Here is a 43407-nt window from a genome sequence, read left to right on the forward strand (position 1 = left end):
TGGGCAGCTGCGGCGCCATCAGCCAGGCACCGCCAAAGGCTCCCACCACTCCCGCCGTGGTCATGGAGCCCAGCGCGGCCACCCGGATCCGGCGGCGGCGCCGCGGGCTGGGCAGGCAGCCGGAGCGCTCCGGGGAGAGCCACAGCTGTCGATCCGCCTCGGCCCCGGCGATGGCCACCAGCCGGTCGGCCAGGTGACAGGGCGCGGCCGGTGCGGAGTCGGCGGCACAGCTGGTCAGCAGCGTGCGAAGCTGGTTGATTTCGACCAGTTCCCGGCGGCAGTCGCGGCAGTCCACCAAGTGGGCGGCCACCTCGTCGCGCCGCTCGACGGGAAGTGCCTGGTCGGCATAGGCGGTCAGCTCGTCGTGGCAGTGCTCGCAGGTGATCGCCATCTCACACCCCCGCCGTCTTCAGCCGCCGGGCCGCCAGTTCGTCGCGGCTGGGGCTGATCCCCAGATAGCGTTCCCGGTCCGCGGTGGGGCGGCGGTGCGCCAGCGCCTCGCGCAGCTGGGAGCGCCCGCGGTGGATCCGGCTGCGCACAGTGCCCACCTTGACGTCCAGCACCTGGGCGATCTCGTCATAGCTGAGGCCCTCGATGTCGCACAGAACCACGCAGACCCGGTATTCGGGGCTCAGCGCCGCCAGCGCGGCGGCGACATCGGCGTCCATGCTGGCGTCGTCGTAGAGCTCACCGGGCGAGGCCTGTTCGTCGACGACGCGTTCGCTGGCCTCGGCCATCGGGTCCATCCGGATCCGATGCTTGCGTCGGGCTCCGTCCAGGAAGAGGTTGGTGGTGATCCGGTGCAGCCAGCCCTCCAGCGTGCCCGGGGTGAAGTTGTTGATGGATTTGAAGACCCGGACGAAGACGTCCTGGGTGAGGTCCTCGGCGTCGGGGCGGTTGCCGGTGAGTCGGTAGGCCAGCCGGTAGACCTGGTCGGAATGGTCCCGCACCAGCTCTTCCCAGGTGGGCGGCGTCCATTCGGGCGCGGCGTCTGGGGCCGCAGGCGCCTGCCGCGTGCTCCTGAACATCCGCGCTCCTCCTTGCTCGTCAGCTGTCTGTCTCCATGAAAGCCACCGCGCCTGTGAAGAGCCTGTGACCGGGCCATCTCGTCACCTGACCAACGTCGCCCAAGGTCCGGAAGTTCCCACGGACCAGCAAATCGTCAGAGGTCAGCGGCTTCCAGCAGCGCACCGAAGGCCGCGGCCTCGGCGTCGGTGGCATTGGGCAGCGGGGAGCGCACCCCGCCGACGGCGAAGCCCTGGTGGGCCAGCCCGGCCTTGACCAGCATCACGCCCTGGGTGGCGAAGACCCCGGTGAAGACCGGCAGCAGTGCCTGGTGCAGCGCCAGCGCCTGGTCGATCCGGCCGGCAACGAAGGCGTCGATCAGCTCCCGGAAGCGCCGCCCGGTGAAGTGGGTGGAGGTACCCACCACACCCACGCCACCGACGCTGAGCAGTGGCAGCGTCATCGCGTCATCGCCGGAATAGTAGGTCAGGGTGGATTCCGCGATCACTCGCGCGGAGGCCGCCAGATCGCCCTTGGCGTCCTTCACTCCGACGATGTTGGGGTGCTTGGCCATCTCGATCAGGGTGTTGGACTCGATCTGCACGCCGGCGCGGTGCGGAATGTCGTAGGCCATCACCGGCAACTCCGTGGCGTCGGCGACGTCCAGGAAGTGCTTCAGGATGCCGCGCTGCGGAGGCTTGGAGTAATACGGTGTGACCACCAGCAGGCCGTCAGCGCCGGCATCGGCGGCCTGACGGGCCAGCTCGGCGGTGTGGTGCGTGTCGAAGGTGCCGACGCCGGCGACGATCTGCGCCCGATCCCCCACCTCCTCCACGACGGCGGCCACCAGCGCAGCCTTCTCCTCGTCGGTGGTGGTGGGCGATTCCCCGGTGGTGCCATTGATCACCAGGGCGTCATTGCACTGTTCGTCCACCAACCGGACGGCGAGCTGGCGGGCGCGCGGCAGATCCAGGGCGCCGTCGGCCGTGAACGGGGTGACCATGGCGGTCATCACCCGCCCAAAGACGGGCTCAACCCGCTCCGCGGCAGGGTCGGTGGGGGTCGCAAGACTCATGCGCGTCATCCTAGACCGTTCACCATGGTCGGTGCCCGTGGCCCACTTTGGGTAGGCTTGGCACGTGACCGATCCCAGCAGCAACACCACCAGCTCCTCCCTGCCCCTTGATGCGCGCTCCTGGGGCTACGCCGAGGATTTCGTCCGCCCCGACGAGCGGATCCGTGACGCGCGCAACCAGGCCGTCGAACTGGGCATCGAGACCATCAGCAATGGCACCGTGGCCGCGCTGCGTTTCCTGGCGCGGATGGTGCAGGCCAAGGCCGTGGTGGAGATCGGTACCGGCAGCGGCGTCTCCGGGCTGGCTCTCTACGAGGGGATGGGCTCCGAGGGCATCATCACCAGCATCGATCCGCAGTCCGACCGGCAGGCCACGGCCCGCAAGGAGTTCACCGACGCCGGGATCCGCTCCAACCGGATCCGGCTGATCGCCGGCACCCCACTGGATGTGCTGCCCAAGCTGCGCGACGGGGCCTACGACCTGGTCTTCATCAACGGCGACAAGCTGGAGTACGTGGAATACGTGGCGCAGGCGCTGCGGCTGCTGCGTCACGGCGGCGTGGTGGTGCTGCACGACGCCCTGTGGCAGAACAAGGTGGCGGATCCGGACAATGAGGATGACGAGACGGTGATCATCCGCGAGGCGCTGGCCGCGGTGGAGCAGACCGAGGAGTTCACCTCCCTGCTGCTGCCCGTCGGCGACGGCCTACTGGCGGCCATCAAGGCCTGACCCCTTCGACCAGCCCCGGGGAACCATCCCCAACGGATTGCGGCCTCGCTCCCCTCTCGGTGAGCGAGGCCGCAATTGGTGGTGCTGCGGTAGCGCTGGCTCAGACGGCCGGCGGGATCACGAGCCCCTTGCCCACCACGGTGATGCCGCCATCGCTGACGGTGAAGCCGCGGGCGCGGTCCAGTTCGTGGTCGACGCCGATCTCCACGCCGTCGGGAACGATCACGTTCTTGTCCAGGATGGCGTTGTGCACCACGGCATTGCGGCCGATCCGCACCCCGCTCATCAGGATCGACGAGTCCACCCGCGCCCACTTCTCGATGTACACGTCGGGGCTCATCACGGTGCGGTCCACGTCGCCACCGGAGATGATGCAGCCGGGCGAGACGATCGAGTCCTCGGCATTGCCGCGCATGGTGAACTTGGCGCCGGGCGCCTGCACCTGGGTGGTCCAGATGGGCCACTTGTCGTTGTACAGGTTGAACTGCGGCACGACGCTGACCAGATCCATGTGGGCCTCGTGGTAGGCGTCGATGGTGCCCACGTCACGCCAGTAGTTGCGATCCTCGTCGGTGGCGCCGGGGACGACATTGGCAGTGAAGTCGTAGACCAGGGCCTCGCCCTTGGCGACGAAGGACGGGATGATGTCGCCGCCCATGTCATGACCCGCATTCGGGTCATTGGCGTCGGCCTCCAGCGCGTCGATCAGCGCCTCGGTGGTGAAGATGTAGTTGCCCATGGAGGCGAAGGACTCGTCGGGCGAATCCGGCAGGCCGGGCGGATCGGCGGGCTTCTCCAGGAACTGCTTGATCTTGCCACCGTCTTCGGCGTCGATGATGCCGAAGGCGTGGGCCTCGGAGCGCGGAACCCGGATGCCGGCCACGGTGCACTGCAGGCCGGATTGGATGTGCGCGTCCAGCATCTGGCTGACGTCCATCCGGTAGATGTTGTCCGCGCCGAAGACCACGATGTAGTCGGGCCTCTCGTCGCGGATCAGGTTCATCGACTGGTAGATGGCATCCGCGCTGCCCTGGTACCACTGGGGGCCGAGGCGCTGCTGGGCCGGCACCGGGGTGACGTAGTTGCCCAGCATGGTGGACATCCGCCAGGTCAGTGAGATGTGACGGTCAAGGGAGTGCGACTTGTACTGCGTGAGCACGCAGATCTGGCGCAGTTCGGAGTTGGCCAGATTGGACAGCACGAAGTCGATCAGGCGGTAGGTACCGCCGAAGGGAACGGCAGGCTTGGCCCGGTCAGCGGTGAGGGGCATGAGGCGTTTTCCCTCGCCGCCTGCGAGGACGATGGAGAGCACCTTTGGTCTTGTGGACATGAGCTGAACCTATTGCGCCGAGGCCAACTTCCACAAGGCACATTGGGTGAAATGGTCTGACTTTCACCCAGAGACCCCCCGATTGTCACCGGCCGTGGGGGCCGGGGGCGAGAAGCGCGGGCCGACGCGTGAAACGCTGCCAGCGAAACCATTGTGGGCACCCCGGCGCTGTGCAAGCATCACATCATGCGCGTATCAATTCTCACCCGTGAGTACCCCCCGACCATCTACGGCGGAGCAGGCGTCCACGTCGCCCAGCTCGTCCCCCAGCTGCGCAAGTTCATCGACGTCGACGTCCAGTGCATGGGTGAGCCGCGCGACGGCGCCACCGCGCACCAGGAGAACTACCCGTCGGGCGCCAATGCCGCGCTGCGGGTCTTCGGTGCGGACCTGTCCATGGTCTCCGCCCTGCCGGAGGGCATCGAGCTGGTGCACTCCCACACCTGGTATGCCAACCTCGCCGGTCATCTGGCTGGTCTCTTCCGGGACATCCCGCACGTGGTCAGCGCCCACTCGCTGGAGCCCGATCGCCCGTGGAAGGCCGAGCAGCTCGGCGGCGGCTATGCCCTGAGCTCGTGGGCGGAGCGCACCGCCTACAACGGGGCCGACGCGGTGATCGCCGTCAGTGAGGGGATGAAGAAGGGCATCCTGGCCGCCTACCCCGAGCTGGAGCCGGACAAGATCCACGTCGTGCTCAATGGCATCGACCCGGAGGAATTCCAGCCCGACCACGGCACCGACATCTGTGAGCAGATCGGGATGGATCCGAGCAAGCCGGCGGTGGTCTTCGTCGGCCGGATCACCCGGCAGAAGGGTCTGGTGCACCTGGTGCGCGCCGCCCAGTACCTGGATCCCGACACCCAGCTGATCCTGCTGGCCGGCGCCCCCGACACGCCGGAGATCGCCGACGAGTTCAACAAGGCCTTCGGTGCGCTCAAGGAGGCCCGCGGCGGTGTGGTCTGGGTACAGGAGATGCTGCCCCGCGCGTCCGTGCGCCAGGTGATGAGCAATGCGACGGTCTTCGCCTGCCCCAGCATCTACGAGCCGCTGGGCATCGTGAACCTGGAGGCGATGGCAACCGAGACCGCCGTCGTGGCCAGCGCAGTCGGTGGCATTCCGGAGGTGGTGATGGATGGCGAGACCGGCTACCTCGTCGACTACGACCCGGCCCGCGCGATGGACGGTGACTACATCGCCAACTTCGAGAAGACCTTCGCGGAGAAGATCAACGAGCTGACCCGCAACCCGGAGCTGACCGAGAAGTTCGGCAAGGCCGGCCGGCAGCGCTGCATCGACAAGTTCAGCTGGGAGACCATCGCCAAGCAGACCGTCGAGGTCTACCAGGCCGCGATCGACCGGCACGCCGCGCGGGGGGCCAAGGCCTGAGCAGGCGCATCCCGAACGCGACGAACGGCGTGCACTCCGCGAGTGCACGCCGTTCGTCGTTCTCAGGTGTTGGGCCTTGTCAGCCAACAACCTCCTGCAGGCACTTGAGCAGATCGGTGGCCTCGGTTGCGTTCAGCTCAACCACCAGACGGCCGCCGCCGTCCACGGGAACGCGCATCACGATGCCACGGCCTTCCTTGGTGACCTCCATGGGGCCATCACCCGTACGGGGCTTCATAGCAGCCATCGTGCATCCTCATCTCTTCGACGGTTTTCACCCCATTATTCCGCACTTTGCGGCAGGTTCCCCATCGGTCCGACCAACGGCGTGCCGTCGGGGTCCTGCCGAAGCTCGTCGCCGACCACCCGTTCAGCCTCGAACTGACCGATCAGCCGGTCGAGCAGTTGGTCCACCTGCTGCATGGAATAGCCCCGGGTGACGACGCTGAACTGCACCCCGCGCAGGGCCTCGGCATCGATCTCACCGGGCGGCAGCGGCCGGGATGGCCGATCGTCCACCAGCTCGGGCATGGCACCCCAACGCCCGGAGGCGACGACGGCCGCCACCGCCAGGATCACGACAACGAGCGCGGCGAGAAACCAGGTCATGGCGCCATCGTAGTGACGTGGGCGATGGCGGCGGCTTCGTCGTCGGTGACGAGGAACATGTCCAGGTCACCGGCCCCGATGTAGCCCTCCGCCAGTGCGGCCTGCCGCAGCCAGTCCACCAGCCCCTGCCAGTAGTCGACGCCGAAGAGCACCACCGGAAAGTGTTGCACCTTGCCGGTCTGCGCCAGGGTGAGCGCCTCGAAGAGTTCATCGAAGGTGCCCAGGCCACCGGGCATGACGATGAAACCCTGCGCGTACTTGAGGAACATCACCTTGCGGACGAAGAAGTAGCGAAAGTTGATCCCCAGGTTCACGTGGGAGTTCATCGACGCCTCGAAGGGCAGCTCGATCCCCAGCCCCACCGAGGTGCCACCCGCCTCGTCGGCGCCCTTGTTGGCCGCCTCCATCACGCCGGGCCCACCCCCGGTGATCACCGCATAACCCTCGTTCACCAGTTCCCGCGCCATCCGTTCGGCCGCCGCGTACATCGGGCTGTCCGGACGGGTGCGGGCCGAGCCGAAGACGCTGATCGCCGGGCCGAGCTCGGCCAGGGTGCCAAAGCCCTCGACGAATTCGGACTGGATTCGCAGGGTGCGCCACGGGTCGGTGTGCCGCCAGCTGGTGTCCCCCACGCCGGCCAGCAGGCGCTGATCGGTGGTGGTGGTCTGCTTCTGGCCGCGACGCCGGATCACCGGCCCCTGCACCACGTGATTGCCATTGCCGGGAACATTGTCCAGCGGGCGCGGTGGGTGCTTCTTGGTCATCTCAGGCCTCCAGGTCGGATGTGGGCGCCAGCCAGCGACGCAGGGCGTCGGAGCAACTGGTCAGGTCTGCGACGGGGCAGTACTCGTCGCTCATGTGTGCCTTGCCGGGATTGGCCGGGCCGAAGTTCACCGCAGGCACCCCCAACTCGCTGAACCGGGCCACGTCGGTCCAGCCGTACTTGGGGCCGGGCGTGCCGCCCACGGCCGCGACGAAGTCCTGCGCGGCGGCGCGATCCAGCCCGGGCCTGGCCGCGGGTGACAGGTCCACCACCCGCAGCTCGAAGCCGTCGAAGAGGTCGCGCATCAACGCCTCGGCCTCGGCCGTGGTCTTGTCGGGGGCGAAGCGGTAGTTGATGTGCACGCTGCACTCGTCGGGGATCACATTGCCAGCCACTCCGCCGGTGATCTGGACGGCATTCAGCCCCTCCCGGAAGACCAGCCCCTCCACCTCGATCTCCCGGGTCTCGAAGCTGGCGATCCGCTCGAAGACCGGGGCAATGTCGTGGATGGCATTGTGGCCCAGCCAGCTGCGGGCGCTGTGCGCCGCGGTGCCGCGGGTGGTGATCCAGAAGCGCATGCTGCCCTGGCAGCCGCCCTCGATCTGCGCCGAGGTGGGTTCCATCAGGATCGCGAAGTCGCCCTGCAGCAGGTCGGGGTGCTCCCGACCGATCCGCCCCAGGCCGTTCAGCTCGCTGGCCACTTCTTCGTTGTCGTAGAAGAACCAGGTGACGTCGTGCCGGGGTTCGCTCAGCTCGGCGGCCAGCTGCAGGGCCACCGCCACACCACCCTTCATGTCACAGGTGCCCCGGCCGTGGATCCGGTCCTCTCCGTCGACGATGCTGCGGCTGCTGGGCAGGTTGCCGGCCACCGGAACCGTGTCCAGGTGCCCGGCCACCAGCACCCGGGATTCGCGCCCCAGATCGGTGCTGGCCGCCAGGCAATTGCCGTGCCGGGTCACCGTGAGGTGCGGGCAGGCACGCAGCGCCTCATCCACCAGATCCGCCAGCCGCTCTTCGTTGCCGCTGACCGACTCGACGTCGGTGATCACCTGCAGCAGGTCGGGCAGGGGCTGGCGAAGGTCAAGGCTCATGGTGCCGAGACTAGCCGAGCACCCGCCTCGCCTCGACTATCCGTGGGGCAAGGAGCCGCTGCCACTGGGGAAGGTTGACCTTGAGCGTCTCCCACACGGCATCTCGGTCAATCACGTCATACCCGTGGATCAGTGCATTGCGCATGGCTACCGCGATCCGCAATTCGACACCCTCCGGAACATCCACTCCTGACCGGCGGAGTCGTCCAGCAGCCTCGCCAAGCTTCATCAGGATGCCATCACTCGCCTCGCACATGATCCGGTCGGCGAGATAGGCCTCTTGCCCCCCCCCGGCAACAATGCCCTCCGCCAGCTCGAACCACGCCGCCATGTGCAGCAGGTCCTTGGCCACACGCTCCTTCATCACACCAACACCTCGTCCCGAAGAATGTCCTTGTCCCGCCCAGATTGCAGGCCGTTGCGCGAAACGAGGTCCACCTTGCATCCCACCACCTGGGCAAACTCTTCCTGCAGACGGACGAGATCGAACAACGAGGCCCCCTGCGGCGGAGTCACCAGCAGATCCACATCCGACGTGTCCGTGGCCTCGCCGCGTGCCACCGAACCGAAGACCGCCAGATCCGTGAAGCCGCGTTCCTCGGCAATTGCCCGGAGCACGGGGCGAGCCGCTTCAAAGGCGTCCCCCGGGCTGGCCTGCTGCAGGGCCTTGCGCCCCGAGCTGAGTTGCTGGGAGACCGCGGGCTGGGAGATGCCCAGCTCGGCGGCGATCTCGGCCTGCGAACGCCCGGCGACCACCATCGCCTGCAGGGCCGCCGCCCGCCGGAGCCTCCCGATGTACTCGATCCTGATGCCGTCCTTGCACAGCCAGACCAGATCCGTGCGCACCCCTTGCGCTCGGTCTCCTTGTACGCGGTTGTCTTGCGCTCGGTCATCCTGCACTCGCCCATCCATAAGGTGAGCTTATGTCAGCGGCTGCCGTCGCGCACGGGGTCAGCGGAAGAGAACCAGGCAGATCGCGGCGTAGTGACTGACCGCGGCCAGAATGGTGCACAGGTGGAAGATCTCATGGAAGCCGAAGGTGGCAGGCCAAGGATTGGGCCGCTTGAAGCCGTAGGCCAGCGCGCCGATCGAGTAGATGACGCCACCCAGGGCAATCAGGCCCACCACCAGCGGACCACCCGAGCGCCAGAACTGCCCCATCCAGCCAATCGCCGCCCAGCCCATGGCCAGATAGAGCGCGACATAGAGCCCGCGGGGCGCCGACAGCCAGAAGACCCGGAAGAGCACGCCCACCAGGGCGCAGGCCCAGATCAGGGCCAGCAGGAGGCGGAGGCTGCGGCCGTGCAGCATCCCGACCGACAGCGGGGTGTAGCTGCCGGCAATGAAGATGAAGATGTTGGCGTGGTCCACCCGACGAAAGACCGCGTGCACCTTGGGCGACCAGCTGCCGCGGTGATAGAAGGCCGAATTGCCGAACAGCAGCACGGCACTGAGGGTGTAGACGGCGCAGGCGATCCGCTGGTCACGTTGCGGCGCCAGGGCCACCAGCAGGATGCCGGCCACCAGCGCGACCGGGGCGAAGCCCTGGTGCAGCCAGCCGCGCAGCCGCGGCTTGGCCGCCGCCACCGCGCCACCGATCGCGTCGGCCACCCTCTCGCCCCCGCCAGGGTGGCTCTTCGTCGTCATGTCCATGGAACCTACGGTACCGTAGGTTACGCCCCCCTCCGAACCCCTCAGTTCAAAATCACATGGGCCGAGACACCCATTAGGCTGATGGGCATGAATCGGCTGGACCGCCTCACCGAGACCCTTGACCGGATGCACCCATCCGGCCTGCTCTACAGCACCTACGAGACGCGCCTGACAGCCGAACTGGACAAGGATCGCCTGCCCCAGCACGTCGCCGTGCTGGCCGACGGGAACCGTCGCTGGGCCCGGATGAACGCCCCGGACAAGCCCCTGGTGGCCGGCTACCAGGCCGGCGCGGACAAATTGAGGGACTTCGTCGCCTGGTGTGACGAGGCCGGAATCCAGGTTGTCACCCTGTGGGTGCTCAGCCCGGACAACCTCCAGCGCGCTGAGGCGGAAGAGGTCAAGCCCCTGCTCGGCGTCATCCAGCAGTTGGTGGTCGATCTGGCCAGCGACGGCCGCTGGCCCGTGCAAGCGGTCGGTGACATGTCACTGCTCCCGCCCGAGATGGCCACCGCACTGGCCGGCGCCCGCACCGCGAGCCAGGACAACAAGGGCATGCTGGTCAATGTCGCCATCGCCTACGGCGGCCGCCATGAGCTGCGCGACGCCGTGCGCTCGCTGCTCAAGGAGGAGGCCGCCAAGGGCCGGAGCCTGGACGAGGTGGCCGAGACCCTGGAGATCGACCAGATCGGCGAGCACCTCTACACCAAGGGCCAGCCCGATCCGGACCTGATCATTCGCACCTCCGGCGAGCAGCGACTCTCCGGCTTCCTGATGTGGCAGAGCGCCCACAGCGAGTTCTACTTCTGCGAGGCGCTCTGGCCGGATTTCCGCAAGGTGGACTTCCTGCGCGCACTGCGCTCCTTCAGTCAGCGCGAACGTCGCTACGGCCGCTGAGCAAATTTCACGCGGCGGGGAATCAACGGGGGGCCACGTTCCCCCTCCGGCGGCAATCAGGGTGTCCACGGATGCCAATATCTACACCGTAGAATTACGGTCGGGTCATGATCCTCACCACCGACCATCCCGCCCGCCAACCCCGCACCACGCCGATCGATGCCGACGCCATCCGGCACTATCGCCAGCCCGGGCTCTTCTTCGCCCTGTCCACCGCGATCCCATGGGCCATGTGGTTGGCCGCCGGCCGACTCTCCCATCTGGACGCTCCCTCGCACGCCGCGCGGCTGCTCACCTCCCTGCTGGGCTTCGGTGGTCTGTTCGCGCCCCTGGTGGTTGCCGCGGTGCTGACCGTCCGCAACCCGCAGCTGCTGCGCGACACCAGGCACCGCCTGACCAACTGGCGCCAGGTCAACCCCGGCCTGGCGGTACTGTCCGTGGTGCTGCTGCCCGCGGCCCTGCTGGCCGGAACCGCCATCTCACTGCTCTTCGGCTACTCCCCCGAGCAGTTCCAGCTGCGCAACGGCTTCTCCTTCACCTCCGGAGTGGCCCCCGCCTGGCTGGTGCTCGGGCTGGCACCGATCGTCGAGGAGCTGGCCTGGCACAGCTACGGCACCGATGCCCTGGCCTCCCGCTGGACCATCTGGCACAGCTCGATGGTCTTCGCCGCCATCTGGGCACTGTGGCATCTGCCGCTGGCCGGGATCAGGGGCTACTACCAGGCCGAGGTGGTCGAGGTCGGGCTGCTCGCGTCGGTCAACTTCCTGGTCTCGATGTTCCCCTTCATGGTGTTGATGAACTGGCTCTACTATCGCTGCGGCCGCAACATCTGGATCCCCGTCCTGGTCCACCTGAGCGCCAACTACGGCAATGAGATCTTCCTGACCCATCCGGACACCAAGGCCCTGCAGACGTTGCTGCTGATCGCGCTGTGCGGCTGGGTGCTCTGGCATGATCGGGAACTCTTCTTCACCCGTCCAAAGGATCGACGATGACACCCCGCCCCGCCAGCACCAGCCAGCAGCAGATTGTCGACGCCGCCCTGGCCCTGCTCGACGAACAAGGCCACGAGACCTTCAGCATGCGCAAGCTGGGCTCCCGGCTGGCTGTGGATCCGATGACCATCTACCACCACGTGCCGGACAAGGGGGCGCTGTTCGATCTGGTGGTGGATCGGATCTGGACCGGCCTGCAGCCCCCGACCACGGGCGACTGGACGACGCAGGTGGCCGGGCTGGCCCGCGAGCTGCGCCGCAGCCTGATGCAGCACCCCCGGCTGGTGGTGCTGGTGGCCACCCGACCGGCAGTCACCCCGAGCCTGCTGTCCTTGGTGGACCAGACGGTGACCCGGCTGGTCGCCGCGGGTCTGGGTGCCGCCGAGGCCATGCGGCTGCTGGACTGCGTGGTCGCCTTCACCGTCGGCAAGGTACAGGGCGAGCTGCGCCAGCCCACAGGAGGCAGCCAGACCACCCCGGAGGAATCGCTGCAGTCACTGCTGGCCAGCCTGCCCGGGCTGGCCAGCGCCATCGACGAGGGTTACCAGTGGCAGCCCGACGAGGAGTTCGAGCTGGGGCTGACCGCGCTGCTGGCCGGCTGGCCGGTCAGCAGCGGCTCCACAGCGGGGTCTTGAGCTCGGCGTAGTCGCTGGTCGGGTCGAAGCAGACCTCGCCCCGGCAGACATAGCCGGTGGCCTGCCCGTCGCGGGCGATGCGCTCGTCGAACAGGTGCCCGAAGCCGGTGGTGTCCGCCCGGCCGACCACGATCGCGGAGCCGGCCGGCGCCATCCGCCAGGCGGCCACCGCCAGCTTGTCGATCCCCGCACTGTCACTGTCGTCGGGCAGCACGATCACGGCCTGGGCGGGCTTCAGGCCGCGCCGGGCCTCGTCCAGCACCAGTGCGTCGGCGAGGCTCCAGCCAGCGAAGCGCGGCTGGCTTGCCACCAGCGACCACGTGGTCCGGGCGGCTCGATCGGCCCGCTCCACCAGCTCGGGACGGCAGGCCAACAGGCCGACCAGTCGCAGGGCCGCCACCAGGGAGCTGGTGCCCGACGGGGTGGCATTGTCGCTGAGCTCGCGGGGCCGGTCGAAGAGTTCATCACTGGCCTGGGCGTCGAAGAAGCCGCCGTCCTCGGCGCTGAACAGTCGATCGGCTCGCTCCAGCAGCCAGGCCGCCCGCTCCAGCCAAACCGCGTCGCCGGTGGCGCCGGCCAGCCGGGCCAGACCCAGCGCCAGACAACCATGATCCTCGGCCACGGCCGGTGTGCTTCCGGCCACGCCGTCGCGGGAGGTCCGCACGAAGCGATCCGCGTCCTGGTCGACATGGATCTGCCAGACGGCCTGCGCGGCCTCGCGGGCCAGCTCCAGCCAGTGCGGCTCGGCGAAGGTCATGGCGGCATTGACCAGCGAGTCGATAACCAGGCCATTCCAGGCGGCCACCACCTTGTCGTCGCGGCTGGGCGCAAAACGGTTGTCCCGCTCGGCCTTCAGCGTGGCCAGCACCTCCGTCAGTCGGCCCTGGTCGGGCGAGCCATGCAGCTGCAGGGTGGACAGGCCGTGCTCGAAGGTGCCGGCCTCGTGCACATGGAAGACCTGCCGCGCCCATCCGCCGTCGGCCTCCCCCAGCGCGTCGGTCAGCAGATCGGGATTCCAGACGTAGTAGATGCCCTCGGCCACCATGCCGCGGATGTCGACGCTGTCGGCGTCCAGGCTGGCGGCGAAGGCACCCTGCTCGGTGCGCATCTCCCGCTCCAGCCACTCGACGGTGGCGTCGACGACGTTCTGGTAGATCTCCCGCTTGTAACCGTCGTGCTCCGCGGTGCGCCGCCAGCAGCGCAGGTAGCTGCCGATCAGCAGGGCATTGTCGTAGAGCATCTTCTCGAAGTGCGGCACCACCCAGCCGACGTCGGTGGCATAGCGATGGAAGCCGCCGCCCACCCGGTCGAAGAGACCGCCGCGGGCCATCATCTCGCAGGTCAGCTGGGCCATGTCCAGGCTGGTCGGATCGCCCTTGACCAGCAGGGCATCCAGCACCATCGCCGGCGGGAACTTGGGCGCCGTGCCGAAGCCGCCGTGGATCATGTCGTAGTCCTTGCCCAACAGCTCCAAGGTCTCCCGGGCGCCGGGCACCTCGTCGGTGGGCTGCACCGGGTTGAGGTCGCGCAACTGCTCGGTGATGCTCGACGCGGACCCGAGCACCTCATCTCGACGCTCCGTCCACGCCCCGGCCAGCGCCTGGCAGACCTGCAGGAAGCTCGGCTGGCCACCCACCGGCTCGGGCGGGAAGTAGGTGCCGGCAAAGAAGGGCTCCCCGCCGGGGGTGAGGAAGACGGTCATCGGCCAGCCGCCCTGGCCGGTCAGCGCCTGCGTTGCGCTCATCAGCACGGCGTCGACGTCGGGATTCTCCTCCCGGTCCACCTTCACGTTCACGAAGTGCTCGTTCATGAAGGTGGCGACGTCGCGGTCGTCGAAGCTCTCGTGCGCCATCACATGGCACCAGTGGCAGGCGGCATAACCGGTACTCACCAGCAGGGGCAGGTTCCGCTCACGGGCGGCCTCGAAGGCCTCGGCACCCCACGGGTACCAGTCGACATCCTGGTGGGCGTGCTGCTGCAGATAGGGGCTGGTGGACTCGGCAAGACGGTTCGGCACGCGCACAGCCTAGCCGGGCCGGACTATCCTCGAACCATGAACCAGCTGACCCCCATGCTGAGCAGTGGGATGCTCACCCTGTTGACCTTCAGCGCCATCGCCGCCTTCATCATCCTGGGCTCGATCAGCCTGCGTCGGCACACCAAGCGGATCGACCCGGACATCCCGTGGGAATCCGAGATGACCGAGCAGGGCCGCGCCGCCCAGGCCTTCGAACGCTCCAACCTCTGACCTGCACCCCCATCGGGCGGCGGCCCGTCAGATGGCCCACCCCTCGCTCGGGTCGTCCGCGATGGGCTGGCGCAGCCCGGCAAAGAGGTCTTCCTCCGGCAACGAGGTGCGCACGGTGCTGAAGACCAGCTCGAAGTCCTCCGTTGGCCACACCCGCTGCTGGAGCTCGGTCGGGACCGCGAACCATGGGCCGTCCGGGTCGATCTGGGTGGCGTGCGCCCGTAGCGCATCATCGCGCACCCCGAAGTACTCGCCGCAGGGCACCCGGGTGGTGATCCGCTTCTCGTACTCGAAGTCCTGCCACTTGGACAAGCGGTCGACGTAGGGCGATTCCAGCCCGTGTTCGTGCATCGCGGCGTCGAGGGCGGCCAGCCGGAGCCGGTGGAAACCCATCTGGTAGTAGAGCTTGCTCACCTGCCAGCTGGGTCCCAGATTGGGGTGCAGGTTGGGATCGCCGGCCTGCTGCACGGCGGCCATGGTGATGTTGTGGCACATGATGTGGTCCGGATGCGGGTAGCCACCCTTCTCGTCATAGGTGGTGACCACCTGCGGCCGGAATTCCCGGATCAGGCGGACCAGTGGCCTGGCCGCCTCGTCCGGATCCACCAACCCGAAGCAGCCCTCCGGCAGCGGCGGCTGCGGATCGCCCTCCGGGAAGCCGGAGTCGATGAAACCCAGCCAGCGCTGCTCGACCCCGAGGATCTCCCGGGCCCGATCCATCTCCAGGTGCCGGATGGCGGCAATGTCCTTCCACACCTCGGGACGATCCATCTTCGGGTTCAGCACGCTGCCCCGTTCACCGCCGGTGCAGGTGGCCACCATCACCTCGACACCCTCGGCCACGTACTTGGCGGTGGTGGCCGCCCCCTTGCTGGACTCGTCGTCGGGGTGGGCGTGTACGTGAAGCAGCCGCAGGGGTGCATGGGGCAGCGAGACCTGGGGCAGCAGCACGTCGGGCTGGAAGTCATCGGACATGCCGCCAATTGTGCCCAACCGATTGAGGGTGCAACGTCGGGCGGCGGATCGTGGACTGTCGATGCGGCCGGGACTTGGCACAATGGAGCCCGTGACCACCCTGACCGACGCCGACCGCGCCCGCATTGCCGCCCGATACCCGGTGCCGCCGGCCCGGCACAAGATCTACCTGGTGCTGGTGACCCTCCTGGGGCTGTTGCTGGCGGGCTGGCTCGGCTGGGCGGGCGGGCGGGGTGCCACCCCCGACGTCGTCGCCGACGTGCACAGTTTCCACGACGGCGGGGAACACCAGATCACCGCCGACCTGCGGGTGCAGCGCAAGGACCCGTCGAAGGCCGCGGTGTGCACCCTGGAGGCCACCGCCGAGAACTTCGTCCGGGTGGGTGAGCTGGAAGCCACCATCCCACCGGGAACGGAGAAGATCACCCGGATCAGCATTCCGGTACGCACCGTGAACCGGGCCGTCAGCGTCACCGTCGGTGACTGCCGCAACGCCTGAGCCGAGTCCTGAAGAAGCCCCACATTCCTTGGGGTCCGCACCGCGCGATGATAAGTTGTCGGGATGGCTGAAAACGCAATTGACACCATCTGGCTGACCCAGGAGGCTTTCGACAAGCTCTCCGAGGAACTGACGTACCTCAAGGGTGACGGCCGCACCGAGGTGTCCACCAAGATCGCCCAGGCCCGCGACGAGGGCGACCTGTCCGAGAACGGCGGCTACCACGCGGCCCGCGAGGAACAGGGCCAGATGGAGGCCCGGATCGTGCAGCTGGAGGACATGCTGCGCCGCGCCCAGGTGGGTGAGGCCCCCAAGACCGGCGAGGCGGCCCCCGGCAGCCAGGTGACCGTCTGCTATTTCGGCGACGAGGACGACACCGACACCTTCCTGCTGGGTTCCCGCGAGGTGATGGGGCTGGACGACTCCGTCGACATCCAGGTCTTCAGCCCGCAGTCGCCGCTCGGCGAGGCCGTCGTCGGCAAGAAGGTGGGCGAGTCCACCAGCTACGAGGCACCCAATGGCAAGACCATCGAGATCACCGTGACGAAGGTGGAGACCTTCCAGGGCTGATCCTCACCGACCAAGGCCTGCACGGCGCCCCGCACCTGATGGTGCGGGGCGCCGTGCATCCATGGCTGGTCGGCTCCGGGCTCAGAGACCAGCGATCAGCCGGGTCGCCTCCGCGGGGTCCAGCTGGCCGGCCGCCACTCGGGCCAGCACTTCCTCGCGCGACGGTGGCCTGGCGTCTCCGGCGTCGGGCTCCGCCCGGTCTACCGGCTCTGCCTGGCCGGGCTCATCCTCCACGACGGGCTCTTCGGCCCCGACCTCCTCGATCCCCAGCTCGGCCAGCAGTGCGCTGATCCGGCTGCGCGCGGTCGGGTAGCTGACCTGCTGATGCTTGGCCACCTCGCGCAGGTTGCCGCGGCTGGCCAGGAAAACGGTCAGCAGCTCCAATTGCGGTGCCCCGAGCCGGCAGAAGCGGCAGCGTTCGAACTCGCCACCCAGTTCGCTGCCGCACTGCGGGCAGCCGAGCCGGGTGGTGACCAGCTCGCCGTCGCAGACCGGGCAGTCGGCCGGTGCCCGGTAGGGGCCGTGGGTGTGGGTGCTCATCGCTCGCCCTCCTGGTGCTCGTCGTCGGTGGTGGCATCGTCGATGCCGTCCTGTTTCACGGTGGCCGATCCCATCACGACGGCCAGATCCAGTCGGCCGGTGCCGTCGCCGGCCAGGTATTCGTCCAACGCCGCTCCCCCACCAGGCCAGACGATCCGCCCCAGCTGGGCGTCGGCGTGCACCGCGACGTCGGCGGCCTCGGCGAGCTGCACGACCAGATTCCCGGATTCGACGCGAACCCGGGAGCGCCCCTTGTCGAACCGGCCCTTCGCGGTGACGCTGCCGGCCTGTACCAGCGCGTCGGCCACCTGGCGGACGTCGCCCAGCTGGGCCCCGCCCGCGGTGACCCGCACCCGACCCAGCCACGGCACATTGATGGTGGCCAGGCTGCCGGCCGTGACCTCCACGTCCACCGGGATGTTCGGGTTGATCCGCAGCAGCAGTTCCTTGCCCAGGCCGATGCTGCGCAGGTCTTCCAGGTTGAGGTTCTTCAGACCGCCCAACCCCTGGTTGAGCAGGCTGCCGGTCAGCGGACTGCGCAGCACACTGAAGCCGCCCTTGCCGGCGGCCAGATCACCGTCGGAGGTGACCTCCAGCACCGCGCCGCTGCGGCGCAGGACGTGCGGGCCGTCGGCGGCCAGGGTGGCGATGGTGGCGTCGCCGATGATCCGCACCCGGCGCCCGGTGGCGCGCACCGTGATCCGTTGCACGCCGTGGCTGCCGTCGGGCTGTTCTGGTGTCACCGGGTCGGGTGATGGCTGGTGTTTGGGGGCGGGTTGGTGCAGCGTCTCCTCGACGGTATGGGCGGCCCCCATCGCGGCGCTCTGGGCAAAGCCGGTGGCGGCGCCGAAGAGGTCGCGGGCGATCGCCCCCCAGGTCGGCTCGGCGGCCGTGGGCCCGGTCTCGGTCTCGGGCCGTGGGGAGGTGCCCCCCGCCGCGGCCTTGACAGCGTCGATCCTGCGGCCCGCCTCGTCGGCATCGATTCGCCCGGCCGCCAGATCCTGCAGAATCCGATTCAACTCTTCTTCCATGGCACAAATGTAAAACCACCCCTTCCATTCCAGAAGGGGTGGTTCACAGATTGCGGGGCGAATCAGGGTTGGGTGGCACCGTCCGCCATCTCCTCGTCCTCACCGGGGTTTTCCAGCTCGGCTGGCGGCGGTTCCACCTCCGGGTGCCCGTGAGAGGCCCAGGCCTTGGCGAAGGCATTGCCGAAGGCAAGGATCGGGACGGCGAACAGGGCGCCAACCACCCCGGCGACGATGGTGCCGACGGCAAGTCCGTAGAGCACGGCCAACGGATGGATCGAGACGGCCTTGCCCAGCAGGAAGGGCTGCAGTACATGGGCCTCCAGCTCCATCACCGCAACGAAGATCCCCAGCATGATCAGCGCCTTCACCCAGCCCAGGGTGAGCAGTACCACGCTGGTGGAGACCAGGCCGGCGACGAAGGCCCCCAGCAGGGGGACGAAGGCCGTCAGGAAGGTCAGGGCTCCGATCGCCAGGAAGAGGTCGGAGCCCACCAGGGCAGCGCCGACACCCGCGCCCAAGCCGTCGACGAAGGCCACGATCACCGCGGCCCGGACGTAGGAGACCAACGAGACCCAGCCCCGCTGGCAGGCGTCGGCGATCCGGGCGCGCGAACCGCGCGGCGCCAGGGCGAAGCCTGCCCGGGCGAAGGTGCGTCCCTCGAAGAGGAAGTAGAACAGGGCGAACAGCGCCAGCGCCATACCGGCGAAGAAGTGGCCCACCTGGGCACCGGCCGCTGCGGCGTAGCCGGTGAACAGCGACTGCTGGCTCTTGGCCCACTCGATGCCCTTCTCCGTCCAGGTGTCGATCTGACCCTCATGCAGCTGCAGCGGCCCGCTGGCCAGCCAGTTCATGAACTGCTCGTAGCTCTTCACGGAGGCATCGGCCAGGCTGGAGCTCTGCGACGCGATCTGTGCGCCAACGAGGGAGAAGATCGCCAGCACCACCGCCACCAGCGCCAGCAGGCTCAGCCCTGCGGACAGGCCCCGCCCCAGCCCCTTGTCGTGCAGCCAGACCTTCAGCGGCCACAGGGCCGCGGTGAAGAGCAGCGCCACGAAGATCGGGATCATCACCTCGGAGAGTCCCTGCAGCAGGAACCAGATGCCGTACAGCCCGGCCGCGATCACCAGCAGGCGCCAGAACCAACCGGCGGCGAGCTGGATGCCGTGCGGCACTTCGCCGGGCACGGCAGCCTCGGCGGCGAGCATCCGACGGGTGATCGGGGTGCCCGGCTGGTCCTCGGGCGACGGCGGGTGGGGCTCGTGGTGCTTGCGGTGGGGCAGGCTGAATGCCATCGGGCACGGCCTTTCGATTGTCAATGGGCAGGGCTGTCGCCTGCAAGGCTAACCTGTGCGCGTGCCCAGACCCTTCAAACTCACCCCCAGCGGGCTGCCACGAGACGTCACAGTGTTGGCGGTGATCGCCTTCTGCGTGGCCGTTGGCTTCGGCGTGATGGTCCCGGTGCTGCCGGTCTTCGCCCGCAGCTTCGAGGTGACCAACCTGATGGTGGGCATGGTGATCAGCTCCTTCGCCGCCATGCGGTTGCTGACCAGCCCGGCCTGCGCGCCGCTGATCACCCGCTTCGGGGAGCGCACGGTGCTGGGGGTGGGGATGTTCATCGTCGCCGCCTCCTCGGGCGCCGCGGGTCTGGCGACGAGTTTCTGGGCGCTGCTGGCCATGCGGGCGCTGGGCGGCATCGGCTCGGCCATGTTCACCGTCGCCGCCATGACGCTGCTGCTGCGCACGGTGGAGCCGCAGCTGCGCGGCCGGGCCAGCGCGCTCTATTCGGGTGGCTTCCTGATCGGCGGCATGGCGGGGCCCGCGGTGGGCGGCATCTTTGCCGCGATCTCGCTGACCGCGCCGTTCTTCTTCTATGCCGCGACGCTGGGCATCGCCGGTGTGATCGGGCTGCTGCTGTTGAGCAAGCCGGAGCGTGAGCTGGACCACGCCGAGAAGCCGGTGATGGCGCTGGGCGAGGCGGTGCGCGATGTGCGCTACCGGGCGGCCTGCGTCACCAATTTCGCCCAGGGCTGGCAGTCCTTCGGGGTGCGCAGCTCGCTGGTTCCGGTGCTGGTGGTGGAGGGTCTGCACCGCACCCCGTCGTGGACCGGGATCGCCTTCGCGATCGCGGCCGTGGCGCAGACCCTGGCGCTGGGGCCGGCCGGGCGCGCCGTGGACACCATCGGCCGACGCCCGCTGATGATCCTGGCGGGGCTGTTCACCGGCGTCGCGGCACTGGCGATGCCCTGGTCAAGTTCCATCTGGGTGCTGACCGGCATCCTCTGCATCTACGGGATCGGCTCGGCGGCGCACTCCACCGCCCCCACCGCCGTGGTGGGCGACGTCACCGCCGGCCGGGGCGGCACCCCGATCGCGGTCTTCAGCATGATGAGCGACCTGGGCGCCATCATCGGGCCACTGGCCGCCGGCGCGTTGGCCGACGCCTTCGGCCTGGGCCTGGCCTTCGGGATCGGCGGGGCGCTGCTGCTGCTCGGCGCCGCCTTCTCCTGGCTGATGCCCCGCGGCCCCGTCCACCACATCCCCGAGGAGACCGCATGACCGCCAAACCGCTGAGCCAGATCGTCGCGCCGGACTGGGCCGCTGCCCTGGCACCCGTCGAGCCCCAGGTGCACCAGATGGGTGAGTTCCTGCGATCCGAGATCGCGGCCGGTCGCAACTACCTGCCGGCCGGTGATCGGGTGTTGCGCGCCTTCAGCCGTCCGCTGGCCGACGTGCGGGTGCTGATCGTCGGGCAGGATCCCTACCCGACGCCGGGCCATCCCGTGGGGCTGAGTTTCAGCGTCGAGCGCGACGTGCGTCCGATTCCGCGCAGCCTGCAGAACATCTACACCGAGCTGCGCGACGACCTGGGCATCGAGCCGGCCGGGCACGGCGACCTGTCGGCCTGGTTCGAGCAGGGTGTGCTGTTGCTGAACCGGGTGCTGACGGTGCGGCCGGGTGCCGCGGGATCACACCGCGGCAAGGGTTGGGAACAGGTCACCCAGTGCGCCATCGAGGCCCTGGTGGCCCGCGGCGGCCCGCTGGTGGCCATCCTGTGGGGTCGCGACGCCCAGTCGCTGACCCCGATGCTGGGCGACATCCCGATCATCGCCAGCCCACACCCTTCGCCGCTGTCGGCTCGCGCGGGCTTCTTCGGCTCCCGACCCTTCAGCCGGGCCAACCAGTTGCTCACTGAGCAGGGCGCCGAGGCCATCGACTGGCGGCTGGCTCCCTGACAACCCCCTTGCCGGGCGTAGGCTGGGCGGGTGCCCCACCTCCCCCAGCGCCATCCCCTTCTCCTGATCGCCTGCCTTGCGTCAGCCGCCCTGAGCGCCTGCGGTGGCCCTGCCGAACAGAGCGCCCCGCCGGCGCACCAGTCGACCAGCACCGCCGCCACGCCGGCAGCTTCCCCCACGCCGACCGCGACGCCCCGCGCCAGCCGACCGTCGACTACCGAGAAGGTGGACTGCAAGAAGCTGAAGTGCATCGCGCTCACCTACGACGATGGACCCAGCCCGCTCACCCCGAAGCTGTTGAAGGCCTTCACCGACCGCAAGGCCACCGCCACCCTGTTCATGCTGGGAAATGCCGCCGAGACCTACCCCAAGACCGTCAAGCAAGCCCATGAGCAGGGTTTTGAGATTGCCAATCACACCTATGACCACCAGGCGATCAGCGGCCTGAGCGACGCCAAGGTGGCCTGGGAGGTCAGCAAGACCAATACCGCCCTGACCAGGATCACCGGGGTGCAGCCGACACTGATGCGCCCGCCCTATGCGGCGCGCACCAGCCGGACGGACACGGTGGTGGGCACGCATGGCCTGGCCGTCGTGGTCTGGCACAACTCGCCGGAGGACTGGGTGGCCGGGCACAACACCGCGTCGGTGATCACCAAGCTGACCGTGCAGCGCGCCAGCCGCAATGCGATCCTGCTGATGCACGACATCCATCCGTGGACCGTGGACGCCGCGGCCCCCACCATCGACGCACTGCAGAAACAGGGCTACACCTTGGTGACCGTCAGCCAGTTGCTCGGCAGGACGACCCCCGGCAAGGTCTATCCCGCGGCCTGACGTTCCAGCCGCGAGCTGAGGTGCGGGGTGAGTTCCAGCCCCATCGCGGCCATCGCAAAGCTGGTCACCAGCACATCGCCCTCCAGCCGCAGTTCGCGCTGACTCGCGGTCACCGGCTTGGCCGACGGAGTGCTGTCCACCCGGCAGTCGATGGTCAGCGCGAAGGGCGCGTCCTGCAGGGTGCCAGAACCGATCTCGGTCTGGCCAGTGGGCAGCGCCATGGTGAGCTCCACGACGCCCGGCCCGGGGGCGCGCAGGTAGCCCATCTCCACGTGCAGCGGCTTGCCGTCGGGGCTCCAGGTGCGCTGGTGGTAGACGAGGAAGGGCTTGCCGACCTCGGCAAAGGTGATCTCCTCCAGGTAGTCGAAGTCCTTGATGGTGGGGTACGTGCCGTGCCCCTGCCCCTTCCAGGTGCCGATCAGCGGGGCGAGTGCATCCAACGGTGAGAAGGTCATGCCCCGAGCCTAGTTTCGCGATCGCAGGTTGGGACCGAGCTAGCCTGTGGCTTATGCCTCTCTTCCACCGCATCTTTGGTGACCCGCTCGAGCGTGACTTCCCCGGCTCCCAGACGGCCTATCTGGCGATGGGCTGCTTCTGGGGCGCCGAGAAGCTCTTCTGGCAGCTCGACGGGGTGCTCTCCACCGCCGCCGGCTACATGGGCGGCAGCGTCGACAATCCCAGCTATGAGCAGACCTGCACCGGCACCACAGGTCATGCCGAGACGGTGCGGGTGGTCTTCGACCCCGCCGTCGTCTCCTACGAGGCCCTGCTGACGGTCTTCTTCGAGAACCATGACCCGACGCAGGGTGACCGGCAGGGCAACGACGTCGGCAGCCAGTACCGCTCCGCGATCTTCACCACCAGCGACGAGCAGAGCGCAGTGGTCGAACGGATGCGCGACGACTTCCAGGGCAAGCTCACGACGGCCGGGTACGGCCCGATCACCACCACCATCGAGCCCGCGCCGCAGTGGTGGTGGGCCGAGGACTACCACCAGCAGTACCTGGACCGGGTGCCCAACGGCTACTGCCCGGTGCACGCGACGGGTGTCACCTGCGGCTGAGAATGCGGCACCGTCCGACGTCTCCACTCGATACGATCAGATCGGTTCTCCCCCAGGAGGCGTCATGGCCGCAATCACCGTCCGCAACCTGCCCGACGAGACGCACCGCGCCCTCAAGGCCCGGGCCCGCCGTCACGACCGCAGCACCGAGGCCGAGATCCGCGCGATCCTGACTGAAGCGGTGCAGTTGGATTCCCCGACGCGCGTGGGGAGCGTGTTGGCGGCCATCGGCGCCGAAGCTGGCGGAGACCCTCTGAAGATTCCACGAGACCGCACTCCGTACACCCCCCGGGTCTTCTCGTGATCATCCTGGACACCAACGTCCTGTCGGAACCCCTCCAGGCTCGCCCGGACCAACGGGTTCTCGACTGGCTCGACCGGCAGAGCGTGGGAACCCTGTTCACCACCAGACGACATGGAACGGCCTCCTTGCTGCCTTGTCCGCCCAGGCGTCGGCGGAGCTGAGGCCCCCTTCGACCGTGGGTTCACCGGATGTCATGCCCGCCACTCCACAGCTGGCGCCCTGGACGCAGCCGAGCACGTCGTGCCCAGATCGCCATCCACAGGGCAAGCAGTCCCCCGAGGATCATCTCCACCGTGAAAGCGCCGGACCGCGGTTGGTAGCCGATCTTCCATGCCCAGGCCCACCGCTCGCTGAACGCAAGCACGAGGATCAGCAGCGGCACGGCAAGGTTCGGCCTGCAGCGCCACCAACCACCGATGGCGCCCATCACCGGGCCACTCAATGCGCCGAGGGCGAAGTACTTCACCCCGAACTGCCGCACGTAAAACATCATTCCGACCGGATCCCAGGCGTAACTGCTACCCGCGACTGGCAGGTAGTAGGCGGCCAGGCCGGCCCAGGTCATGGCGAGTCCCCAGACGGCCCCCTTGGCTGGGCTCCGCAGCCGCCAGCCGAACCACAAGGGGATCAACAACCAGGTCAACGAAACATTGGAAGCCCAGAAGGCTTCGGTGAAGTCCGTGGTGAGCAGCCAGCCGAAGCCGGCAGCGACGGCCAAAGTGACCACAATGTCGATGATGAACAGTCGAGGCATGGGGCACAGCCTGTCAGCGAGACGAGGTGACGCCATCCCACCGCAGGCCGAATGTCCTCCAACCCCGGTCCTTGGGGGCGAGCGCCAAACACCACGGCATTCGTCAGCACGGCCAGGACGACGCCTAGACCCCCACCCGCGCCATTAGCAGCCGGCGGTGTGCCCGCCACGCAAGGAGCAGCGGGAACAGCGCCAGCACCCAGGCGGCCGGCGCGGCCAGGATCACGCCCAGGAAGCCGATGTGCTGCACCAACAGCAGGCCGACGACGCCGCGGGCGACCAGCTCCAGCACGCCCGCCGCAGTCGGGGCGACGGTGGACCCCAACCCCTGGATGCTGTGCCGCAGCACGAACAGCACCGACAAGATGGCGTACAGCGCCGAGTTCACCACCAGGTAATGATGCGCCATCCCCACCACCTCGGGCTGGCCGGGGCCGACGAAGAGCTCCACCAGGTGGGTGCCGAACAGGAAGATCAGCAGGCCCAGCAGCAGCGACATGCCGATGGACAACTGCAGGGCACTGCGCACCCCGTCGAGGATCCGGCGCCACTGCCCCGCGCCGGCATTCTGGGCGACGAAGGTGGCCATCGCCACCCCGACGCTGGCCAGGGGGATCACGGCCATCTGGTCCACCCGCATCGACGTGGTGAAGGCCGCGACGGCGGTGGCGCCGAGCTGGTTGATGCCGAACTGCAGCATCGCCGCGCCGATCGCGATGATCGACATCTGGAAGCCCAGGGTGAAGCCCAGCCGTGCCGATTCGCGCAGCTGGGGCAGGTCCAGGGCGAAGTCGGATCGCTTGAGGTGCAGCTCGGGCATCCGTCGCCAGACCAGCAGCAGGCAGAGCAGCGCGGACACCAGCTGAGCCAGCACCGTCGCCAGCGCCGCGCCCCCGACGCCCATCCCGAGGCCGCCGATGAAGGTGACCACCAGCACCACGTTCAGCACGCTCGCCAGGATCAGGAAGAGCAGCGGCGTGGTGCTGTCGCCCAGGGCGCGAATCACCGACGAGAGGTAGTTGAAGGCGGTGGTGGCAACCGCACCGGCGGAGAAGACCCGCAGGAAGGTGGTCGACATGGGCAACAGTTCCGCCGGCGTCCCGAGCAGTCGCAGCAGGTGGGGCGCACCCACCGTCCCCACCAGGGTGATCACCACCGCAACCGCCGCGCTGATCAGGGCCCCCATCGCGACGGCTCGGCGCATCCGGTGCAGTTCACCGGCGCCGAAGAATCGCGAGACGGGGATGGCCAGACCCGCGGAGCAGCCCATCGCAAAACCGACCAGCAGGAATTGCAGGCTGCCGGAGGCGCCCACCGCGGCCAGCGCCTGCACCCCGATCATCCGTCCGACGACGATGGTGTCGACCACGGCATAGGCCTGCTGGAAGAGGTTGCCCACCAGCAGCGGCAGGGTGAACAGCACGATGAGATTCAGGGGCGAGCCGGTGGTGAGGTTCTTGGCCATCTGGGATCTTCCGGGCAGAGGTGCGGGGCTGTCGCGGGCGACGGGCCGACCGTTCCACCAGCGCAGAAGATTCTATTCCCTCCTGACCGAACGGAAAGCACCCGCCGGTCGGTCAGGGCTGGGCCTCGGGCCGCTCCAGCACGGAGAAGCCGACGGGGGAAACGCGCGTTGCGGGCCATGCCGGGGGCCGTGTCACCATACCTGCGCATCTGCTAAAGTAACGGTACGATCACATCAACAGATGGAACGGATCGGTGACATGTCGATCGGCAGCTACCTCGAACTCGGACGGGAAATCCACCGCCAGCGGCTGGATCGCGGCCTCACCCAGGAAGAGCTTGCCCACGTGGCCGGGGTTTCCCGCCGCTGGCTGGGTCTGCTGGAGTCTGGACACCCCGGAGCCCAGCTGGACAAGGTCTTCGCCCTGCTGCTCGCGCTTGAGCTGAAGGTCGATCTGATCGACGCTCCCCCCCGGGACAATGCGGCGCTGCTGGCCATCGTCGACAACCAGGAGTGGTGAGCCATGGTCCGGGATCTCGCCGTCTTCCTGCATGGCCGTCGCGTCGGGACCATCAGCCAGGGCAATGGCCTGACCTTCCATTACAGCACCGACTATCTGGCGTCGGACTCCCCCACCCCGTTGAGTCTGTCCATGCCACTGGGCGACAAACCGCTTCGCAATCGCATCACCCGGGCCTGGATCGCCGGCCTGCTGCCCGCGGACCGCACTGTCCGGCTGCGGATCGCCGAGCGCGGTGGGGTCAATCCCCGTAATCCGGTTGACCTCTTGTCCGTGGTCGGCCTGGACTGCCCCGGGGCGGTGCAGACCTGTTGGGCGGACCGCACCGGTGAGGTTGACGAGCGCAACGCCGCGCTCCGGACGGTCGACGAGGAGTGGATCGGCCAGCGGATCGCTCGCTTCTCCCGCGACGAGGCCTCCTGGCAGATTGCCGACGAGCGATGGAGCATCGGCGGCGGTCAGTCGAAGTTCACCCTGACCCGCACGGCCACGGGCTGGGCTGATCCCGTCGGGTCGGCGCCCTCCACCCACATCATCAAGCCGGGCGTGTCGGGAGTACGACACCAGGCCCTCAACGAGCACCTGTGCCTGGGCATCCTGCACCGGGCCGGCATTCGAACGGCTTCCTCCCAATACCTCGACTTCGACGGAAAATGGGCCATCGTGGAACGCCGCTTCGACCGACTGGGGCTGGGCGAGCAGACCACCCGGTTGCACTCCGAGGATCTGTGCCAGGCCTTGGGAAACCTCTACCCCTATGAACGCGACGGCGGCCCGCACGCCAAGGACATCTGCACCCTGCTGCTCTCCGCGGCCGGGGTGCAGTCACGTGACAGATTCGTCGATGCCCTGATCGGCAGCTACTTGATCGGCTCTCCGGACGGGCATGCCCGCAACTACTCGGTACTGCTGTCGGGCAGCGATGTGGCGCTGGCGCCGCTCTACGATGTCGCGAGCTCGCTGCCCTATGACGTCTCCGACGAGGGCATCATGCACCAGCGCACGGTGGCGATGTCGATTGGGAGGCAACGACAGTTCGGGATGATCCGGGAAACCGAGTGGCGCAGGTTCTTCGAGTCCGTCTCCCTGGACCCAGACCGGGGACTCGGCCGGGTACGCCAGCTGGCACAGGCTCTTCCGGAGGCGGCCGTGGCGGTCTTTGCCGAGGCGCAGGACCTGCCTGGCACACCGCAGCTGGCCGCCCGGATGCTGCCGTCCATTCAGAGGCTCTGCCAGGGCGTCACCGAAACGCCGGGGCGACGGCCCCAACCCGTGCCGCTCTCCGGTCGGAGCAGCAGCGGGGGGCGGGTCTGGATACCGCCGCATGATCGCGGCGGCCGCCCGGTCAGGGGCCATTGGCGCAAGCTGACCTGACCGGGAAGCCGGTCCGGCTCAGACGGGCTGAACCGCCGCCTTCTGCTTGCGGGCACCATTGCCCGACAGGGTGTCGACGACGTGTGCGATGGCGGCGTCACCGGTCACATTCGTCGCGGTGCCGAAGGAGTCGATCGCAATGTAGGTGGCGATCATCAGGCCCACCTGCGCCTCGTTGAAGCCCAGCTGGCTGGTCAACAGCGCGGTGGCGGTCATGATCGCGCCGCCGGGCACGCCCGGGGCGGCCACCATCATGATGCCCAGCAACATCACGAAACCGATGATCACGGTGGTCTTGATCGGCATCCCGTAGAGGATCATCACGGCCAGGCTGAAGCAGGTGATCTTGATGGTGGAACCGGCCAGGTGGATCGTCGCGCACAGCGGGATCACGAAGGAGGCGACGGGTTCCGAGACGCCGGACTGGATCGTCTGGCGCAACGTCACCGGGATGGTGGCGGCCGACGATGAGGTGCCCAACGCCGTGGCATAGGCGGGCAACAGGGTCTTGAGCATCTTGAGCGGATTGCGCCCGGCGATCGCGCCGGCCACCGAGTACTGAATCAGCAGCAGGATCACGGTCAGGGCAAAGACCATCAGGATCACACCCAAGAAGGTGGTGATCACCCGGTAGACCTCACCGGCGGCGGTCATGTTCAGGAAGATGCCGAAGATGTAGATCGGCAGCAGCGGGATGATGGTCTTGACGATCACCAGCTCGATGATCTGGCGGAATTCCACCAGCCCGCGGTGGATCACGTCGCCCTTGATCACGGTGAGGGCGACGCCCACCAGGAAGGCGAGGATCAGGGCCGTCATCACCTGCAACGCCGGGGGCATCTCCACCTTGAAGAAGGGCGCCAGCAGGGAGTCCTCCGGATTGGTCACGTTGACCACGGTCTTGCCCTTGAGCAGCCTGGGCAGCACAGCCATCGAGACGGCATAGCCCATGAAACCAGCAAAGAGCGTTGACCCGTAGGCGATCGCGGTGGTGATCGCCAACCATTTGCCGGCGCCGGCGCCGAGCTCGCTGATGGCCGGTGCGATCAGCCCCAGGATGATCAGCGGGATCACGAAGCCCAGATAGTTGCCGAACAGCCCGTTGAAGGTGACAAAAACCCGTACGAGGAAGGTGGGGAAGAACAGTCCACAGACGATGCCGAGGACGATGGCGATCAGAATCTTGGGAAGCAGCCCAAGGCGCTTGCGTGGTGCATCCATGAAGGGCAGCGTAGGGCCAGCGGTGTCAGGGCGAAAGGGAATCACAGGGGCGGGTTGAGAGTCTGCGACTCCGCAGCTCGTCGCCGACGCTCCACCATGCCCAGTCCAATCCCCAGCCGAGCCAGCAATTCCTGCCTCTCCCGCTCGGCCAGCTCCGCCTTGAGAGCGTCCTGTTTGGCGCGACGCCGAACCTCCGCGACGGCGATGACCAACGCGATCAGGATCGGCCGGCCATGGTCCAGGGTCCACCAGACCCACTCGGGCACCTCGAATTCCGGGATCAGGTGCCAAGGAATCCAGGCCAGATCGATGTGGGGCCAGGCAATCTCTGGCAGGTCGATACTGGGCCAGGGGATCTTCGGCCACTCAATGCTGGGCAGATCGACGTCGGGGATCAAGCCGAGCAGGAAACGGATCACCGGCTCCAGCAACACCTTGACCATCGCCCCGAGCCCGAGCAGCCCGATCAACACCCCGAGCACGGCAACCAACACGTCCAACCCGGCATAGAGCCGCGGATGTGCTCGTTCCCGTTGGAGCCGACGGTGGGCCTTGGACCCTTCCTCTGGATCCAGATCCACTTCCCGCTCACCCACATACAGGGTGGCTCGCCGGATGCGCCCGGTGCGGGTCAACCGCACCTCCACCCGGCCATGCTCGTCCGCGTCCTTGGGTGCCAGCGTGACCTCCGTGGCGAAGGTGGCATCCCGATGGGCTTGCTCCTCGCCGTCCACCCACAAGCTCAGCCGCGGACGCGGCCCCCGGCTGGACTGCAGCACATAGCGATGCCCGCGCAGCACGATCAGGTGCCGCTGCACCCCGGATTCGGTCACCCGACGCCCTCCAATCTTGGTTGACGGGGCGTTCCCGTCAGCTGACCACTCTGTCAGGGCACGAGGTTCAGCGGGGTCGACCACAGGTGGACAATCCACCTACGACTGCAGGGTGACTCCGGCCCGACTCGCGGCCTGCGGGTCGTCAACGTCGGCCACCAGCTCCTCCTCCAGCGGCACCAGCTTGGCGTGCAATCCGCTCAGCAGGCGTCGCACACCCTGATCGCGGGCCTCGGATTCCGCGGGGATCGCGGCGCGCAGCGCGGCCAGCCGGTAGCGAGCGGAGAGGTACTGCGGCCAACACTGCGAGTCCACGGGCACCAGGGCCTCGCAACCGGCCCAGTCATGGCCATCCAGTGCGGCCACCAGGCCACCGGCACGCGGCAGGTCGCAACAGAGCACCTGAACCGTCTCCGCCCGATTCTCCTCCAGGGCTGCGAGCCCAGCAGCCAGACCCACGCTGGGGCCACCGCCGGGGGGCTCCTCCCTGGTCAGGATGCAGCCGGGCACGTCGGTCAGCAGCGACGCCAGCTCCGGTGGCCCCACCACCACGATCGGGCTGAAGTTGGCGCAGGCGTCCACCGCATGGCGCAGCAGGGTCTTGCCGTCCAGCAGCAGGGTGGCCTTGGGCACGCCCATCCGTCGGGACTGCCCGCCGGCCAGCACGATCGCGGCGCCTGTCATGACACGACACTATCGCTGCGGGTCAACCGGCACGCCGCCGAAAGACGCCTCCACAAGGCATTTTCGTGATGAAATTGTGCCGGATTAATTTCCCCGAAATTCTCCGAACCAACTACTCATTGTCGTGCCGCGCATGGTTTCATTCTGTGCATGACTGACACTGCGCGCACCGACGGGGCTGCCAGCAATGCACTGCTGAAGTTCGGACGCTTCTTCACCAAGTGGGACGAGACCGACGACGGCCGCGCCGTCTTCCGCGAGGGCGGCCGCAAGGGCGACGTCTTCTACCGGGACCGGTGGAGCCATGACAAGGTGGTCCGCTCCACCCACGGGGTGAACTGCACCGGCTCGTGCTCGTGGAAGGTGTACGTCAAGGACGGCATCATCACCTGGGAGTCGCAGCAGACCGACTACCCCACCACCGGCGCCGACCGCCCGGAGTACGAGCCGCGCGGCTGCCCGCGTGGTGCGGCGTTCAGTTGGTACACCTACTCCCCCACCCGGGTGCGTTACCCCTACGCCCGCGCCTCGCTGGTGGAGATGTACCGCGAGGCCCGGCAGCGTCTGGGCGATCCGGTGGAGGCCTTCCATGAGGTCAGCACCGACCCTGACAAGCGCCGCCGCTACCAGAGCGGCCGCGGCAAGGGTGGTCTGGTGCGGATCAGTTGGGAGGAGGCGCTGGAGATCAGCGCCGCCAGCTATGTCAACACCATCAAGAACTACGGCCCCGACCGGCTGGTCTCCTTCAGCCCCATCCCCGCGATGAGCCAGGTCAGCCACGCCATCGGCACCCGCTTCACCCACCTGCTGGGTGGCGCCATGACCTCCTTCTACGACTGGTACGCCGACCTGCCGGTGGCCAGCCCGCAGGTCTTCGGCGACCAGACCGACGTCCCCGAATCGGGCGACTGGTGGGATTCCACCTACCTGATGATGTGGGGCTCCAATGTCCCGCTGACCCGCACGCCCGATGCCCACTGGATGGCCGAGGTGCGCTACCGCGGCACCAAGGTGGTCACCGTCGCCCCCGACTACGCCGACAATGTGAAGTTCGCCGACGAGTGGCTGCCCGCCCAGGCCGGCACCGATGCCGCACTGGCGATGAGCATGGGCCACGTCATCCTCAAGGAGAACTACGTCGAGCGGCAGGTGCCCTTCTTCACCGACTACGTGAAGCAGTACACCGACCTGACCATGCTGGTTCGGCTGACCGACCACCCCCAGGGCCACGGGCTGACCGCCTCGAAGTTCCTGGTGGCCGCCGACCTGCCCGAGCAGTCCCGGCAGGCCGACGCCAACTTCAAGACCGTGATCTGGGACAAGGCCACCGGCACCCCCGCAGTGCCGAAGGGCTCGCTGGGTTTCCGGCACAACAAGGACGACGAGGGCAACTGGAACCTCAAGCTGGACGGGCTGGATCCGGCGCTGTCCATGATGGAGCTCGACGGCCACGAGGACGTCGAGATCGTGCTGCCCTGCTTCGAGGATCCGCGCGGTGAGGGCTCGATCATCACCCGCGGCGTACCGACCAAGATCATCAACGGCGAGCGCTACTGCACCGTGCTGGACCTGATGCTGGCCCAGTACGGCGTCGGCCGCGAGGGCCTGCCCGGCCGCTGGGCCAACGGCTATGACGACGTCGAATGCCCCTACACCCCGGCCTGGCAGGCGGAGATCACCAGCGTGCCCGCCGAGGCCTGCATCCGGATCGCCCGCGAATTCGCCAAGAACTCCGAGGAGTCCGAGGGCCGGACCATGATCATCATCGGCGCCGGCATCTGCCACTGGTACCACGCCGATGTCACCTACCGCGCGATCATGGCGTTGCTGATGCTCACCGGCTGCATCGGTCGCAATGGCGGCGGCTGGGCCCACTACGTCGGCCAGGAGAAGTGCCGCCCGATGACGGGCTGGTTCAACATGGCCAATGCCCTGGACTGGAGCCGCCCGCCCCGCACCATGATCGGCACCGGTTACTGGTACATGCACACTGACCAGTGGCGCACCGACGGTTTCAGCGCCGACGCGATCACCTCCCCGCTGAGCACCGGCAACCTGGACGGGATGCACGCCGCCGACGCGATGGCCACCGCCAATCGCCTGGGCTGGATGCCCTTCTACCCGCAGTTCGACCGCAACCCGCTGGACCTTGCCGACCAGGCCCAGGCCGCCGTCGACGCCGGTGAGGCCGCCACGGTGCAGGACTGGATCGTCTGCGAGCTCAAGGAGGGCCGCCTCAAGAGCGCCATCGAGGACGTCGACGCGCCCGAGAACTGGCCCCGCACCCTGGTGCTGTGGCGCTCCAACCTGTTCGGAAGCTCCGCCAAGGGCGAGGAGTACTTCCTCAAGCACCTGCTGGGCACCCACAACAATGTGATGGAGAACGGCCACGGCTCCGGCGTCGAACACCGCCCCCGGACGGTGAAGTTCCACGAGGAGGCCCCGCAGGGCAAGCTCGACCTGCTGATCACCAGCGACTTCCGGATGACCAGCTCGACGCTGCTCAGCGACATCGTCTTCCCCGCCGCCACCTGGTACGAGAAGTACGACATCTCCACCACCGACATGCACCCCTATGTGCACGCCTTCACCCCGGCGATCGACCCGCCGTGGGAGGCCGCCAGCGACTTCATCACCTTCCGCCGACTGGCCGAGGCGATCAGCACGCTGGCCAAGAAGCACCTGGGCGTTCGCAAGGACATCGTCGCCGTCCCGATGCAGCACGACACACCGGGCGAACTCGCGCAGCCCGGCGGCCACGTTCCGGACTGGAAGGACACCGACCTGCCGGCCGTGCCGGGCAAGAACATGCCCAATCTGATGGTCGTCGAGCGCGACTACACCGCCATCGCCGACAAGCTGTTGTCGGTCGGGCCACTGGCCGACCGGCTGGGCTTCACCACCAAGGCCGTCACCTTCGACGTGAGCCACGCGGTGGAACGGCTGGCCAAGCTGCACGGTGTCTTCGATTCGGGCCCGGCCGAGGGCCGCCCGGCAATCGACACCGACGAGCGGATGGCCGAGGCGATCCTGACCTTCTCCGGCACCACCAATGGTGAGCTCGCCACCCAGGGCTTCAAGACCCTGGAGAAGCGCACCGGCGTGAAGCTGGCCGACCTCTCCGAGGGCTCGGAGGAGAAGATCATCAGCTATGTGCAGACCCAGCAGGCGCCGCAGCCGGTGATCACCTCCCCGGAGTGGTCCGGCTCGGAGACCGGCGGCCGACGCTACGCCGCCTTCACCATCAACACCGAGCGACTGAAGCCCTGGCACACCCTGAGTGGCCGGATGCACTTCTTCCTGGACCACGACTGGATGATCGACGCCGGTGAGCAGCTGCCGATCTACCGTCCCCCGCTGAACATGGCCCGCGCCTACGGCGAGCCGGAGATCGGCGCCCGCGGCGAAAAGGCGATCACGCTGCGCTACCTGACGGTGCACAACAAGTGGTCGATCCACTCCGAGTACCAGGACAACCTGTTCATGCTCTCGCTGGGCCGGGGCGGACCCCAGGCCTGGCTGAGCGTCAACGACGCCGCCGCGATCGACGTCAAGGACAACGAGTGGGTGGAGTGCACCAATGCGAACGGCGTCTTCGTCGCCCGCGCGGTGGTCACCCACAAGTTGCCCGACGGCATCGCCTACGTCCAGCATGCCCAGGAGCGCACCATCGACGTTCCCAAGTCGGAGGCGACCGGCCGTCGGGGCGGCATCCACAACTCCGTCACCCGCATCCTGCTGAAGCCCACCCACCTGATCGGTGGCTACGCACACCAGGCCTATGCGTTCAACTACGTCGGGCCCACCGGTGTCAACCGAGACATCATCTCCACCATCCGCAAGCGCTCCCAGGAGGTTCAGTACTGATGCGAGTCATGGCACAGGTTGCGATGGTGATGAACCTCGACAAGTGCATCGGCTGCCACACCTGTTCGGTCACCTGCAAGCAGGCATGGACCAACCGGGCCGGCACCGAGTACGTCTGGTTCAACAATGTGGAGACCCGCCCCGGGCAGGGCTACCCGCGTCGTTACGAGGATCAGGAGAAGTGGCAGGGCGGCTGGGTTCGCACCCCGTCGGGCGGCCTCAAGCTCAAGTCCGGCGGCCGTTTCAAGAAGCTCTTGAGCATCTTCGCCTCCCCGGTGCAACCGGGACTGGAGGACTACTACGAGCCGTGGACCTATGACTACGAGACGCTCACCAATGCCCCGCTGGGCGACGACTTCCCGGTGGCCCGACCGAAGAGCCTGATCACCGGCAAGGACACCAAGATCACCTATTCGGCCAACTGGGACGATGCACTGGGCGGCACCGCCCAGGCCGACGACCCGATCGTGCAGAAGCTGCAGCAGGAGGCCTCGGACAAGATCAAGTTCGAGTACGAGAAGAGCTTCATGTTCTTCCTTCCGCGGATCTGTGAGCACTGCCTCAACCCGTCCTGCATGGCGTCGTGCCCCTCGGGCGCGATCTACAAGCGCTCCGAGGACGGCATCGTGCTGGTGGACCAGGACCGCTGCCGCGGCTGGCGGCAGTGCATCACCGGCTGCCCCTACAAGAAGATCTACTTCAACCACCGCTCGGGCAAGGCCGAGAAGTGCACCTTCTGCTACCCGCGGCTGGAGGCGGGCATGCCGACGGTCTGCTCCGAGACCTGTGTGGGGCGGCTGCGCTACATCGGCATCATCCTGTACGACGCGGATGCCGTGACCAAGGCCGCCGCCACCAAGAATGACCAGGACCTCTACCAGGCCCAGCTCGACGTGATGCTGGATCCGCACGACCCGGCGGTGCTGGCCGAGGCCCGCAGGTCCGGTATCCCCGCCGACTGGATCACCGCAGCCCAGAAGTCCCCGGTCTACGCGCTGATCAAGCACTTCAAGGTGGCGCTCCCGCTGCACCCGGAATACCGCACCATGCCGATGGTCTGGTACATCCCGCCGCTGTCACCCGTGGTGGACCTGCTGCGTGAGCAGGGCCACGACGCGGAGGCCGCCGGCAACCTGTTCGGCGCGATCGACGCGCTGCGGATCCCGGTGGAATACCTGGCGGAGCTGTTCACCGCCGGGGACACCCGGATCATCACCGACGTGTTGCAGAAGCTCGCCGCGATGCGCTCCTACATGCGCGGCGTGACGCTGCACGATGAACGCGACGCAGAACTGGCCGCCGCCGTGGGGCTCACCCCCAAGGCGATGGAGCAGATGTACCGGCTGCTGGCGATCGCCAAGTACGACGAGCGCTATGTGATCCCCAAGGCGCACATCGAGCAGGCGCACAACCTGGAGGAGATGGGCTGCAGCCTGGACTTCGAGGGTGGCCCCGGGATGAACGAGGAGGGCCCCTTCGGCTCCTCCTCCCGTGGCCCGGTGCCGGTGGCGATCGAGACCTACCAGTCGATCAAGGCGCGGCAGGCGGCCGCGGAGGCCGACGTCGCTCCCCCGCCGCTGATGCCGTCGGCCGACGGCCTGCCGGGCGTCGACCAGAGTGGCGTCGACTGGTCCCGCGTCGAACAGGAACCGCGTCCATGACCAGCGCGGTCACCAGCCTGGACGCCAGCCAGGTCTGCTACCAGGTCGCCTCGCTGCTGCTCAGCTATCCCGACGAGGAGTTGCTGCGCCGGTTGCCGGTGCTGCGCGCCGCCATCGCGGAAACCCCCCATGCGGGGGCCTTCGCCGCCACCTTCGACCACCTGGAGTCGCAGAGCCTGACCGAGGCTCAGAGCTTCCACGTGCAGGAATTCGACATCTCCCGTCGCCATGCCCTGCACCTGAGCTACTGGACCGACGGTGACACCCGTCGCCGGGGCGAGGTGCTGGCCGGGATCAAGCAGATCTACCGGGAATCCGGGCTGCTGGTTGATCTTGGTGGGGAGCTGCCGGACCATCTACCGCTGGTGCTGGAATTCGCCGCCCTGGGCGACCCGGAGCGCGGCACCGAGCTGCTGACCCGCTACCGCCCCAGTCTGGAGCTGCTGCGGATGCAGCTGGAGAAGGACGGCCTGCCCCAGGCCGGGATCCTGCAGGCCCTCTGCTCCACCCTGCCGGGACGATCGCCCAGCACCCGAGCCGAGGTGCAGGCGATGGTGGACGCCGCGATGCCCGTCGAGAATGTCGGGCTGGAAGGCTACGGCGGTGACTTCCTGGGGATGCCCCAGGTGCCGAAGGCCGAACCCGACCTCGGCACCGTCCCAACCACGACGGCCGAGCCCGTCGAGGCACCCCGTCCCTCCCTGATCTCCCGTCTCACTGGCCGTTCCAAGGAGAAGAAGCAGTGAACACCTTCCTCTGGGGCATGCTCCCCTACGCCTGCGCCACACTGTTGATCGGCGGCACCATCTGGCGCTACAAGAACGACCAGTTCGGTTGGACCACCCGCAGCTCCCAGCTGTACGAGAGCAAGCTGCTCAAGATCGCCTCGCCGCTGTTCCACTTCGGCCTGCTGATGGTGATCGCCGGGCACTTCATGGGCCTGGTGATCCCCAAGTCCTGGACCGACGCGATCGGTTTCAGCCAGCACAACTACCACCTGCTGGCGATGGGCGGCGGGCTGGTGGCCGCCGCCGCCACCATCATCGGTCTGGTGATGCTGATCTGGCGTCGCCGCACCACCGGTGAGGTCTTCAACGCCACCACCGTCAACGACAAGGTGATGTACCTCTTCCTGGCCGCCGCGATCATCCTGGGCACCTGCGCCACGCTCTTCGGCGCGCACGCCCCCGACGGCAGCGAGCACAACTACCGGGAGACCGTCTCACCGTGGTTCCGGTCGCTGTTCACCTTCCAGCCCGACGTCGAGGCCATGACCAGGGCGACGCTGGTCTTCCACCTGCACGTGCTGGCCGGACTGCTGCTGTTCGCCATCTGGCCCTTCACCCGGCTGGTGCACGCCTTCACCGCGCCACTGCACTACCTCTTCCGCCCCTACATCGTCTACCGCAGCCGTGACGGGGTCCCCACACCTTCCAGCCAGGGCACCGGTGCCCGTCGCGGCTGGGATCCCATTGGTACTCCTGACCGAAAGACCCGCCGATGAGCAATCCCGTTTCCCCGTCCACCCGGCCTGCCCTCAAGGGCCAGCTGGGTCAGGTCATCCTGGCCACCCTGGCCTCGGCCACCGGCTTCTGGGCCTGGATGTCGATCGCCCCGATGCAGAAGACCTATGCCACCTCGATGGGCCTCAAGGAGGGCCAGATCGCGATGATCCTGGCCACCCCGGTGATCGTCGGCTCGCTGGGTCGGATCCTGGTGGGCGCGTTGACCGACCGGCTGGGTGGCCGCAAGATGTTCACCCTCATCCTGCTGCTGACGGCCCCGGCCGTGATCCTGGTCTCCGTGGCCGGGCAGATGAAGAACTACCCGCTGCTGATCGGTGCCGGTTTCTACCTGGGCATCGCCGGCACCATCTTCGCCGTCGGCATCCCCTTCTCCAGCGCCTGGTATGCCGCCGAGAAGCGCGGCTTCGCCAATGGCGTCTTCGGAATGGGCATGATCGGCACCGCCGTGGCGGCTTTCGTCACCCCGCGACTGGTCAAGGCCCTGGGCTATGCCACCGCGCACTATGTGATCGCCGGCATCGTGGTTGCCGTCGCCGCCCTGGTCTGGTTCACCATGAAGGAGTCCCCCGCCTGGGAGCCGCAGCACCAGCCGCTGGTGCCGAGGATCACCGCGGCGCTGAAGCTGGCCATCACCTGGCAGATGTGCTTCCTGTACGCCATCGTCTTCGGCGGCTTCGTGGCCTTCTCCACCTTCCTCACCAAGTACCTCACCACGGTCTACCCGCACCTCGACACGGTGGCCGCGGCCAACCGGATGGGTACCTTCGTGATCGCCGCCGTGCTGGCGCGCCCCTTCGGTGGCGTCCTGGCCGACAAGATCGGCCCCAAGGTTGTCACCCTGGCCTCGCTGGCCGGCGTCGCCGCGATGGCCTTCATCGCCTCCACCCAGCCCAAGGAGGGCGCCCTGACCGGGCTGACCTTCCTGTTCATGGCCGCCTGCCTGGGCCTGGGCCAGGGCTCGGTCTTCGGCTGGGTGCCGCGGGTCTCCCCCAAGGACAAGGTGGGGGCCATCTCCGGCACCGTCGCCGCCGCCGGCGGCCTGGGCGGCTACTTCCCGCCGCTGGTGATGGCCGCCACCTACGACGCCGCCACCCACTCCTACGCCAAGGGGCTGTGGGCGCTGGTGGCCACCGCGGTGCTGGGCATCGCCTTGGCCTTCGTCCTGAAGGAGAAGCGGGCCGAGTGAGCGTGTCCGTCGACGAGCACCGCGCCCGGGTGCGCGGGCTCGTCACCCCACTTCCCGTGGCATCCGAGCCCTTGCTCGGATGCCACGGCCTGCTTCTGGCCGCGGACGTGCACGCCACAGTCGCCGTTCCCGCCTTCGACTCCTCCGCGATGGACGGCTTCGCGCTGCGCCGGGTAGACCTAGCCCAGCTGCCGGCGACCCTGCCCGTGGACGGGGAGATCCCGGCGGGCGCGGCGCCCTTCTCCCCCGCTGCCGGGCATGCCGTTCGGATCATGACCGGCGCGCGGATCCCCGACGGCTGTGACCTGGTGGTCCCCGTCGAGGGCACCGACGCCCGCCCCGGCGCCGGGCCCGTTCCCGCTACCGTGACGGTGCTGGAGTACGACGGCCGAAGCCACATCCGTCCGGCCGGTGAGGACGTGGCGGTCGGCGACGCGGTGCTGCGGGCCGGCACCCGGCTCGGGGCGACCGAGCTGGCGGGGGCCGCGGCCTGTGGCCTGGCGGTACTGCCGGTGCGCCGCCGCCCGCGGGTGCTGGTGGTCACCACCGGCGACGAGCTTGCCGCACCGGGCAGCGCGCTGGGCAGCGCGCAGATCCCAGACTCCAATTCCATCCTGGCCGCCGCCACCGTGGCCGAGTTGGGCGCCGCGATGCTGGCCGTGCGACATGCCGGGGATTCGGCCGAGCAGCTGGACGCCGTCTTCGACTCCCTCACCGAGACCCCCGATCTGGTGGTCACCACCGGCGGGGTCTCCGTGGGTTCGCACGACGTGCTGCAGGCCTGGGCCGCCCACTCCGCCCGTGCCCGGCTGGAGCTGGGCACGGTGGCGATGATGCCGGGCAAGCCGCAGGGCTGGGGGCATGTCCTGCTGGGTGGCGCCGCGGTGCCACTGGTGGCACTGCCCGGCAATCCCGTCGGCGTGCACGTCGGGTTGCAGCTCTTCGTTCGCGCCGCGCTGGACGGTCTGACCGGCGGGCAGGACTCCCGTCGGATCATCACCTGCCGGGCCACCGAGGCCCTGGTCGCCAGGCCGGGCCGCACCCGGCTAGTGGATGTCACGGTGCGCGACGGCGGGGCGAGCCCGGCGCCGGGTGGCCACGGCTCGCACCGGATCGGCACCCTGCACCGGGCCGACGGGCTGGCCATCGTCACCGACGAGGTCGCCCCGGGCGCTCCCGTGCAGGTCCTGCTGACCCGCTGACGCCCGCTTCGGCCAACGTCAGCGGGGGCGGCCGTCCAGATCTCGCAGCAGATCGGGCAAGAGCTCCCCGAGCAGGTCCGAGACGTCCTTGGCCCCGCCCCGGGAACTCGGGGCATTCAGCACCAGGACCCGTCCCTCGGCCGTCTCCACCAGCCCGGCGCGGGCGCGGGAGAGCAGCGCGACGGAGGTCTTGGCGGCTCCCCGACGTCGGATCTCCTCCGCGATGCCGGGCAGCTCCACCAGACCAAGCGCGGCAGTCTGGTCACTCACCACGTCACCGGGACGGATGCCGGTGCCGCCGGTGGTCACCACCACCCGCACGCTGGCGACGGCGGCCTGCAGCGCCTCCGCCACGGATTCGGCGTCGCTGGCCACGATGCTGGTGGCCACCTCGCAACCCGCGGCTTCCAGGGCTGCGGCGATGACGGGCCCGGCCCGGTTCTCGTCGGGGTCGCCCAGCGCGCGATCGGAGACGACGATGATCTGGGCGGGGGTGGTGGAAGTCATGGGGTCCATTCTGTGCGGATCACCCGCCGGTGAAGGGCGGCAGGACGTCAACCACGGATGCCGTGGCTGGCCAAGGCTGATCGCCGGCCAGCGACCTGCCGTCAGCCAGGAAGGAGCAGCGCTCCAGCACCGTCGCCGCCTCGGGGTGCAGGGTCACCAGCACCTCGCGGACCGTACCGGACTGGGTCGGCTCCACGGTCTCCTCGGCGACGCCAGCTGCCTGGGCGGCCCCGGCGAACCAACGAATCTGCATCTCAGCCTCCAATGGCATTCATGGGACGTGCGGGTTGGATGAAGTGGGTGCCGAAGCCGCCCGAGTCGCTGCCGTGTGCCCGAGGCTTGGCCCACATCGCCTCGGCCCAAAGCTCGGCGATCTGCTCGTCACTGGCGCCGGAGCGCAGCGGTTCCCGCAGGTCGGTCTCGGTCTGGGAGAACAGGCAGGAACGCAGCTGTCCGTCGGCGCTGATCCGGGTGCGGTCGCAGGCGGCGCAGAAGGGTTCGGTGACCGATGCGACGATGCCAACCGTGCCCAGCACCCGTTCCTCGTCCAGCACCCGCCAGCGCTCGGCCGGCGCCGGGCCCCGCCCGGGCAGGGATTCCAGCCGGTAACGCTGCTCGATCCGGCCCCTGATGTCTGAGGCGCTGATCAGGTTCTCCCGGGCCCAGTCCCGGGTGGCGCCGATCGGCATCTGTTCGATGAAGCGCAGTTCCGCTCCCTCGGCCAGGCAGAAGTCCAGCAGGTCGAGCAGCTGGGCGTCGTTCACGCCCTGCAGGAGCACGGAGTTGATCTTGACCGGCCCCAAGCCGGCCACGACGCTGGCGCGGATCCCGTCGATCACCCGATCCAGCCCAGCACGCCGGGTCAATCGTCGGAAGGTCTCCTCATGCACCGTGTCCAACGAAACGTTCACCCTTGTCAGCCCGGCAGCAGCAAGATCAGCTGCCTTCTCCGCCAGCCCGATTCCATTGGTGGTCAGGGCCATCTCCACCTGCGGGTACGGCCGGTGGATGGCCTCGACGATCTCGACCAGATCCGGCCGGGTGAGGGGCTCGCCGCCGGTCAGTCTGATCTTGCTGACGCCCAGCAGGCTGATCCCGATATGAGCCAGCCGAGCCAGTTCGTCGCGGTCCAGAATGGTTTCCCGCGGAAGCCAGGTAACGCCGGTGGCCGGAAGACAGTAGGTGCAGCGCAGGTTGCAGACATCGGTGACGGACAGCCGCAGGTCGGTTGCCTGGCGTCCGAAACGATCCACCAGCTGCCGACGAGTCATGCATGACATTCTACGGGTTGGTCCGTGTAAAGCCCCAGCCCAAGCGCGTATTCTGGTCGACATGTCTCATGCCGCCGTGCTCAGCGAGCCCCTCGACCCCCAGCGCGCCCGCAACTCGGTGCTCAGCAGCCACAGCGGCGCCTGTGTGCTCTTCGAGGGTGTGGTGCGGGACCACGATCACGGTCGGGGCGTCACGGCACTCTCCTACAACGCCCACCCCGAAGCCAACGCCGCGCTGGCCGCGGTGGTGGCCGAGGTGGAATCCGAGTTCGGGGTGACGGCCTTCGCGGAGCACCGGGTTGGAGACCTGGTGATCGGCGACGTGGCCCTGGTGGCCGCGTGCGCCAGCGCTCACCGTGCCCAGGCCTTCGCTGCCTGCGGCGCCCTGGTGGACCGAATCAAGGAACGCGTTCCGGTCTGGAAGAACCAGAGCTTCACCGATGGCACGTCCGAATGGGTTGGTCTGGGTGACTGCTGAACCCCACCCCGAGACCTGGTTGCGTCAGCGCGCCCTGTTGGGTACCGACGGGCAGCGACGCCTGGCTGAGGCCAGGGTGCTGGTGGTGGGCTGCGGCGGCCTGGGGGCCGGCGCCATTCCCCCGCTGGTGGCCTCCGGGATCGGCAACATCACGCTGCTCGACGACGACGTCGTGGCCCCTTCCAACCTCAACCGGCAGACCCTCTTCTCCGCCGCCGACGTCGGTCGGTCCAAGGTGGAGCTCGCGGCCGCGCGGATGCGCGCCCTCTCCCCCAGTACAGCCATCACCGCCTGCTCGCATCGCTTGACCGCCGACGACGTGGAGCTGGTGGCCCAGCACGACGTGGTGGTGGATTGCACGGACCGGATGGCGTCCCGCGCCGCCATCTCGGCGGCCTGCCACGCCGCGGGGGTGCCCTGGATGTGGGCGGCGATCGACGGCTGGAGTGCCATTCTCAGTGTGTTCACACCCGGACACACCCAGTGGGAGGATGTCGTCACCCATCGCGACGAGGCCCCAGCACCGCCCGAGGTGCTGGGTGCCACCCCGGCCGTGGCCGGCGCTTGGCAGGCAGCCGAGACCATCAAGCTGCTGACCGGTGCCGGGATTCCTCTGGTGGACCGGCTGGCAGTCGTGGATCTCCTGCACAATGACGTTCGCTTGATTGAATTGTCCGCCGGGCGCTGACAAGGCCCACGCTTCACGCCACAATGGGCTGTGATTCCCGGCGGCGCCGTGCTGCCGACACACCCAGATCGAGAGGCACCCCATGAGCTTCACCGAATCCCTGCTCAGCCCCACGAATCGTCCCCAGGTGGTCGACGCCATCGCCACCGTGGTCGACCAGGAGGTGGCCGGCAAGGGTGGCCTCGGCGGCATGGCACTCAAGACGGCCTATGCCAGCGCCAAGAGGATGAAGGAGGGCATCGTGGTCAAGGGCACCAATGCCATGCTCCCCGACATCGCCAAGGCGCTTCAGCCCTATTGGGATGCTCGCGGCGACCAGGATTTCGGCGCCTACCTCTCCAGCCGTTCCGGCGAGGTGGCCGACGATCTGTTGGCCGTGGCCGACGCCAAGGCCGCCTCCCCCGACAATGCGGCGGTGGCCAAGCTCTACAAGCCGATCCGTGGCAAGGCGAAGGGCTATGTGGAAGAGGCCCTTCCCCGTCTGGCAGCCGCCCTCACGTCCTTCGTCTGCTGAAAGCTTTTGGGCATGTGAAAACACCCCTTGGGTTGATCATTGCTGATCACCCAAGGGGTGTTTGTAAGTCCGGCGGTGTCCTAGTCTCCCACAGAGTCCCCCCTGCAGTACCATCGGCTCTAAAAGGCTTAACTTCCGGGTTCGGAATGGGACCGGGTGTTTCCCTTTTGACATGACCACCGAAACA

At 68.1% G+C, this 43407-nt stretch carries 49 protein-coding genes and 1 rRNA gene (1 of these 50 only partly in view); 24 read left to right on the forward strand and 26 right to left on the reverse strand.

Translation table 11 applies throughout. The annotated features are described in order from the left end of the window. The 3 genes from AAEX57_RS04940 to dapA all read right to left on the reverse strand — a co-directional run. Positions 1–391 carry the start of an anti-sigma factor family protein gene (locus AAEX57_RS04940; RefSeq protein WP_342090857.1) on the reverse strand. The gene continues 506 nt to the left of window position 1, outside the view, so only the first 391 of its 897 coding nucleotides appear in the window; it begins with the start codon at positions 389–391; its stop codon lies beyond the left edge, outside the window. 1 nt (position 392) lies between these two features. After that, positions 393–1028: an RNA polymerase sigma factor SigE gene (sigE, locus tag AAEX57_RS04945; RefSeq protein WP_342090856.1), complete on the reverse strand. Its 636-nt coding sequence runs from the start codon at positions 1026–1028 to the stop codon at positions 393–395. Positions 1029–1162: 134 nt separating this feature from the next. Continuing rightward, positions 1163–2080, reverse strand: a complete 918-nt coding sequence (gene dapA / locus AAEX57_RS04950) for a 4-hydroxy-tetrahydrodipicolinate synthase (protein WP_342090855.1) — start codon at positions 2078–2080, stop codon at positions 1163–1165. A 64-nt stretch (positions 2081–2144) separates the two neighbouring features. On the opposite strand from dapA, the gene AAEX57_RS04955 reads away from it, so the two are divergent. Next, entirely contained in the window at positions 2145–2810 is a 666-nt protein-coding gene (locus tag AAEX57_RS04955) for an O-methyltransferase (protein ID WP_342097755.1), read from the forward strand. 100 nt (positions 2811–2910) lie between these two features. Here the strand turns inward: AAEX57_RS04955 and glgC are convergent, their stop codons facing one another. After that, a complete protein-coding gene (glgC, locus tag AAEX57_RS04960; protein WP_342090853.1) occupies positions 2911–4140 on the reverse strand; it encodes a glucose-1-phosphate adenylyltransferase in 1230 nt (409 codons plus the stop codon). Between the two features lie 186 nt (positions 4141–4326). Between glgC and glgA the strand changes: the two genes are divergently transcribed. Next, positions 4327–5526, forward strand: a complete 1200-nt coding sequence (gene glgA / locus AAEX57_RS04965) for a glycogen synthase (RefSeq protein WP_342090852.1) — start codon at positions 4327–4329, stop codon at positions 5524–5526. A 79-nt stretch (positions 5527–5605) separates the two neighbouring features. On the opposite strand, the gene AAEX57_RS04970 is transcribed toward glgA, so the two are convergent. The 7 genes from AAEX57_RS04970 to trhA form a co-directional block, all read right to left on the reverse strand. Next, complete coding sequence (locus tag AAEX57_RS04970; protein ID WP_094765820.1) at positions 5606–5773, reverse strand: DUF3117 domain-containing protein; 168 nt, start codon at positions 5771–5773, stop codon at positions 5606–5608. Between the two features lie 35 nt (positions 5774–5808). Continuing rightward, positions 5809–6135 (reverse strand): DivIVA domain-containing protein, encoded by a 327-nt coding sequence (locus AAEX57_RS04975; RefSeq protein ID WP_342090851.1) that lies wholly within the window; start codon positions 6133–6135, stop codon positions 5809–5811. Further along, a complete protein-coding gene (locus AAEX57_RS04980) occupies positions 6132–6899 on the reverse strand; it encodes an LOG family protein (RefSeq protein ID WP_342090850.1) in 768 nt (255 codons plus the stop codon). Before AAEX57_RS04980 ends, AAEX57_RS04975 begins: the two co-directional genes overlap by 4 nt. Before the next feature lies 1 nt (position 6900). Continuing rightward, positions 6901–7989: a succinyl-diaminopimelate desuccinylase gene (gene dapE, locus AAEX57_RS04985; protein WP_342090849.1), complete on the reverse strand. Its 1089-nt coding sequence runs from the start codon at positions 7987–7989 to the stop codon at positions 6901–6903. 10 nt (positions 7990–7999) lie between these two features. Next, positions 8000–8353 carry a HepT-like ribonuclease domain-containing protein gene (locus tag AAEX57_RS04990; RefSeq protein WP_342090848.1) on the reverse strand — a complete coding sequence of 118 codons (354 nt, stop codon included), beginning with the start codon at positions 8351–8353 and terminating at the stop codon, positions 8000–8002. Beyond that, positions 8353–8835: a nucleotidyltransferase domain-containing protein gene (locus AAEX57_RS04995; RefSeq protein ID WP_342090847.1), complete on the reverse strand. Its 483-nt coding sequence runs from the start codon at positions 8833–8835 to the stop codon at positions 8353–8355. Before AAEX57_RS04995 ends, AAEX57_RS04990 begins: the two co-directional genes overlap by 1 nt. A gap of 105 nt (positions 8836–8940) precedes the next feature. After that, a complete protein-coding gene (gene trhA / locus AAEX57_RS05000) occupies positions 8941–9636 on the reverse strand; it encodes a PAQR family membrane homeostasis protein TrhA (protein WP_342097756.1) in 696 nt (231 codons plus the stop codon). Between the two features lie 93 nt (positions 9637–9729). Between trhA and AAEX57_RS05005 the strand changes: the two genes are divergently transcribed. From AAEX57_RS05005 to AAEX57_RS05015, 3 genes are all read left to right on the forward strand, one after another. After that, positions 9730–10539: an isoprenyl transferase gene (locus tag AAEX57_RS05005; RefSeq protein ID WP_342090845.1), complete on the forward strand. Its 810-nt coding sequence runs from the start codon at positions 9730–9732 to the stop codon at positions 10537–10539. Positions 10540–10646: 107 nt separating this feature from the next. Continuing rightward, on the forward strand, positions 10647–11534 hold the full coding sequence (locus AAEX57_RS05010; protein ID WP_342090844.1) for a CPBP family intramembrane glutamic endopeptidase: 888 nt from the start codon (positions 10647–10649) through the stop codon (positions 11532–11534). Next, on the forward strand, positions 11531–12169 hold the full coding sequence (locus tag AAEX57_RS05015) for a TetR/AcrR family transcriptional regulator (protein ID WP_342090843.1): 639 nt from the start codon (positions 11531–11533) through the stop codon (positions 12167–12169). Before AAEX57_RS05010 ends, AAEX57_RS05015 begins: the two co-directional genes overlap by 4 nt. On the opposite strand, the gene AAEX57_RS05020 is transcribed toward AAEX57_RS05015, so the two are convergent. Then, entirely contained in the window at positions 12141–14186 is a 2046-nt protein-coding gene (locus tag AAEX57_RS05020) for a thioredoxin domain-containing protein (protein ID WP_342090842.1), read from the reverse strand. The two genes, AAEX57_RS05015 and AAEX57_RS05020, sit on opposite strands and share 29 nt — an antisense overlap. Positions 14187–14222: 36 nt before the next feature. Here AAEX57_RS05020 and AAEX57_RS05025 point away from each other — a divergent pair, with 36 nt between their 5' ends. Continuing rightward, complete coding sequence (locus tag AAEX57_RS05025; RefSeq protein ID WP_342090841.1) at positions 14223–14417, forward strand: hypothetical protein; 195 nt, start codon at positions 14223–14225, stop codon at positions 14415–14417. A 27-nt stretch (positions 14418–14444) separates the two neighbouring features. Here the strand turns inward: AAEX57_RS05025 and mca are convergent, their stop codons facing one another. Then, positions 14445–15392, reverse strand: coding sequence for a mycothiol conjugate amidase Mca (mca, locus tag AAEX57_RS05030; RefSeq protein ID WP_342090840.1), 948 nt, complete (start codon positions 15390–15392; stop codon positions 14445–14447). 91 nt (positions 15393–15483) lie between these two features. On the opposite strand from mca, the gene AAEX57_RS05035 reads away from it, so the two are divergent. Continuing rightward, on the forward strand, positions 15484–15891 hold the full coding sequence (locus AAEX57_RS05035; protein WP_342090839.1) for a DUF4307 domain-containing protein: 408 nt from the start codon (positions 15484–15486) through the stop codon (positions 15889–15891). A gap of 63 nt (positions 15892–15954) precedes the next feature. Next, positions 15955–16461 (forward strand): transcription elongation factor GreA, encoded by a 507-nt coding sequence (gene greA / locus AAEX57_RS05040; RefSeq protein WP_342090838.1) that lies wholly within the window; start codon positions 15955–15957, stop codon positions 16459–16461. Between the two features lie 81 nt (positions 16462–16542). On the opposite strand, the gene AAEX57_RS05045 is transcribed toward greA, so the two are convergent. The 3 genes from AAEX57_RS05045 to AAEX57_RS05055 all read right to left on the reverse strand — a co-directional run bounded on the left by AAEX57_RS05045 (position 16543) and on the right by AAEX57_RS05055 (position 19324). Then, positions 16543–17001: a DUF2089 domain-containing protein gene (locus AAEX57_RS05045; RefSeq protein WP_342090837.1), complete on the reverse strand. Its 459-nt coding sequence runs from the start codon at positions 16999–17001 to the stop codon at positions 16543–16545. Then, complete coding sequence (locus tag AAEX57_RS05050; protein ID WP_342090836.1) at positions 16998–18032, reverse strand: hypothetical protein; 1035 nt, start codon at positions 18030–18032, stop codon at positions 16998–17000. The genes AAEX57_RS05045 and AAEX57_RS05050 overlap by 4 nt, the downstream gene beginning before the upstream one ends. Before the next feature lie 62 nt (positions 18033–18094). Next, positions 18095–19324, reverse strand: coding sequence for an AI-2E family transporter (locus AAEX57_RS05055; protein ID WP_342090835.1), 1230 nt, complete (start codon positions 19322–19324; stop codon positions 18095–18097). Positions 19325–19385: 61 nt separating this feature from the next. Here AAEX57_RS05055 and AAEX57_RS05060 point away from each other — a divergent pair, with 61 nt between their 5' ends. The 3 genes from AAEX57_RS05060 to AAEX57_RS05070 are packed head-to-tail and all read left to right on the forward strand — an operon-like array spanning position 19386 to position 22102. Next, entirely contained in the window at positions 19386–20588 is a 1203-nt protein-coding gene (locus tag AAEX57_RS05060) for an MFS transporter (protein ID WP_342090834.1), read from the forward strand. Then, positions 20585–21265 carry a uracil-DNA glycosylase gene (locus AAEX57_RS05065; protein WP_342090833.1) on the forward strand — a complete coding sequence of 227 codons (681 nt, stop codon included), beginning with the start codon at positions 20585–20587 and terminating at the stop codon, positions 21263–21265. Before AAEX57_RS05060 ends, AAEX57_RS05065 begins: the two co-directional genes overlap by 4 nt. 30 nt (positions 21266–21295) lie before the next feature. After that, on the forward strand, positions 21296–22102 hold the full coding sequence (locus AAEX57_RS05070) for a polysaccharide deacetylase family protein (RefSeq protein WP_342090832.1): 807 nt from the start codon (positions 21296–21298) through the stop codon (positions 22100–22102). Here the strand turns inward: AAEX57_RS05070 and AAEX57_RS05075 are convergent. Continuing rightward, positions 22087–22557: an FABP family protein gene (locus tag AAEX57_RS05075; RefSeq protein ID WP_342090831.1), complete on the reverse strand. Its 471-nt coding sequence runs from the start codon at positions 22555–22557 to the stop codon at positions 22087–22089. The genes AAEX57_RS05070 and AAEX57_RS05075 overlap by 16 nt on opposite strands. Before the next feature lie 53 nt (positions 22558–22610). On the opposite strand from AAEX57_RS05075, the gene msrA reads away from it, so the two are divergent. Together msrA and AAEX57_RS05085 are read left to right on the forward strand one after the other, a co-directional pair. Beyond that, positions 22611–23165 (forward strand): peptide-methionine (S)-S-oxide reductase MsrA, encoded by a 555-nt coding sequence (msrA, locus tag AAEX57_RS05080; protein ID WP_342090830.1) that lies wholly within the window; start codon positions 22611–22613, stop codon positions 23163–23165. Between the two features lie 64 nt (positions 23166–23229). Continuing rightward, on the forward strand, positions 23230–23469 hold the full coding sequence (locus AAEX57_RS05085; RefSeq protein WP_342090829.1) for a FitA-like ribbon-helix-helix domain-containing protein: 240 nt from the start codon (positions 23230–23232) through the stop codon (positions 23467–23469). A 181-nt stretch (positions 23470–23650) separates the two neighbouring features. Here the strand turns inward: AAEX57_RS05085 and AAEX57_RS05090 are convergent, their stop codons facing one another. Further along, positions 23651–24223 carry a hypothetical protein gene (locus AAEX57_RS05090; RefSeq protein WP_342090828.1) on the reverse strand — a complete coding sequence of 191 codons (573 nt, stop codon included), beginning with the start codon at positions 24221–24223 and terminating at the stop codon, positions 23651–23653. Positions 24224–24347: 124 nt separating this feature from the next. After that, the gene (locus AAEX57_RS05095; protein WP_342090827.1) at positions 24348–25688 is read right to left on the reverse strand and encodes an MATE family efflux transporter; all 1341 of its coding nucleotides are present in this window, start codon (positions 25686–25688) and stop codon (positions 24348–24350) included. Positions 25689–25929: 241 nt separating this feature from the next. Here AAEX57_RS05095 and AAEX57_RS05100 point away from each other — a divergent pair, with 241 nt between their 5' ends. Together AAEX57_RS05100 and AAEX57_RS05105 are read left to right on the forward strand one after the other, a co-directional pair. Next, positions 25930–26208 carry a helix-turn-helix domain-containing protein gene (locus AAEX57_RS05100; protein WP_342090826.1) on the forward strand — a complete coding sequence of 93 codons (279 nt, stop codon included), beginning with the start codon at positions 25930–25932 and terminating at the stop codon, positions 26206–26208. 3 nt (positions 26209–26211) lie between these two features. Next, positions 26212–27582 carry a HipA domain-containing protein gene (locus AAEX57_RS05105; RefSeq protein WP_342090825.1) on the forward strand — a complete coding sequence of 457 codons (1371 nt, stop codon included), beginning with the start codon at positions 26212–26214 and terminating at the stop codon, positions 27580–27582. Positions 27583–27600: 18 nt separating this feature from the next. On the opposite strand, the gene AAEX57_RS05110 is transcribed toward AAEX57_RS05105, so the two are convergent. The 3 genes from AAEX57_RS05110 to mobA form a co-directional block, all read right to left on the reverse strand. Continuing rightward, on the reverse strand, positions 27601–28803 hold the full coding sequence (locus tag AAEX57_RS05110) for a dicarboxylate/amino acid:cation symporter (protein WP_342090824.1): 1203 nt from the start codon (positions 28801–28803) through the stop codon (positions 27601–27603). Positions 28804–28844: 41 nt separating this feature from the next. Further along, positions 28845–29636, reverse strand: a complete 792-nt coding sequence (locus AAEX57_RS05115; RefSeq protein WP_342090823.1) for a hypothetical protein — start codon at positions 29634–29636, stop codon at positions 28845–28847. Between the two features lie 99 nt (positions 29637–29735). Next, entirely contained in the window at positions 29736–30320 is a 585-nt protein-coding gene (mobA, locus tag AAEX57_RS05120; RefSeq protein ID WP_342090822.1) for a molybdenum cofactor guanylyltransferase, read from the reverse strand. Positions 30321–30470: 150 nt separating this feature from the next. On the opposite strand from mobA, the gene AAEX57_RS05125 reads away from it, so the two are divergent. From AAEX57_RS05125 to AAEX57_RS05150, 6 genes are read left to right on the forward strand one after another with little or no spacing between them, the layout of a single operon-like run. After that, positions 30471–34187 carry a nitrate reductase subunit alpha gene (locus AAEX57_RS05125; RefSeq protein ID WP_342090821.1) on the forward strand — a complete coding sequence of 1239 codons (3717 nt, stop codon included), beginning with the start codon at positions 30471–30473 and terminating at the stop codon, positions 34185–34187. Continuing rightward, positions 34187–35848, forward strand: coding sequence for a nitrate reductase subunit beta (narH, locus tag AAEX57_RS05130; RefSeq protein WP_342090820.1), 1662 nt, complete (start codon positions 34187–34189; stop codon positions 35846–35848). The genes AAEX57_RS05125 and narH overlap by 1 nt, the downstream gene beginning before the upstream one ends. Next, entirely contained in the window at positions 35845–36594 is a 750-nt protein-coding gene (gene narJ, locus AAEX57_RS05135) for a nitrate reductase molybdenum cofactor assembly chaperone (protein WP_342090819.1), read from the forward strand. Before narH ends, narJ begins: the two co-directional genes overlap by 4 nt. Then, positions 36591–37352, forward strand: a complete 762-nt coding sequence (gene narI, locus AAEX57_RS05140) for a respiratory nitrate reductase subunit gamma (protein ID WP_342090818.1) — start codon at positions 36591–36593, stop codon at positions 37350–37352. Before narJ ends, narI begins: the two co-directional genes overlap by 4 nt. Further along, a complete protein-coding gene (locus AAEX57_RS05145) occupies positions 37349–38560 on the forward strand; it encodes an MFS transporter (protein ID WP_342090817.1) in 1212 nt (403 codons plus the stop codon). Before narI ends, AAEX57_RS05145 begins: the two co-directional genes overlap by 4 nt. Continuing rightward, positions 38557–39762 (forward strand): molybdopterin molybdotransferase MoeA, encoded by a 1206-nt coding sequence (locus tag AAEX57_RS05150; RefSeq protein ID WP_342090816.1) that lies wholly within the window; start codon positions 38557–38559, stop codon positions 39760–39762. Before AAEX57_RS05145 ends, AAEX57_RS05150 begins: the two co-directional genes overlap by 4 nt. An 18-nt stretch (positions 39763–39780) precedes the next feature. Here AAEX57_RS05150 and AAEX57_RS05155 read toward each other — a convergent pair whose 3' ends face one another. The 3 genes from AAEX57_RS05155 to moaA are packed head-to-tail and all read right to left on the reverse strand — an operon-like array spanning position 39781 to position 41540. After that, positions 39781–40269: a MogA/MoaB family molybdenum cofactor biosynthesis protein gene (locus AAEX57_RS05155; RefSeq protein ID WP_342090815.1), complete on the reverse strand. Its 489-nt coding sequence runs from the start codon at positions 40267–40269 to the stop codon at positions 39781–39783. Between the two features lie 19 nt (positions 40270–40288). Then, complete coding sequence (locus tag AAEX57_RS05160; protein WP_342090814.1) at positions 40289–40522, reverse strand: MoaD/ThiS family protein; 234 nt, start codon at positions 40520–40522, stop codon at positions 40289–40291. Position 40523: 1 nt separating this feature from the next. Then, on the reverse strand, positions 40524–41540 hold the full coding sequence (gene moaA / locus AAEX57_RS05165) for a GTP 3',8-cyclase MoaA (RefSeq protein WP_342090813.1): 1017 nt from the start codon (positions 41538–41540) through the stop codon (positions 40524–40526). Positions 41541–41601: 61 nt separating this feature from the next. Between moaA and AAEX57_RS05170 the strand changes: the two genes are divergently transcribed. The 3 genes from AAEX57_RS05170 to AAEX57_RS05180 all read left to right on the forward strand — a co-directional run bounded on the left by AAEX57_RS05170 (position 41602) and on the right by AAEX57_RS05180 (position 43220). Further along, the gene (locus AAEX57_RS05170) at positions 41602–42018 is read left to right on the forward strand and encodes a molybdenum cofactor biosynthesis protein MoaE (protein WP_342090812.1); all 417 of its coding nucleotides are present in this window, start codon (positions 41602–41604) and stop codon (positions 42016–42018) included. After that, positions 42008–42706 (forward strand): HesA/MoeB/ThiF family protein, encoded by a 699-nt coding sequence (locus AAEX57_RS05175; RefSeq protein WP_342090811.1) that lies wholly within the window; start codon positions 42008–42010, stop codon positions 42704–42706. Before AAEX57_RS05170 ends, AAEX57_RS05175 begins: the two co-directional genes overlap by 11 nt. An 82-nt stretch (positions 42707–42788) precedes the next feature. Continuing rightward, a complete protein-coding gene (locus AAEX57_RS05180; protein WP_342090810.1) occupies positions 42789–43220 on the forward strand; it encodes a DUF6918 family protein in 432 nt (143 codons plus the stop codon). 67 nt (positions 43221–43287) lie between these two features. Here AAEX57_RS05180 and rrf read toward each other — a convergent pair. Beyond that, a 5S ribosomal RNA gene (gene rrf / locus AAEX57_RS05185) occupies positions 43288–43404 on the reverse strand. Positions 43405–43407 lie beyond the last annotated feature (3 nt).

Source organism: Luteococcus sp. H91 (genome assembly GCF_038433135.1).
Taxonomy (GTDB): domain Bacteria; phylum Actinomycetota; class Actinomycetes; order Propionibacteriales; family Propionibacteriaceae; genus Luteococcus.

Coding starts and splice junctions, on each gene's coding strand:
- sigE (WP_342090856.1), bottom strand. CDS start 1,028: ATGTTCAGGAGCACGCGGCAGGCGCCTGCGGCCCCAGACGCCGCGCCC.
- dapA (WP_342090855.1), bottom strand. CDS start 2,080: ATGAGTCTTGCGACCCCCACCGACCCTGCCGCGGAGCGGGTTGAGCCC.
- glgC (WP_342090853.1), bottom strand. CDS start 4,140: ATGTCCACAAGACCAAAGGTGCTCTCCATCGTCCTCGCAGGCGGCGAG.
- glgA (WP_342090852.1), top strand. CDS start 4,327: ATGCGCGTATCAATTCTCACCCGTGAGTACCCCCCGACCATCTACGGC.
- AAEX57_RS04970 (WP_094765820.1), bottom strand. CDS start 5,773: ATGGCTGCTATGAAGCCCCGTACGGGTGATGGCCCCATGGAGGTCACC.
- AAEX57_RS04975 (WP_342090851.1), bottom strand. CDS start 6,135: ATGACCTGGTTTCTCGCCGCGCTCGTTGTCGTGATCCTGGCGGTGGCG.
- AAEX57_RS04980 (WP_342090850.1), bottom strand. CDS start 6,899: ATGACCAAGAAGCACCCACCGCGCCCGCTGGACAATGTTCCCGGCAAT.
- dapE (WP_342090849.1), bottom strand. CDS start 7,989: ATGAGCCTTGACCTTCGCCAGCCCCTGCCCGACCTGCTGCAGGTGATC.
- AAEX57_RS04990 (WP_342090848.1), bottom strand. CDS start 8,353: ATGAAGGAGCGTGTGGCCAAGGACCTGCTGCACATGGCGGCGTGGTTC.
- trhA (WP_342097756.1), bottom strand. CDS start 9,636: ATGACGACGAAGAGCCACCCTGGCGGGGGCGAGAGGGTGGCCGACGCG.
- AAEX57_RS05005 (WP_342090845.1), top strand. CDS start 9,730: ATGAATCGGCTGGACCGCCTCACCGAGACCCTTGACCGGATGCACCCA.
- AAEX57_RS05010 (WP_342090844.1), top strand. CDS start 10,647: ATGATCCTCACCACCGACCATCCCGCCCGCCAACCCCGCACCACGCCG.
- AAEX57_RS05015 (WP_342090843.1), top strand. CDS start 11,531: ATGACACCCCGCCCCGCCAGCACCAGCCAGCAGCAGATTGTCGACGCC.
- AAEX57_RS05025 (WP_342090841.1), top strand. CDS start 14,223: ATGAACCAGCTGACCCCCATGCTGAGCAGTGGGATGCTCACCCTGTTG.
- mca (WP_342090840.1), bottom strand. CDS start 15,392: ATGTCCGATGACTTCCAGCCCGACGTGCTGCTGCCCCAGGTCTCGCTG.
- greA (WP_342090838.1), top strand. CDS start 15,955: ATGGCTGAAAACGCAATTGACACCATCTGGCTGACCCAGGAGGCTTTC.
- AAEX57_RS05045 (WP_342090837.1), bottom strand. CDS start 17,001: ATGAGCACCCACACCCACGGCCCCTACCGGGCACCGGCCGACTGCCCG.
- AAEX57_RS05050 (WP_342090836.1), bottom strand. CDS start 18,032: ATGGAAGAAGAGTTGAATCGGATTCTGCAGGATCTGGCGGCCGGGCGA.
- AAEX57_RS05055 (WP_342090835.1), bottom strand. CDS start 19,324: ATGGCATTCAGCCTGCCCCACCGCAAGCACCACGAGCCCCACCCGCCG.
- AAEX57_RS05065 (WP_342090833.1), top strand. CDS start 20,585: ATGACCGCCAAACCGCTGAGCCAGATCGTCGCGCCGGACTGGGCCGCT.
- AAEX57_RS05075 (WP_342090831.1), bottom strand. CDS start 22,557: ATGACCTTCTCACCGTTGGATGCACTCGCCCCGCTGATCGGCACCTGG.
- msrA (WP_342090830.1), top strand. CDS start 22,611: ATGCCTCTCTTCCACCGCATCTTTGGTGACCCGCTCGAGCGTGACTTC.
- AAEX57_RS05085 (WP_342090829.1), top strand. CDS start 23,230: ATGGCCGCAATCACCGTCCGCAACCTGCCCGACGAGACGCACCGCGCC.
- AAEX57_RS05090 (WP_342090828.1), bottom strand. CDS start 24,223: ATGCCTCGACTGTTCATCATCGACATTGTGGTCACTTTGGCCGTCGCT.
- AAEX57_RS05095 (WP_342090827.1), bottom strand. CDS start 25,688: ATGGCCAAGAACCTCACCACCGGCTCGCCCCTGAATCTCATCGTGCTG.
- AAEX57_RS05100 (WP_342090826.1), top strand. CDS start 25,930: ATGGAACGGATCGGTGACATGTCGATCGGCAGCTACCTCGAACTCGGA.
- AAEX57_RS05105 (WP_342090825.1), top strand. CDS start 26,212: ATGGTCCGGGATCTCGCCGTCTTCCTGCATGGCCGTCGCGTCGGGACC.
- AAEX57_RS05110 (WP_342090824.1), bottom strand. CDS start 28,803: ATGGATGCACCACGCAAGCGCCTTGGGCTGCTTCCCAAGATTCTGATC.
- mobA (WP_342090822.1), bottom strand. CDS start 30,320: ATGACAGGCGCCGCGATCGTGCTGGCCGGCGGGCAGTCCCGACGGATG.
- AAEX57_RS05125 (WP_342090821.1), top strand. CDS start 30,471: ATGACTGACACTGCGCGCACCGACGGGGCTGCCAGCAATGCACTGCTG.
- narH (WP_342090820.1), top strand. CDS start 34,187: ATGCGAGTCATGGCACAGGTTGCGATGGTGATGAACCTCGACAAGTGC.
- narJ (WP_342090819.1), top strand. CDS start 35,845: ATGACCAGCGCGGTCACCAGCCTGGACGCCAGCCAGGTCTGCTACCAG.
- AAEX57_RS05145 (WP_342090817.1), top strand. CDS start 37,349: ATGAGCAATCCCGTTTCCCCGTCCACCCGGCCTGCCCTCAAGGGCCAG.
- AAEX57_RS05155 (WP_342090815.1), bottom strand. CDS start 40,269: ATGACTTCCACCACCCCCGCCCAGATCATCGTCGTCTCCGATCGCGCG.
- AAEX57_RS05160 (WP_342090814.1), bottom strand. CDS start 40,522: ATGCAGATTCGTTGGTTCGCCGGGGCCGCCCAGGCAGCTGGCGTCGCC.
- moaA (WP_342090813.1), bottom strand. CDS start 41,540: ATGACTCGTCGGCAGCTGGTGGATCGTTTCGGACGCCAGGCAACCGAC.
- AAEX57_RS05170 (WP_342090812.1), top strand. CDS start 41,602: ATGTCTCATGCCGCCGTGCTCAGCGAGCCCCTCGACCCCCAGCGCGCC.
- AAEX57_RS05180 (WP_342090810.1), top strand. CDS start 42,789: ATGAGCTTCACCGAATCCCTGCTCAGCCCCACGAATCGTCCCCAGGTG.